This window comes from Chitinilyticum piscinae (genome assembly GCF_015223195.1).
GTDB lineage: Bacteria > Pseudomonadota > Gammaproteobacteria > Burkholderiales > Chitinibacteraceae > Chitinilyticum > Chitinilyticum piscinae.
The window spans coordinates 1-57253 of record NZ_JADFUA010000012.1; the positions used below are offsets into that span (position 1 = coordinate 1).

Genomic DNA, 57253 nt, shown 5'->3' on the forward strand with positions numbered 1-57253 from the left:
CGCCGATGATAGTGCAGATTGCCTGTGTGAAAGTAGGACATCGCCAGACTCCCCAAAGAGAAAGCCCCGATCAGCAATGGTCGGGGCTTTTGCTTTATGCGCGGCGGAGGTGACGTAGGCGGAGGTGAAGGCGAAGACGGGGTGCTGGGGGGGCGTGTGAGGTCTGGCTGGAGCTAGGGGGGGGATACCTGATGCATTGAAGGGGCTTGCTGCGACGCCCTCCCACCAAGTCTTGTTCGCTGAAGTGTTCGATGTTTTTGAATTCTGAACAAAACAAACCCCGCATTGCGGGGTTTGTTTTGAATGGTATGGTCAGAATCGCGGTGTCAGCACATGTGCTGCCCGCCGTTAATGGCAAGGTTGGTTCCGGTCATGAAACCGGAAATGTCGGATGCGAGGTAGCTGATCAGTCCCGCGATTTCTTCCGGTTTGCCAAGACGGTTTACCGGAATGCCGGTAATGATCTTGTTGCGGACATCTTCCGGCACCGCCATGACCATATCGGTGGCGATATAGCCTGGGCTGATGGTGTTCACGGTAACGCCTTTCTTGGCGACTTCCTGTGCCAGCGCCATGGTGAAACCGTGCATGCCTGCCTTGGCTGCAGAATAGTTGGTCTGGCCGAATTGGCCTTTCTGGCCGTTGATCGACGAGATGTTGATGACGCGTCCCCAGCCACGATCTGCCATGCTGTCGACGAACTGCTTGGTGACATTGAAGACCGAGTCCAAGTTGGTGCCAATCACCGCATCCCAATTGGTCTTGTCCATTTTCTTGAACGTGCCATCCTTGGTGATGCCGGCGTTGTTTACCAGAACGTCCACTTCACCAAGTTCGCTACGGATTTTTTCAGCCATGGCGACGCAGGCTTCGTAGCTGGTGACATCGCATTCGTAAGCGTGGAACGTGAAGCCGGCCTGGGCTTGTTCATCCAGCCATGCCTGCTCCCGTCCGGGGCGCGAATAGGTGGTGGCAACGGTGAAGCCTTGCTGGGACAGTTGGCGGCAGATTGCTGTTCCAATCCCTCCCATTCCGCCGGTGACCAGTGCGACTTTGCTCATTTGTATGATTCCTTCCAGTGGGGTTGCGCTACAAAACGACAATTTCTTACGAATGTGTTCGTTGGGCGGTAATTATTGCGGTGTCCTTGCTTGCCTGTCTACTACGGCGGTGACCTGATGACATATTTGCCAATCAGGGTTTTCCTGTAACGATGTCGTGCCGTTCGGCGCACGCACAAGGCTGGCGGTTTGTCGAGAATTGAGGGCGAGGCCGGCTTCGGCTAGAATAGTGGATTCCAATCTGTGTGTTCTGCCATGACCAAGTACATCTTCGTTACCGGCGGCGTTGTCTCCTCTCTGGGTAAAGGCATCGCCGCCGCGTCGCTTGCGGCTATCCTCGAATCCCGTGGCCTGAAGGTCACGATGATGAAGCTGGATCCATACATCAACGTTGATCCGGGCACGATGAGCCCGATGCAGCACGGTGAAGTATTCGTAACCGAGGACGGCGCCGAAACTGATCTGGATCTGGGGCACTACGAGCGCTTCATCCACGCGAAGATGAAGAAGAGCAATAACTTCACCACCGGTCAGATCTACGAGTCGGTCATCAAGAAAGAGCGTCGTGGTGATTACCTTGGCAAAACGGTCCAGGTGATCCCGCATATCACCGACGAAATCAAGCATTTTGTCGGTCTTGGCGCCAATGGTGCCGAGCTGGCGGTAATTGAGGTCGGTGGTACAGTGGGCGATATTGAATCGCTGCCATTCCTTGAGGCGATCCGTCAGATGGGCGTGACGCTGGGCAAGGAAAATACCTGCTTCGTGCATCTGTCCTATGTGCCCTACATCGCAGCGGCCGGCGAAATCAAGACCAAGCCGACTCAGCACAGCGTGAAGGAATTGCGCGAAATCGGCATCCAGCCCGATGTGCTGATCTGCCGTGCCGATCGCATGGTGCCGGACGACGAGCGCCGCAAGATCGCGCTGTTTACCAATGTGTCGGAAAAGGCGGTCGTGTCCTGCCCGGACATGGATTCGATCTACAAGATTCCGCGCGTGCTGTCGGAACAGGGCATCGACGACATCATCGTCAAGCAGCTGCAACTGGATCTGCCGAAGGCTGATCTGGCGCTGTGGGATCGAATTGTCAACGCCATCGAGAATCCCAACCAGACCGTCAATATTGCCATGGTCGGCAAATATGTCGATCTGACCGAATCCTACAAGTCGCTGATTGAAGCACTGAAGCATGCTGGTATTCATACTGGCAGCGAAGTGAAGATCAACTTTGTCGATTCCGAGTTGCTTGAAACCGATGGTGTGGCGCAGCTGGCTGGCATGGATGCCATTCTGGTGCCGGGCGGTTTCGGCAAGCGTGGCGTGGAAGGCAAGATTCTTGCCGTGAAATATGCCCGTGAGAACAATATCCCGTATCTGGGCATCTGCCTGGGCATGCAGATCGCACTGATCGAATATGCACGTGACGTGGCAGGTCTGTCTGGCGCCAATTCGACCGAGTTCGATCTGGAAACCGATTACCCGGTGGTTGCGCTGATCGACGAGTGGGTCAACCACGATGGCAAGATCGAAAAGCGGGACGAGAATTCGAACATGGGTGGCACCATGCGTCTGGGTGCCCAACAGTGCAATCTCGAAGCCGGTACGCTCGCAGCGCGCATCTATGGTGCGGACGAGATCACCGAGCGTCATCGTCACCGCTATGAAGTGAACAATCACTATCTGCCCCGTCTGGAAGCGGCCGGTCTCAAGATCAGCGGCAAGTCTGCTGGTGCCGAGCAACTGGTGGAAACCATCGAGCTGCCGGAGCACCGCTGGTTCTTCGCCTGCCAGTTCCACCCGGAATTCACTTCCACCCCGCGCGATGGCCATCCGCTGTTCAAGGCCTATATCGAGGCAGCGATCGCGTTTGCGCGCGAACAAGGTCGTGAAGGCCTGAGCTGTTAATATCCCGATGGGTATCGGGCTGTATGTTCGATACCCATTTGTTTATCTGAATATACCCTGAGGTGGCTATGAAACTGTGCGGTTTTGATGTCGGTATTGAGCATCCCTTGTTCCTGATTGCAGGCCCCTGCGTGATCGAGAGCGAGCAAATGGCGCTGGATACTGCCGGCCAACTCAAGGAAATCACTGCTGAACTGGGCATTCCCTTCATCTACAAGTCCAGCTTCGACAAGGCCAACCGGTCATCGGGCAAATCCTTCCGTGGTTTTGGCATGGACGAAGGCCTGCGCATTTTGGCCGAGGTCAAAAAACAGATCGATGTGCCGGTGCTGACCGACATCCACGAGACTTACCAGATCGCGCCGGTGGCCAGCGTGGTCGACGTGCTTCAGACACCGGCCTTCCTGTGTCGTCAGACCGATTTCATCCGAGCCTGCGCACAGAGTGGCAAGCCGGTGAACATCAAGAAAGGGCAGTTCATGGCGCCGGGGGACATGAAGAACGTCGCCGACAAGGCGCGCGATGCGGCTCGCGAGGCTGGTCTGCCAGAAGACCTGTTCATGATGTGCGAGCGCGGCGCCTCATTCGGTTACAACACGCTGATCAGTGACATGCGTGGCTTGGCCATCATGCGCAATACCGGTTGCCCGGTCGTCTTTGATGCCACGCATTCGGTGCAGCAACCCGGCGGGCAGGGTGATCGCTCCGGTGGGCAGCGCGAGTTCGTGCCGGTGCTAGCGCGTGCCGCCGTGGCATCCGGTATCGCTGGCCTGTTCATGGAAACGCATCCGAACCCTTGCGAGGCGCTTTCCGATGGCCCGAATGCCTGGCCGCTGCCGCGAATGAAAGAATTGCTGACCGTTCTCAAGGAACTGGATGCCGTAATCAAGGCACACTCGCTGATTGAAGAAACGCTGTAATCCGGTTGTGCTACCCTTATGTCGCTGACGTGGGTGGCAAGCAAGACAGCCGCAACGTATTGATTCATAGTCAAGAACCAACCTAAACAAAGGAACGCACTGATGAGCGCAATTGTTGACGTTATTGCCCGCGAAATCCTGGATTCCCGTGGTAACCCGACCGTCGAAGCCGATGTACTGCTGGAATCCGGCGTCATGGGCCGTGCGGCAGTACCGAGCGGTGCCTCCACCGGCGAGCGCGAAGCACTGGAACTGCGCGATGGCGACAAGTCCCGCTATCTGGGCAAGGGTGTACTGAAGGCTGTTGAAAACATCAACACCGAAATCTGCGAAGCCATCATTGGTCTGGATGCTGCTGATCAGGCCTTCATCGACCGTACCATGATTGCGCTGGACGGTACCGATGACAAGAGCAAGCTGGGTGCCAACGCGATCCTGGCCGTGTCGATGGCTGTTGCCAAGGCAGCCGCCGAAGAAGCCGGTCTGCCGCTCTACCGCTACGTGGGCGGTTCGGGCCCGATGGCTCTGCCGGTACCGATGATGAACGTCATGAACGGTGGCGAGCACGCTTCCAACAGCCTGGATTTCCAGGAAATCATGATTGTTCCGGCTGGTGCCCCGACTTTCCGTGAAGCGCTGCGCTACGGCGCTGAAGTCTTCCACAACCTGAAGAAGATTCTGCACGACAAGCACATGCCGACCCAGGTGGGTGATGAAGGCGGTTTCGCTCCGGACGTTTCCGGCCCGGAAGAGGCCATCGAGCTGATTCTGGCCGCTATCGAAAAGGCTGGCTACAAGGCTGGTTCCGACTTCTATATCGCTCTGGATTGTGCCGCTTCCGAATACTTCAACAAGGATACCGGCACTTACACCTTCAAGAAGGGCGGTGGCCGTACTTTCACTTCCGCTGAAATGGTTGATTATCTTGAAGGTCTGGTGAACAAGTTCCCGATCATCTCGATCGAAGACGGCATGGGCGAGCGTGACTGGGCCGGCTGGAAGGTGCTGACCGACCGTCTCGGCGATCGCGTGCAACTGGTCGGCGATGACCTGTTCGTGACCAACGCCAAGATTCTGGCCGAAGGCATCGAAAAAGGCATCTGCAACTCGATCCTGATCAAGGTTAACCAGATCGGTTCGCTGACCGAGACTCTGCAGGCTGTGGATCTGGCCAAGCGCAACCGTTACACCTCGGTAATGAGCCATCGCTCAGGTGAAACCGAAGATGCGACCATTGCCGATCTGGCCGTTGCGACCAACTGCATGCAGATCAAGACCGGCTCGCTGTCCCGTTCCGATCGTATCGCCAAGTACAACCAGATCCTGCGTATCGAAGAGGAGCTGGGTGATGCGGCCTATTACCCGGGCGTGAAGGCGTTCTACCAGATCAAACGCTAAACGAGGATTGCTGCTGGCAGCAGCAGTTTGCTGTCCAGTGTAGTAATATCGTCAACCGGAGCCTCAGGGCTCCGGTTTTTCATTGAAGGTCGCCTATGCGCATGCTCGCCATTGTTTTTGCTGTTCTCATCATTGCCCTGCAATGGCCCCTCTGGGTCGGCAAGGGGAGCTGGCTGCGTGTCTGGCAGCTTGACCAGCAGCTAGCCGAACAGCGCAGCAAGAATGACAAACTCAAAGCGCGTAATGACGCGCTGGCGGCTGAAGTGCGTGATCTGAAGTCGGGTACCGATGCGATCGAAGAACGGGCTCGCAATGAGCTGGGCATGATACGCAGCGATGAGGTTTTCATGCAGGTGCTGGCGCCGCAAGCCGCTTCGGCGGCAAATACTCGAGGTGGCGATACAGTTCCCCGCTAGCACGTATTTGTAATTTTCTGTTGCTGTACAGTTTTCTTGGGTGGTCGGGAAAGTCGTTACTGTTATTGTCCGGCAAGCCGCGGTATAGTTCATTAGTCCCCATGCAGGATGGATAGGCGATGACAGACGTAGTGCTGCACGAGCAGGGCAATAGCCGCAAGACCGCAACCCTGTATTTCCAGCTGGCTGAAGATCTGGCTCAGGCCATTGCCAATGGCACGCTTCAGCCCGGAGAGAAACTCCCTTCGATTCGGCGCCTGTCGGCGCAGCGGCAAGTCTCGCTATCGACGGTCATGGAGGCCTACCGGGAGCTGGAAGATCGTGGTTTGATCGAGGCGAGGCCGCAAAGCGGCTTCTATGTCCGTGCCGCCCGTGGCTTTGCCGTGCCCGATCTCACCCAGCCGCCCCAGAAGCCCTCTGAGGTGGTAGTTGATCCTTTGCTGGCTCCCGCCGAATTGGCGCGATTGCATGATCTGAAAGTCGATTTCGGACTGGCGATCCTGTCCCCCAAACTTTATCCCAATCAGCAATTGCAGCGCATTCTGGCGCAGGTTACCCGTCACGATCCTGACATTCTGTCGGATTATGGCAATCCGATTGGCGATCTGGAACTGCGCCGTCAGATTGCCCGGCGCTCGCTGATCTGGGGGGGGCAGATTGATGCCGAGGAAATCATTGTCACCAATGGTGCGATTGAGGCGTTGAACCTGTGCTTGCGTGCGGTGACCCAGCCCGGCGATGTGGTTGCCATCGAGTCGCCGGCCTATTTCGGGCTGTTGCAGATTCTGGAAAGCTTCCAGCTGAAGGCACTGGAAATTCCAACGCATCCCCAGACGGGGATTTCCATCGAGGCACTGGAGCTGGCTACCCGCAATGGCGAAGTCAAGGCCTGCGTGCTGTTGCCCAATTTTTCCAATCCCCTGGGCAGCCTGATGCCGGACGAGAACAAGCGGCGGCTGGTTGAATTGCTTGATACCCGTGGAGTGCCGCTGATCGAGGATGATATCTACGGCGAGTTTTACAATCACGGTGAGCGGCCGCGCCCGGCCAAGGCCTTTGACAAGACCGGCAATGTGATGCTGCTGGCTTCATTTACCAAAATGGTCGCACCCAGCTTCCGGGTGGGCTGGGTGGTAGCAGGGCGCTGGCACCGCGAGCTGGAACAACTCAAATTCATCAATACCTTTTCCACTCCCGTACCCTTGCAGCGAGCCATTGCCCGTTTTCTGGAAAATGGGGGCTATGACCATCACCTCCGCCGCTTGCGCAAGGCGTGTGCCGAGCAGGTCAATGCCGCCGTCAGCGCCATCCAGCGCTATTTTCCGGGCGACACGCGGCTGCATGTGCATGTCCCACAGGGCGGTTATGTGCTGTGGGTGGAGCTCAGTGCGCGTGTAGACACCCTTGAGCTCTTGCAGCGTGCGCTGGCCGAGGGCATTTCCTTTACGCCGGGCCCTCTGTTCTCCCCAAGCAACAGTTATCGTAATTGCCTGCGTATCTGCTGTGTCGAGCCGTGGACGATCCGCCATGAGCGGGCAATTCAGCGTCTGGGCGAGCTCGCCGGCGATTTCTAGCGCATTTGTCTGAGTTCTGGTGCGAGATTGCGTGCTAGGATGATTGTTGCGGCGCAGCATTGCCGCAGTTCATCCCGCTCAGGAGTGCAGCATGGCCTTGTATTTCGAAGATCTCGCGCAGGGGTTGACCGCCGAGTATCGCAAAACCATCACGGAAACCGATGTCGTGTTGTTTGCCGGGCTTACCGGTGACAACAACCCCATGCACATTGATGAAGAGTTTGCGAGTACGACCCGTTTCGGTGGCCGGATCATCCATGGAATGCTGACTGCCAGCATGCTTTCCTCGGTGATCGGCATGAAGCTGCCGGGGCCCGGATGTATCTATATGTCCCAGAATCTGCGCTTTATTAAACCGGTCAAGATCGGTGACACGGTCAGGGCTCAGGCGACGATCATGGACGTTTTTCCGGAGAAGCAACGCGTCAAGCTGCTTACGGAGTGTTATGTCCGGGGCATCAAGGTGCTTGAAGGTGATGCGCTGGTGTGGGTGCCGCGGCGCACCCAGGCAGCCTGAGTAGCGCCGCCCGTAGCGCTTGACCTAGCACAATCCCTTCTGTCCAAGGTTTTGTTACATTCAACGGCAGAATCCGGGGCCCGCTCTGCACCGTTTATAACCGGAGTATGCGACTGCTGCTTGTGACGCTGTCGCATCTGCGGTGCAAAGTATCTTCCCGTGTAAGTAAAGATGCTGTTCTGCGGGCGGACTGGGTATGATCAGTGTTCCTGCCCCGCCCCTCGTTGCGAGGAGTGGGGGCTGATCCTGCCGCCACTATTCCAGAACACATCCAGACAGGAGTTTCGTTCATGCAACGCAGCACCAAAATTGTCGCCACACTCGGACCCTCATCGAGTGATGTAGCTACGCTCGAAGGCCTGATTGCCGCTGGCGTCAATATGTTCCGCCTCAATTTTTCCCATGGCACCGCGCAGGACCATCTGGATCGTGCCGCGATTGTTCGTGAATGCGCCAAGAAGGCAGGCTGCGCCGTGGCCATCATGGTCGATCTGCAGGGGCCGAAGATACGTGTCGGCAAGTTCGAAAAGAACAAGATCGAGTTGAAAAACGGTGACCAATTCATTCTTGATGCCAGTTGCACGCTGGGAAATCAGGAGCGGGTCGGCCTCGATTACAAGGAGCTGCCCAACGATGTCGCGCCGGGAGCCATCCTGTTGCTGGATGATGGCCGGCTGGTGTTCGAGGTCAAGGAAGTGGTCGGCAGCGAAATCCATGTGGTGGTCAAGGTAGGGGGCGTACTCTCCAATAACAAGGGGATCAACCGTCAGGGCGGCGGGCTGACCGCGCCGGCTCTGACAGCCAAGGACATGGAGGACATCAAGACAGCGGCGAAGCTGCATGCCGACTATGTTGCCGTGTCTTTTCCCAAGAGCGGAGCCGACATGTACATGGCGCGCACGCTGCTGCGTGCGGCAGGTAGCCGTGCCTTGCTGATCGCCAAGATCGAGCGGACCGAGGCCGTTGCCGACCTGGAAGAAATCCTGGATGCCTCGGATGGCATCATGGTTGCGCGCGGCGATCTGGCGGTAGAAGTCGGTGATGCGGCAGTTCCGGCTTTGCAGAAGCGCATGATCAAACTGGCACGCAAGAAGCACAAGCTGTCGATCACGGCCACCCAGATGATGGAATCGATGATTACCAGCCCCGTGCCGACACGGGCCGAAGTGTCCGATGTTGCTAATGCGGTTCTTGATGGCACGGATGCGGTCATGCTGTCGGCAGAAACGGCCTCGGGCAAGTACCCGATCGAAACCGTCGAAGCCATGGCTCGTGTCTGTGTCGAGGCCGAAAAAACCTTCGAGAGCAAGATTGACGAAGAGCTGCTCATGCAGGGTGATCTGACCCGCATAGACCAGACGATCGCCATGTCAGCGCTCTTTGCTTCAAGCCGCCTCAACGTCAAGGCGATTGCCGCGCTGACACAGAGTGGCTCGTCGGCATTGTGGATGAGCCGTTATATTCGTGGTGTGCCCATCTATGCGCTGACACCGGAAGCGGAAACCTACAATCGCCTGTCGCTGTTCCGTGATGTGTATCCAGTAATGATCTCGCATGAAAACACGGATCGTGAGTCGCTGCTGGTGCGCGCCGAGGTGGAGATGCTGCGTCGGGGTATCGTGCAGCAGGGTGATCTGGTGGCATTCACTTTCGGGGATGTGGTCGGTCTGGGTGGCGGTACGAATTGCCTGAAGATCATCAAAATTGGCGAGCGCAAAGGTCAGCGCTAAGGAACTCCAGTAGCAGTGAAAAACCCCGCCGATGCGGGGTTTTTCATGGGTATCTGCCAGTAGTCTTTGGGAATAAAAGACTACAGCTGCATAGGTGGCTGCGTATTAGCGCAGCCCCAGCACATCCTGCATGTCGAAGAAGCCACTGCTGCGGCCTTGCAGGAAGCGGGCAGCCCGGACGCTTCCGGACGCATAGATCGTGCGGTTGCTGGCCTTGTGACTGATCTCGATGCGTTCGCCCATGCCGGCAAAGATGACGGTGTGGTCACCGATGACATCGCCGCCGCGCAATGTGGCAAAACCGATGGTGCCTGCTTCGCGCTCGCCGGTGATGCCTTCACGGGCATACACGGCGCAGTCCTTCAGGTCGCGCCCCTGGGCATCGGCGACGGCACGGCCCAGCATCAGTGCGGTGCCCGACGGTGCGTCAACCTTCATGCGGTGATGCATTTCAAGCACTTCCACATCGTACCCGGTGGCCAGTGCGCGGCCGGCGACTTCCAGCAATTTGACCAGCAGGTTGACGCCGACGCTCATGTTGTAGGCATGCACGATGGCGATATCGCGGCTGGCGGCTTCGATGGCGGCAGAGCCGGCATCGTCAAAGCCGGTCGTGCCGATGATCATGTTCACCTTGTGCTGACGGCAGGCCTCCAGATGGTTCAGCGTGCCTTCCGGTCGGGTGAAGTCGATCAGTACGTCGGCACCGGACAAGGAGTCCAGCTCGCCGGTAATGGCGATACCGCAGTTGCGCCCCAGGAATGCCGCGGCATCCAGTCCGATGGCGCTGCTGCCTGCATGGTCCAGTGCCGCGTGCAGGGTGCAGTCATCAGCGGCAAGAACGGCTTCAATCAGCATGCGGCCCATGCGGCCGGATGCACCGGCAATCGCGATACGGATCATCATTCACCCCCGTTGATGTTGATCAGCGGCTTGACCACGACGGTCTTGTCGGTGGGGTCGGCCGGATCAACCGCACCCCCCATCTGTTCGCTGCTGTCGAGTTTAGGAGCCTGTCCGCGCTGTTTGGCCTGGCTGAATTTGCTGTTCGGATCCGCAGGCAGCGACGTGCCTTCCCAGCGGCTGAGGGCGTCGCCGTCAAAGTACAGTGCCAGGGCAAAACGCTCCCGGATGCTGCCGCCACGGGCATCACTGTATACATAATCCCAGCGCTCGGAGTGGAAGCTGTCCTGCAGCAGTGGCGTACCCAGCAGGAAACGGACTTGTCCGCGCGACATGCCGGCTTTGAGTTGCTCCACCTGATCGGCGGTGACTTCATTGCCTTGCGGAATATCGAGTTTATAGGGGCTGAGCCAGTTGAGTGCGCCGCAGCCAGACAGCAGGAGGCTGGCACTCAGAAGTACGGAAAGCGAACGAACCTTCATGGTGGTGGAGTCATCCGGAAAGGGAGGGCGGTGCCAAGCACCGGGAAACGCTATATCATAACCGCATTTACTGCCCCGAAGCAGCCAGCCTGCAGGAAAAACACACGCATGAGCAAAGCCGCCGAACTCAAAGGAATGGGTCTCAAGGCCACCGGCCCGCGCCTCAAAATCCTCAATCTGTTTGAAAATTGCCAGCAGCGCCACATGTCGGCCGAAGACGTCTACCGGATTCTGCTTTCCGAGCAGATCGATATCGGGCTGGCAACGGTCTATCGCGTGCTAACCCAGTTCGAACAGGCTGGCATTCTGGTGCGTCACCATTTCGAAACCGGCAAGGCCGTCTTCGAGTTGGCCGATAATGGCCACCATGATCATCTGGTGTGCGTGAAGTGCGGCAAGGTCGAGGAATTCTACGATCCCGAGATCGAGCAGCGGCAGGAAGCGATCGCTGAAAAGCATGGTTTCCAGATGCAGGAACATGAGATGTATCTGTATGGCGTGTGCGGGGATTGCCATCCCAAGGCCCGTTAAGCTGCGCAGCGGTTGGCCGGTGTGATTCCCTGGCTGGATCATTCCCTGCAATTCCCGCCGCTGGCGCAGGCACTGCGTGAGCCCAATGGGCTGCTGGCTGCCGGAGGGGACCTCAGTCCCGCCCGGCTGCTGCTGGCCTACCGGCAGGGCATTTTTCCCTGGTTTGCACCCGGCGAGCCCATTCTGTGGTGGTCACCCAGTCCGCGTATGGTGCTGCATACGGCCGAGCTGCATGTCCCGCGGTCGCTGCAGAAGGTGTTGCGTAACCGTCACTATGAAGTCCGGCTGGATACCGCGTTTGCGCGGGTCATTGCCGGTTGCGCGGCACCGCGTGATGAGGCCGGTGGCAGCTGGATCACCCGCGAAATGCAGGCGGCTTACCTGGCGCTGCATCAGGCGGGCCATGCCCACTGTGCCGAGTGCTGGATCGACGGCGAACTGGCGGGGGGGCTGTATGGTGTTGCAATTGGCCGGATGTTCTATGGTGAATCCATGTATACCAGCCGCCCGGATGCGTCGAAAATCGCCTTTGTCCATCTGGTCTGCTGGCTGCGCGAGCGGGGTTTCGCAATGATCGATTGTCAGATGCGTACCCACCATCTGGCGCGTTTTGGTGCCCGGGAAATTCCCCGCAACGACTTTGTCGCCCATCTGGAAAGAGCGTGCAACGTGCCGGGCTTGCCCGGCCCGTGGTGCTACACAGCAGGGAGTGGATGCGATGCGTGATGGTGCCGTACATGTGCCCTTGCAGTTCTATGCCACCGCCAATTACGAGTGCAGCTATCTGCCCGAGCGACAGGCCCGCTCGCAGGTCGTCGTGCCCTCGGGACTGATCGATCAGCCAGTCTACAGTGAGCTGGTGCGTCAGGGTTTCCGCCGCAGCGGCCAGTTTGTCTACCGCCCGTGGTGTGACCATTGCCGGGCCTGCATTCCGGTTCGGGTCTGTGTGGACGAGTTTTCGCCGTCACGGACGCAGCGCAAGGTCATGCAACGTCTCTCCGCGATCAGGGCTCGCCTGTTGCCACTGAATTTTCATGAGCAGCATTTTCAGCTCTACTTGAGGTATCAGCATGCACGTCATTCCGGCGGCGGGATGGATGAAGATACCCGTGATCAGTATGCAAATTTCATCCTGCAGAGCGGGGTGAGCAGCATGCTGGCGGAATTCGTGCTTGATGAGCAGGTCGTGATGGTCAGCCTGATCGATCAGCTCGATGACGGCCTTTCGGCGGTGTATACCTTCTTTGATCCGGAGCTGGTCCGTGCAAGTTTGGGGGTGTACAACGTGCTGTGGCAGGTCGGGCTGGCACGGCAGCTTGGTCTGCCCTTTGTCTATCTTGGCTACTGGATCCGCGAGTGCCGCAAGATGGCCTACAAGGACCGCTACCGTCCGTTTGACGCGTTGATTGAAGGGCGCTGGCAGCGGGTGGGTGATCAGCTGGACGTAGGGGGCGCGTAGCGCAGGCGGTGGCGTTCCAGTCGCAGCAGATGTTCCAGCGGTGCCAGCTGGCGCTGGGAAATGCGGTTCAGGCGTTGTTCGACTTGCTTGCGCAGCATGTCCATCTGCAGGTGATGTTTTTCCTTGTGATGGGTGAGCGCGCTGGCAAAGTCGTGTTGCTGCTCGGCGACTTGTTCCAGAAGCTCGTGGCTTTCCAGTTGCAAGGTCAGGCCGGGAAAGTTGCGGCTCAAGTCCAGTGCATGCTCGAGGTGGCGGCGTGCCTGTTCGAGCTGGCGCAGGGCAAGGTGGATGCGTCCCAGCCCGATCGAACTCAGTGCATCACTGAAGTGGCTGCCGTGATGCTGGTTCAGTTCCTGTGCCTGCCGCAGCTGTTCCAGTGCATCGGCATGCTGGCCGCGCGCCAGAGTCAGCAAGCCGCGATAGGTCATGCATTCGCAGTGCCATACCGGGCTGTGGCTTTCATCCAGCTGGTTTTCCAGCAGGGCGAGGATGGTGTCGGCTTCGTCATACTGGCCGTTGCGATAGAGCGTACTCAGCAGGTTCAGCCGGGACGTGAGAACCAGATCGGGTTGGGATAACCGTTCGGCCAGGGTGCAGGCCATGGTCTGGTAGATCAGGGCCTGTTCGTATTGCTGGTAGGCGAAACAGACCTGGCCGATGCCGCTATAGGCACGCACGAATGCAGAGTCATCCTCGCTGTCGATGGCGTGATCCAGCGAGTGCAACCAGGTATCCAGTGCGCGCAGGTGTTCGCCTTGCAGCAGCTTGATCTGCGCCTGCCAGTGCTGGGCATGCGCCAGCACCGACCACAGGTGCAGTTGCCTCGCGCGGTTGGCGGCCTCCCGGAAAAAGCGCGCCGCGTCATGCAACAGTTGGCGGTTGCAGTAATATTCGCCACAGAGCAGCAGCCCCTGCAATTTCAGCTCTTCATCCGGCAGGGTGTTGAGCTCGGCCAGTGCGGCCTGCAGCTCGGTTTCGCTGTGGTCGTCATGCAGGGCAATGCGGCCAAGTTGCTCCAGCAGCGGGTGGCTGGTTGTTCTAGTCATGCTCGAATTCCACACGATTGCGTCCGCCAGATTTGGCCCGGTACAGCGCCTTGTCGGCGCGTTGCTGCAGGCTTGCCGGATCGTCATGCTCCTGCAGCGTGGCGACGCCGATGCTGGTGGTCACCCGCAACCCTTCCTGCTGGCTGGCCCAGTCGGCATTCTGGATTTTCTGCCGCACGCGTTCGGCCACGATCTGTGCCGTGTGCTCATCTGCACCCGGCAGCAGCATCATGAATTCTTCACCACCATAGCGGGCCACAAGGTCGTTGTTGCGTGAGGATTGCTGCAGCATCCGTCCCGTCAATCGCAGTACCTGATCGCCAGCAGCATGACCAAAGCTGTCGTTGATCGCTTTGAAATGATCCAGATCAACCATCAACAGGCTCAGTGCAGAGCCTTCCTGCAGGCTGCGCTGCAGCAGCAATTCCAGTTGTTCGTCCAGCATGCGGCGGTTGAGCGTGCCGGTCAGTGCGTCATGGCTGGCCTGGTGGGCCAGTAGTGCCATTTCGGCCGATTTGCGGCTGCTGTAGAGGCGCAACTGCGAATTCTCATGTCGGGTCTGTAGCAGCTGCAGGCGCAGGTCGACTTCCTTCATTCGCCGGTCAAGCGTATTACCCAGGCGCGTATTCGCCAGCTCGCGCGCTTCGGTGATCGCCAGCGTGTGGTATGCTCTGTGGTGGTAGAGGGCACGTTCGTGATCGCCTTCTGCCTCGAATAATGCCGCCAGCTTTTCGTGAATCTGTTCCAGCAGCGGCTTGCTGCCAAACGACATCACCAGTTGCAAGGACTGCTCAAGATGGCAGCGGGCTTCCGCCAGACGTCCCGCCGCGATCAGCACCTGTCCAAGCGAGAGCAGCGTAACCGATTGGCTCCAGCGGTAATTGGTCTGGATATTGATCCGGTATGCTTCCTGCAGCCACTGTTCCGCCTCGCCCAGTTGTCCCAGTCCATGGTGGGCATGCCCTCGGTAGCTGTACCAGTCCCCTAGCCAGGCCGGATGATTGCATTGGCGCAATATAGCTTCCCGGCTTTCAGAAAGCAGCAGGGTGGTCGTGAATTCGCCCAGTTTGTTGAAATCGGCACAGAGGTGCAGCAGGCAATTGGCCAGATTGTCGACGTCCTGTTCCCGTTCGGCAAAATCCAGTGCCTGCTCGTGCCAGGTGAGCGCCATGTCGTGCTGGCCATGCGCGACAAAGATATTGCCCAAACCAAGACAGGCGGGGACGTAGAGTGCGGTGAGCTGGAGGGCTGTCGCCTGCTTCAGGCATTGTGACCAGTATTTCAGTGCCAGCGGGTATTCTGCGGCCGCAAGATGCAACTCGGCGCGCAGATTGGCGATCCGCGGGCTCATCGCGGCGATGTTCTGGCGGGACGCCAGACCCTCCGCTTCATCCAGTATGCGGTGTGCCGCTTCCAGTTCCGACAGCGCCCAGAGGCTGTGTACCCGCAGCAATTGTGCTTCGAGCACCAGCTCCATCCTTGATGTCGCTTCGGCTCGTTGCTGCAACTCTTCCATCAGGGCGATGGTTTTGCGGCAATCGGGCACGAACCAGCGCCGGCCTTCTGCAAGCAGTGCCTCAAGTTCGTCGGAAGGGGCTGGGGCAGTGTCGTTCAAGGTCGTTGCGCAAAGACGGGGATATTCTGTTTATATAGCAAGCGAAAACCGGATGAAATGCCGGGAATGCAACATCTTGCGTGCTGTCGATGTTTTGCAACGATCCGGCTTGTCATTCATGCCCGAAGGCGCGCTCGCGCAAGGTGCGCAACTGGTCACGCAACTGTGCGGCTTTTTCGAACTCCAGGTTCCGAGCCGCATCGAGCATCTCTTTTTCCAGGCGTTTCAGTTCTTTCGCCAGTGCTTTTTCATCCAGCTGCTCCAGTTCGCGCTGGCGCTTCTGCTCGATGCGGCTGGCGGCAGCCGCTTCGGCATCATAGACGCCGTCGATGATGTCCTTGATTCGTTTGCTGACCGATTTCGGGACGATGCCGTGTTCCGCATTGAATGCCAGTTGCTTCTCGCGTCGCCGGGCAGTTTCATCGATGGCCTTGCGCATCGAGTCGGTGATGCGGTCGGCGTAGAGAATTGCGGTGCCGTGCAGGTGGCGTGCGGCGCGACCGATGGTCTGGATCAGGCTGCGCTCGCTGCGCAGGAAGCCCTCCTTGTCCGCATCCAGTATCGCGACCAGGGATACTTCGGGAATATCCAGCCCTTCGCGCAGCAGATTGATGCCAACCAGAACATCGAACAGTCCCAGCCGCAGATCGCGGATGATCTCGACACGCTCGACGGTATCGATATCAGAATGCAGATAGCGGACTTTGATGCCATGCTCTGACAGATATTCGGTTAACTGTTCTGCCATGCGCTTGGTGAGGGTCGTGACCAGTACCCGCTCGCCGACCTCGATGCGCTTGCGCGCTTCGGACAACAGGTCGTCGACCTGCGTGCCAACCGGACGGATGATGACCTCGGGGTCGATCAGCCCCGTCGGGCGAACCAGCTGTTCAACTACCTGGCCCTGGTGTTCCTTTTCATAGTCGGCGGGTGTGGCAGAGACAAAAATGGTCTGTGGCATCAGTCGTTCGAATTCTTCGAATTTCAGCGGGCGGTTGTCCAGCGCCGAGGGCAGACGGAAGCCATAATCCACCAGATTTTCCTTGCGAGCACGGTCGCCACGGTACATGCCACCAACCTGTCCAATCAGGACATGCGATTCGTCCATGAACATCAGGCAGTCTTCGGGCAGGTAGTCAATCAGGGTGGGGGGGGCATCGCCTGCTCGCTTGCCGGAAAAGTGCCGCGAGTAGTTTTCGATGCCTTTGCAAAAGCCCATCTCGTTGAGCATTTCCAGATCGAAACGGGTGCGTTGTTCCAGGCGCTGCGCCTCGACCAGACGCTGCTCCCGGTAGAAAAATTCCAGCCGGTCCCGTAGCTCGACTTTGATTGTTTCAATTGCACGCAATACCGTATCACGCGGCGTGACATAGTGACTGCTGGGAAAGACGGTATACCTTCCTACCTTTTGCTTGATATGGCCGGTGAGGGGGTCAAACAGGCTTAGCTTTTCAATTTCATCGTCAAACAGATCGATGCGCAGCGCCAGTTCCGCATTTTCCGCTGGAAAGACATCGATGACGTCACCTCGCACGCGAAACGTGCCGCGTGCGAAGTCCATTTCGCTGCGCTCGTACTGCATGGTGATCAGCCGTTTGATGATGTCGCGCTGGGCAAGAGTTTCCCCTTCCTTCAGGTGCAAGATCATCTTGTGATAGTCACTGGGGTCGCCGATACCGTAGATCGCCGATACCGTGGCCACGATCACGCAATCCCGTCGTTCAAGCATTGCCTTGGTTGCGGACAGGCGCATCTGTTCGATGTGCTCGTTGATGCTCGAGTCCTTTTCAATAAACAGGTCCCGACTAGGGACGTAGGCTTCGGGCTGGTAATAGTCGTAGTAGCTGACGAAATACTCGACGGCATTTTCCGGGAAGAACTCGCGGAATTCGGCGTAGAGTTGTGCTGCCAGTGTCTTGTTGGGCGCCATCACGATTGCCGGGCGGCCGCTCCGGGCGATGACGTTTGCCATGGTGAAGGTCTTGCCTGAGCCGGTCACGCCCAGTAGCGTCTGGTATTTCAAGCCATCCTCCAGCCCTTCAAGCAATCTGCCAATTGCTGCAGGCTGATCGCCGGCCGGCGGAAAGGGCTGAAAAAGACGGTAGGGGGAGCCGGGGAAGGACACGAACATGCGCGCACAAGCCTTGCAGGATACTGGTGCCCAAGGCACCGGGGACGGCAATTATCCGCCGCACTAATTCCACAAGCAATCGATCTGCGCCGTTGCCTCAATACAAAATCGCCCTTGCAGGGCAAGGGCGGTATACATCGAGAGTCTGCGCTCCTTAGAGTCGGAATTTGCCGAACATCTGCAGCAGGAAGTTGGCCAATTCATTGAGTTGATGCACCGAACGGGTGGCACGTTGCAGGGCGGCATCGCTTTGCTGCATCTGATTCGTGATGTTCTCCGCGCTTTGCGCCATGAGGGTGGTGGCATCCTGTTGTTCGCTGGTGGAATGCGCGATTTCGCCCATCTTCTGCATGACCAGCGACATATTGTCGCGGATAAGGTCGATCTTGCTCGCGGCATTGTCGCTGAGTGATACACCATTCTGCACTGCGGCAACCGTGGATTGCATATTGTGGACCGCAGCATCGGTTTCGCCACGGATGCCTTCGATCATTCCAGTAATTTCCAGCGTGGCCTGCCCGGTACGTTCGGCCAGCTTGCGGACTTCGTCGGCAACCACCGCAAACCCGCGGCCCTGTTCGCCGGCGCGTGCGGCTTCAATGGCGGCATTGAGCGCCAGCAGATTGGTCTGATCGGCAATATCCTTGATCACGCGAATGATTCCGCTGATTTCTTCGCTGCGTGTGCTCAAGCGGTCCAGAAGCGCGGAAAGGTTCTGTACCTCATCGGCGGATTTGCCGACTTCGCTGGCAACTTCCCGTACCGTCCGGGTTGATTCGCTGGAAAGCGCCCCGGTGCTATTGACCAGTTCATTGGCTTCACGGGAATTGTCAGCGATGTGACTGATGCTGACGGTGATTTCTTCAATCGTAGCGGCATTCCCCGATGCCAGATCGGCCAGTGTCTGGGAATCCTGTGCCAGTGTATCGAGCACCTGATTGATTTCGTTCACCCCCCTGGTCAGATTTTCAGATTCCTTGCGGATGTCCAGGAACATTTGCCGGAGTTTGTCGGTGAAGGCATTGAATGCTTGCGCCGTCTGGGCAATTTCATCGGTGCCGTGAACATCGATCTTGCGGGTCAGATCGCCTTCGCCCTGTGAAATTTCACGCATCCCGTCCCGGACTTTCAGCAGGCCTTTCATCATGCGGTTCACCTGCAGGCTGGCGAGCGGAACAATGATCAGCAGAACAATGACCAGCGTAATCACGGCAATGCTGAGTAACTGATTGAGTGGGGCGAGCGCCTTGCCCTTGTCGATGACAAACACCAGATAGGTTTCGGAACCTTCGATTTCATCGGCATACACAAATTTGGCCTGCCCGCTGATCTCGGCTTGGCCGAGGGCCTTGCCTGCAGCCAGCGCTGCCAGGCTATCCTTGGCAAAAATCGGGCTGAGTTCGCTGGCATCCTTGCTGATCAGGCTCTGGTCGGAATGCACCAGTACCTTGCCATCCTTGCCAAGCAGCATGGCATAACCGTCCCCTGTCAGGTGAATGTTCAGCACGTCCTTGACGATGGCATCAAGCATGATGTCGGCACCGACTACACCCAGCAGTTGGCCGTCTTTCTTGACTGGCGCTGCAAACGTGACGATCAGCTGCTTGGTTCCTGCGTCGACATAGGGAGGGGTAAGGACGGTTTTGTCTTCCTTGACCGTCTGGACATACCAGGGGCGTCCGGTCGGGTCGTAACCATCGGGCAGCTTGAGGTCCCGCGAGGTGATCATCTGCTTGTCGGGTTTGCCCATATAGGTCGAGTCAAATGTCGAGCTCTGGGCGGCTTGCGTCAGTGCCGGCATGGGATCCGGGGCGTGCGCGATGGATGTGGCCAGCGCGCTGATGATCATTTTTTTCTCGTTGATCCAGTTGCGCAGTACCACGTCATAACCGGCGGCAGTGCCGATGATTTCGTGGTTGAGGCTGGTTTCGACAATTTCCGTGCGCATTTTCAGGTATGCGCCCAGCGTGAGTATCGAGGCCAGAATAAGGGTCAGCCCCGCAATGAAAATGATCAGTTTTCCGCGTAATGTGTTGAGCATGGCCGTCTCCTGTAAGGCTGCTTCAGTCTATTAACGGAAATTCAGGAACACAAGGTGGCTTTAGCTCCGTTCGGCGCGAATGACGCCGCTGATCTCCCTCAGCTTGGCAAAAATGCGTTGCAACTGCTCCGTATCGCGGATTTCTACGGTAAAGCGCAGGTAGACGCGGTTGTCTCGTGGTTGCATGGTGACGGCGGTGACATTGATCTTGTCCCTGGCCATGGTGTCGCTCAGATCGCGCAGCAGATGAGCCCGTTCATGGGCTTCGACTTCGATGTCGGTGGCAAATGTCTGCCCTTGCTGCTTGCCCCAGTCGGCCTTGATCAGCCGTTCCGGCGATTCGGCTGCGAGCCGTTTCAGTGCCTGACAGTCCGCCCGGTGGATCGAGATGCCGCGCCCGCGGGTGACAAAGCCCATTACCGGATCAGGCGGCACCGGTTTACAGCATTTCGCCAGCAGGGTCATCAGTTTGTCGACCCCTTCGATCAGGATGCCCTGGCCGTGCTGGTCGGCTCTGGCGCTCTTGATGATGCTGTCGGGGGTGTCTTGAGCTGGCGCCGGGGGCGGAGCCAGTGTCTCCGTCAGAGCGTCTGCCAGTTCACGCAGCGTCAGCTCGCCCTGCCCCAGCGACAGAAACACCTCGTCGATGGTTTTCAGACCGAGGCGACTGGCCACCTGTTCCTGATTGACGTGTGTTGCGCCTGCGCGGGCGGCTTCCTTGTCGTAAATGGTTTTGCCCGCCTCGCGGGCAACATCCTGATTCTGCTGTCTGATCCAGTGACGCAGCTTGGTCGCGGCTCGATGGCTTTTGACGTAACCCTGATGTAGCCAGTCCAGGCTGGGGCCGCCTTCCTTGGCCGCAATGATCTCGATGCGCTGGCCATTTTCCAATGGGGTATTGAGCGGAACGATGGCTCCGTCGACCTTTGCACCGCGGCAGCGATGCCCGAGATCGGTGTGGACGTGATACGCAAAATCCACCGGGGTCGAGCCGCGGGGCAAGGCAATGACCTTGCCGGCAGGGGTCTGCACGTAGATCGTGTCGTCAAACAGCTCGGCCTTGAAGGCGTCGGCAAAGTGGCTGTCGCTTGCACTGTCTTCGCGCCAGTCCAGCAATTGCCGCAGCCAGGCAATTTTTTCCTCGTAACTCGAATCACCCCGGCCGCCTTCCTTGTAGCGCCAGTGCGCGGCAACGCCATATTCGGCGTGCTCGTGCATGTCGAAGGTGCGGATCTGCACTTCGACTGCCTTGTCTTCCGGGCCGATCACCGCAGTGTGCAGCGAGCGGTAATTGTTGCCCTTGGGCTGGGCGATATAGTCATCAAATTCGCCGGGGATCGGCTGCCAGAGGTTGTGCACGATGCCCAGCACCGTGTAACAGTCCTTCAGATCGTCAACCAGCACCCGTACTGCGCGGATGTCATAGAGCTCTGAGAAATCGAGCTTTTTCTTCTGCATCTTTTTCCAGATGCTGTAAATGTGCTTGGGCCGCCCCATCAGATCGGCCTTGATGCCGACCGTTTTCAGTTCGGCGCGCAAGGTGTCGAGCACGTTGGTGATGAAACGTTCACGATCGACGCGACGCTCATCCAGCAGTTTGGCGATCTTCTTGTAGGTATCGGGGTGCAGATGACGAAAGCCCAGATCCTCCAGTTCCCATTTGATCTGCCAGACGCCCAGCCGGTTGGCCAGTGGGGCGAAAATCTCCAGGGTTTCCTGCGCGACTTCGCGGCGGACTGCTTCCGGTGCCTGGGCCAGTACATGCATGGTCTGGGTGCGCCAGGCCAGCAGGATCAGCACGGCGCGGATGTCTTCGACCATTGCCAGCAACATCTTGCGCAAGCCTTCGATCTGCTGGTTGCGTTCCTCGGCGCGAAGCGACTGGTTGTTCAGCCACTGCAGCTTGCGCAGTCTGGCAATGCCATCCACCAGCTTGGCGGCCTCCGGCGAGACAGCCTCGGCAATCGCGGGAATCGGCTTGTCCAGTACCTCGGTCACGGCAAACAGCAGTGCGGCCGCAATAGCATCGGCACCCAGGCGCAGATCGGCGACAATCGAGGCGCTGGCAACGGCATGCTGGAATAGCGGAGTGCCAGTCTGGGGGTGACTGGCGTTCTCGCAATGCTGGCCTGTCCACTGCAGTGCGCGGGTCAGCAGGGCGACTTCCGCTGGCGTGAATCGCGCTGACAGCGCGGCCAGCCAGAGCTGTGGATCGGCGGCTTCGGCGATCGATTGGGCGAGGGTGCGGTTGACAGCTACCATGGTTGAATGCAGAACTCGGGAATTTTGCCGGGGCTGGCCGGTCTACCGTGCCAGACTGCCTGTGCAGTGGATTGATTTTACCCTTATCTGGTTCCTTTATGCCCCGAAAACTCCTCCGGCGCTATCTGCCCGAGCCCCATGCCGTGCGCGAGCACCGTCTCCTGCGCTGTTTTGGCAGCAAGCTTGGTCATCCCGACCTCTGGCATCTGCATCGTCGCTGCGTTGCCCGCGGCGTTGCCGTTGGCTTCCTGTCCGGATTGATCCCGGGGCCGCTGCAGATGCTCACGGCAGCCCTGCTGTCGCTGGGCTGGCGCAGCAATCTGCCGGTCGCGTTACTGGTGACGTTCTATACCAACCCGCTGACTATTGGCCCGATATACTGGGTGGCTTACAAACTCGGCTCTTTCCTGCTGGGTGGGAATGGCAATGGTGTAGTTCAGCAGCCGATGCCTGATTTTTCCTTCGGAGCCCCGTTGGCGTGGCTTTCGGCGATGCTGGACTGGATGATCGGGCTTGGTCCGGCCTTGCTGGTCGGTTTGCCGGTGCTGGCAACGCTGCTGGCGATTGGCGGCTATTTCGCCGTCGAGCTATTCTGGCGTGGCTGGATCGTGGTACGAAGGCGCAAGTCCAATGCAAGACTTAGGGTATAGGCTTGCAATCCTCGTTGATGCTTGTTTTGCGGCCGATAGGGGGGTGAGTTTAGTAACTCTGAGCGGCACTTAGCTCATCTTGCAACCGCTGCAGCAGGGCCACGCGATCTGGACGGATTGCCCCCTCGGCGAGCGCCTGGCTGATGGCGCAGCCGGGTTCCTGACGATGGCGGCAGTTATGAAAGCGGCATTGTCCCAGATAGCCGCGCAGATCCGGCATGAGGCGCGGCAACTGTTCGGCGGTGACATGCGCCAGACCAAAGGATTGCAGGCCGGGTGAGTCGATCAGATCACTCTTCTCGTCCAGATGGTAGAGCGTCGCGTGCGTGGTGGTGTGTTTGCCCGAATCCAGTGCGACCGAAATGTCGTTGATACGTGCATTGGCGTCGGGGATCAGTGCATTGGTCAGCGTGGATTTGCCCATGCCGGACTGGCCGACCAGCACCGAGGTCTGGCCATGCAGCCTTGCACGCAAGGGCTGTACGTCCTCAAGGGCCGAGAGTGCCAGTACCGGGTAGCCAAGTGATTCATAAAAGGCCAGCCGCTCGCGGGCCACTGCCGCCTGTGGCAGGTCGCTCTTGTTCAGGCAGATCAGCGGGCTGATGTCGGCCGCTTCGGCGGCGATCAGGCAGCGTCCGATCAGTTCGTCAAAAAAGCTGGGCACGGGGGCAACCACAATCACGATCTGCGTCACGTTGGCCGCGATCAGCTTGCTGCGCCACTGATCGGACCGGTACAACAGGCTCCCGCGTGTTTCTGTCCCTTCGATGACGGCCTGTTCGGCATTCAGTACCTTGATGTGTACCCGGTCGCCACAGGCATAGTCGGTTTTCTTGCCACGGGTGCTGGCCTGACGGCGGCTGCCGTCGTTCAGTTCAACGATGTAGGCTTTACCGTGGCTGGTGACGATGCGGGCGAGGGTGTCGGACATGGAGCGGGTCAGGCGAGGAAAAGGGCGTCGACCTTGGCCGCGCAGATGAAGTCGTTGCGGGTCAGGCCACCAGCGCTGTGTGTGCACCAGCGTACGCGGCATTCGCCGAAGCTGACCGTGAGTTCAGGGTGGTGGTTTTCGCGCTGGGCAATCCACGCCAGTGCATTGACGAATGCGATGGTGTCCTGGTAACTGCCGAATTCAAAGCTGCGCTCGAGATAATCATCCGCCAGGCGCCAGCCGTCGAGCTGGCCGGTCAGTGTTTCCGCTTCACCGGGGGGCAGGCGGGCGGGATGGTTAATGCAGTGTTCCAGCAGCAACAGCATATGGGGCTCCGTAAAGGGGACAGTTCTTCGTTTTAGCCAAGTCGCTGCAGGGCGGCAATGCGCAGTGCTGCGGGCGGGTGGCTGTCATAGAACATGCTGTGCCAGCGATCAGGCGTCAGCGTTGCAGCGTTATCGCGGTAGAGCTTGACCAGCGCGGAGACTAGCATGGCAGCCGAAGTCTGTTGCGCTGCGTAGGCATCGGCCTGGTATTCGTGGCGGCGGGACAGGAAGGAGCCGAGCGGGCCGAACAGGAAAGTGAACACCGGCAGTACCAGGAAAAACAGCAGCAAGGCTGCGGCGGTGCTTGGTGTGCTAACCCCCAAGCCCTCGTAGAACCAGCTTTCGCGGCTGAGCAGGCCCAGCAGCCACAGTAAGCCCAGCATCATGGCGAAGGTCCAGACCAGTCGCTGCAAAATGTGACGATGCTTGAAGTGGCCCAGCTCGTGTGCCAGCACGGCCTCCATTTCATCCGCATCCAGGTGCTTGAGCAGGGTGTCGAAAAACACGATCCGTTTGGCCGAGCCCAGCCCGGTGAAGTAGGCATTGCCGTGGCTGGAACGCTTGGAGCCATCCATCACGAAAATGCCGCTGGAACGGAAGCCGCAGCGGGCAAGCAGCGCTTCGATGCGGCTGCGCAGGGCGTCATCAGGCAGCGGCTCGAATTTGTTGAACAGCGGGGCGATGAAGGTCGGGAAAATCCACATCAGCAACAGTGAAAAACCCAGCCAGACCAGCCAGACCCAGATCCACCAGCGTTCGCCCATGGCCTGCATCAGCCACAGCACGGCCAGCAGCAGTGGCAGGCCAAGTACGGCCGCCAGCAGCAGGCTTTTGAGCTGATCGGTGACGAAAAGGCGGAGCGTCATGGTGTTGAAACCAAAGCGGGCTTCAATTCTGAAGGTCGAGACTAGTGTGAACGGCAAGGTCAGCAGACCATGCAGCAGCCCCAGTCCGGCAATCAGTGCGACGCCGGCCAGAAGCGGAGAGCTCAGCCAGCTGCTACTGAGCTGCTGCAGCACTTCGATGCCGCCGCCGAGGGTGAAGGCCAGCAGCAGCATGGCATCGTAGATGGTGACCAGCATGCCGAAGCGAGTCTTGGCAACGGTGTAATCCGCCGCGCGCTGATGCGCTTCCAGTGTAATGCTGTCACGAAACGCGTCTGGAACCCGGGCACGATGGCGGCGCACGTGATTGGCATGGCGCAGTGCCAGCCACAATTGCACCAGCACGCTGGAAATCAGGGCAAACAGGAACAGGGCGGAGAACTGATGCGCAGACATACGGAAACGGCAGAAATGCAACAAAACCCGCAGTATGCCATACGCCCTGCCGGAGTGCGGCGGCAAATCCGGCTTGCCGGCGCGGTGGAGGGGTATGTGTACTTCAAGGATAGATGGAATTGATCACGTGGTTATGGGGTGTCGGGTATCAGAATAACTCCACATCGCCTGAGGCCGGCTGGCCATCGCTGGGGGCGGCAACCAGTTTCAGTGCTTCGCTCAGGCTCATGCCTTTCATGATGTTGGCGAACAGTTCGTGTTCCTGCTCCATGGTGAACTGCGAGCGGATGCGCTCCTGCAGCCCGAGCCATTCGCGCGGAATGTATAGGCGTTGCGGATCGGCTACGAGGTCGGCCAGGCAGGCAATGCTGCCGCAGGCATGATCAAGCCGTTGCGTCAGGCGATCATAGAACTGGAACGCCACGACTGCACGCATGTTGATGGTGTCGATTTCCGCGATGTGCTGCTCCAGTTCGGCACCCTCGGGGGTGGCCAGTTGATGCAGCATGTTGCGGATGTCGTCGATCTTGCCATGGGTCGCGGCAAACGAATCAGTCAGGGTATCAAGCGACGTGGTGCTTTCCAGCATCGCCTGGCGGATCTGTGCGACCGACAGGCCCAGCATCAGGATGGTCTCGCGCACCTGGCTCCAGTTCAGGTCGGGGTTGCTGGCAGCAGTGCCGCCACTGGGGATTTCAAGTTCGGGGATAGCCATGATTGTGAAAGCACGCTGAAAGTGGAATCAGTTCCGGTATAGCCTATCGAAACCTTAAGGCAAACCGTCGTTCCGGGGCTGGGCTGTGTTCCTGCAAGTCGACTCGCGGCTTTGCGGTATCATTCGTGCAATTTCGCCTTACTTTGGATGAACTGCATATGGCACAGGATCAGAACAATCTCGTCTGGCTGGACATGGAAATGACCGGTCTGGATCCGCTCAATGACCGTATTCTCGAGCTGGCCATTGTCATTACCGACAAACATCTGAACACCGTTGCCGAAAGCCCGGTGTGGGTAGTGCACCAGCCCGATGCCGTGCTGGATGCCATGGATGACTGGAACAAGGGCACCCATGGGCGCTCGGGGCTGATTGATCGCGTGAAAGCCAGCAGCTCCACGGCCGAGCAGGTTGAGGCCGAAGCGCTAGCTTTCGTGATGCAGTATGTGCCACGCCTTACCAGCCCGATGTGCGGCAACAGCATTTGCCAGGATCGCCGGTTCATGGCGCGATGGATGCCCAAGCTTGAGGATTGGTTCCACTACCGCAATCTCGATGTCTCGACACTCAAGGAATTGTGCAAGCGCTGGGTTCCCGAACTGCACAGCCAGTTCAAGAAGCAGGGCAAGCACACTGCGCTGGCTGATATCTATGAATCCATCGACGAACTGAAATTCTACCGCGAGCACTTCCTAAGGGTGCCCCTTCCCGGCTCTGACGCACTGTCACTCTAACTTGACAGCTCTCCCTGGGGGCTCCTAACGAAGACTATCTGCCTTGACTATGCTCTAAATGGTATGGCGTCAGAACCAGCGCCGGCTATTTGAGTAAACCAGTCAGGGGGAGAGGAGTGGATCATTGCAGACGAGCGTTGCTGCGCTGTGCCGCCTTGCCCCTGCTTGGTGCCGGGCTTTCCTGCTGATCCTGTACGCATAAGGTTAGCCGAGGTTTGACTTCTGAAGTATGGACAATCCATGGTTTACCTGCATTTGCTTGACCAGTGAGGCCAACTCGCCGACCTCTGGCGGATTCGCTCCTTCTCTCGTGCAGGCCAGGCTGCCAGCGGCGACAGCGTGACGCAGGTGAGTGGCGCCGTCGGCCTCAGAGTGCAGCAGCAGACTCCAGATCAGCCCGCCCATGCTGGCGTCGCCCGCGCCGACGGTATCGACGACGTCCATAGCCGGAGGCGTCTGCTGCCAGTGCGCGTCACCGTGACAGAGGCTCGCGCCGGCTGCGCCGCGCGTATAGAGATACATCGCCTGCGGATTCCAGCTGCGCAATGTGGCAAAGGCCCTAGCTTCGTCGTCCGTTCGGAACAGCCCGCGCAGGTCCTCGTCGGACACCTTGATCACGTCAGCGAGCTGCGTCATTTCCCGCAAAACCGGGTCGTAGGCTTCATCCATCAGCACGCGGAAATTGGGGTCGAAGCTGATTCTGGCGCCGATGGCGCGCGCATCACGGGCAAGTTGCAGCAAGGTGTTTGCCAGCTTGGGGCGGGCGAGACTGATGCCGCCGAAATGCAGCCAGATGTCCCGGCTCAGCCAGCCGGCGGGTAGCTGCGCCGGGTCGAAGTGCAGGTCGGCGCCGTCGTCGCCGACAAAGAAATAGGCCGGCGGATTGGTCTGGTGCACGACGGCGAGCAGTGGCGAGTGCGCGTTCTGCTGCAGAAAGCGCAAATCAAGCCCCGCCGCGCGGCTCGCCGCCACCAGTTCATCACCGAAACAATCCTTGCTGACCGCGCCGGCAAAGGCGCTGGGGATGCCGAGTTTCGCCATCACGCGGGCGACGTTCCACGTCGCGCCGCCAACCTTGGCGTGCCAGCTGTCGCCGTCGCCACGGATCAGGTCGGTGAGCGCCTCGCCGGCGGCAATGAAGCGGGGGAAGGTCATCACTTGGTTCTGCCTTTGTTTTGCGCCTTGCGGCGCGGTGTTTGCATGCGCGATTCCGTCGCGCCCACGGGAAGGGGGATTTGTCTCGGCAAATCCCCCTTCACCCCGAAGCCGAGCCCGGTCCGCCGCCCCGCTGCGCGGGGTGCCCTGCGATGCTCACAAGCAACAGCGCGGGTTCGAAACTCGCCCTGCGGGCTCAAACATCTCACCCGCGAAACCCTGTTGCTTGTTGCGCTTCTCGGCGGCTTCAGGGCTTGGGCGTGCTAATCAGCGTAACAAGCGGATCACAGCGCATTCAGCGCCTCGTAACACGCCCCCATCGTGTGGTAGTCCACCTTGCCGGCGGGGCTTTTCTCATCGCTGTATTTGCTGTTGTCCGCGCGCAGGATACGCCACCAGCCGCCGTGCTGGTGGTCGACGAAATGTTCCCACGAATACGCCCACAGCCGCTGGTAGTCATTCCAGTATTCCGGTTTTCCGGTGCGTTTGGCGAGCAGCGCGGCGGCGGCGAGGCTTTCTGCCTGCACCCAGAAATACTTGTCGCTGTCGCAGATTTCATCCTGCGGGCCGAAGCCGTAATACAGGCCGCCATGCTCGGCATCCCAGGCTTTCTGCATCGCGGTGCTGAACAATTCTTCCGCGCGCGGCAACAGCCAGGGTAGCGGGCGGTGGCGCTCCAGAATCAGCAGCAGCTTCGCCCACTCGGCCAGATGGCCGGGCTGGTAGCCCCAGGGGCGGAAAATGTTGGTCTTGTCGTCGCGGTTGTAATCCCAGTCCACCGACCAGTCGCGGTGGTAGTGTTCCCACATCATGCCGTTCGCCAGCGCGGCCTGGCGGTTGGCGATGTTGTTGGCCAGCAATTCGGCGCGGTCGAGGTATTTCACGTCCCCGGTCGCCTCGAAAGCGGTGAGCATCGCTTCGCAGGCATGCATGTTCGCGTTCTGGCCGCGGTAGGGTTTGGGCCCCCACTCTGGAGTCGCTTCGTCGGCATACAGGCCGTAATCCGGCTCCCAGAAGTGCGCTTCCATCAGCTGCCAGGTTTCTTCCAGCCAGGCTTTGGCTTCCGGTACACCGGCCATCACGCCGTGCGCGTAGGCCAGCACCACGAAGGCCAGCCCGTAGCAGTGGTTGGTGGCGTCATCGACCGTTTTCACGCCGTCCTGCCATTGCAGTTGCCAGGCATAGCCGCCGGTAGCCGGGTCGCGGTGCACGCGGCGCAGGAAGTCCAGCCCGTGCTTCACACCGGCCAGATACTCGTCACCGCCGAAGTGTTTGTACGCCATCGCGTAGTTGAAAACAAAGCGCGTGCTGCTGACCAGATGGCGGGTGTGCGCGTCGTACACCGTGCCGTCATCCTTGAAGAAATGGTAGAAGCCGCCGCTTTCGTCAATCGCACGCGGATGGTAGAAGGCCATCGTGTGGCGCACGTGGTCGAGCAGGGTTTGCTGATTGCGGAAATCAGGCAGGTGCATGGGGGTCTCCTTGGCAATGGGGGCCGGTGCTGGATCGCAGCACCAGACTGACAGGATGCAGGGGCTCGCTGGCGGGCTGGTGCTCGGCGGCGGCCAGCAGCAGGGTCACGCCGGCGGCGCCCAGCGCGGCCTTGTCGATGTTGACGGTGCTGAGGCCGGCCGCGCCGGAAGCCGGAATGTCGTCAAAGCCGGCAATGGCGAGGTCATCGGGTACACGCACACCGCGCAGCCGGCAGGCGTCCAGCAGCGCCAGCGCGCAGGCATCATTGAAGGCGATGATGGCGTCGGGCGGGCTGGCGAGCGCCAGCAGCTCATCAAGAGCCGCGGCGGCGCCGCTGGCCAGATCGACGCCGGCGGGGATCAGCACTTCCAGTGCCGGATCAGCCAGCAGGCCGGCGTTGAACAGGGCCTGGCGGTAGCCGCGCTCACGCAGGCGGATCGAATGGTGCGCCAGCGAGCCGGACACAAAGGCGATGCGGCGGCAGCCGCGCGCCAGCAGGTGTTCGGTCAGTACGCGCGTGCCGGCTTCGTTGTCCGGGTTGACGCTGGCCAGCCCCGGCGCGCAGGTGTCGATCAGCGCCAGGGGTTTGCCAAGCCCGCGGATCACGTCGAGCACATCCGGCTCGATAAAGCCCACGCACAGCAGGCCATCGGGCTGCTGCTGCAGCACCTGCCTACGTATCGATCCAGAAGGATCAATAACAAAGGGTTGCAGCGATATACCCAGCTCACTGCAGACCTGTTCCGCACCGGCAATCAGTTCGGCGTAGAAGGGCGCGGTCGCCGGTGTGGCGTGGCTGCGGTGCAAGAGCAGCAGCACGCGTTGCAGCGGTGCGCGCTGCAGGCGGTGCTGGTCGTAGTCCAGCTCGGCGGCCAGCGCGATCACCTTCTGCCGCGTGGCTTCCGACACGCCACCCTGATGCTTGAGCGCGCGCGAGGCGGTGCCGACCGACACGCCGGCGGCATCGGCGAGTTCGCGCAGGCTGATGCTCATGCTACCCCCCAGCTGCTGGTAATTAGGACGGAGTGCCCTGAAGACGACGGGGCATTAGCGCCTGCGGCGCGGGCTGCGAACAGGCGTGCGCCGAAACCCTGAGGGCGACTGCGTTTCTCGGCGGCTGCAACGGCAAGGTGTGCTTGGCCAGCGTCAGCGGCAGGCAGCGTGTGTTGGAAAAACAAGCGCGGTGTCACCATACATATTCCTCCGCCAGCAGCGCCGGCTGCTCCTGCGCCACCTTCAGCATGAGCTCGCCAAACAGCGTGTTCGCCCAGGCAAACCAGGCGCGGGTGAAGTCAGAGGGATCGTCCGGCATAAAGGACTCATGCATCAGCCCGCTGCCGCCGTCGCTGTTTACCAGCATCGCCAGGCACTCGCCGATTTCGGCTGCATCGCGGCTGGTCAGCGCGCGCAGGATGATGCTCATCGGCCAGATGCGCGGCGTGAGCGTGTGCGGGCTGCCGATGCCGCTGATGCGCCCGTCGCTGCTGCGGAAGTGCCAGGGGTTCGAACCGGAGAGCACAAAACGGCGGGTATTGGCATAGACCTCTTCATTTTCTAGGCATACACCCAGATACGGTAGCGATAACAGGCTGGGCACATTCGCGTCGTCCATCAGCAGTGCATTGCCAAAGCCGTCGACCTCGTAGGCCCAGATGCGGCCGTATTCCGGGTGGGTGACGATGGCGTGCGCCTGCAGCGCCGCATCCACCTCGTCGGCCAGTGCGCGGCTGCGGGCTGCCAGTGGGTGGCCGGGGTAATGCTGGTCGAGCAAGTCAGCGAGCTGGCGCAGACTGACCACGGCAAAGTGGTTCGATGGCACCAGAAAGCCGAACACGCAGGCATCATCAGAAGGCCGGAACATCGACGCGATCAGGCCGACGGGCTTGAGCGGGTTGCCCCAGCCATTGCACGGCAGCGTGTCCGATTGCCAGGCCGTGGTGCGCGCAAAGCGGTAGGGGCCGGGGCCGGTTTTGCGTTGCTGCTCGATCATTGTATTGACTGCCAGCTCCATCGCGGCCAGCCAGCCCTGATCGAAAACATCCGCATCGAACACGCCCGAGTCGCGTGTTGCCTGCCAGTAGCCGTGCGCGAGGCGGATGGCGTAGCACAGCGAATCCAGCTCCCACTTGCGCTCGTGTAGTTCGGGCTTCATCTCGGTGTGGTCCGTCTTCCACTCGCTGTCACCGGGGCCGTCGTTGAAGGCATTGGCGTACGGGTCGATCAGGATGCAGTGCGTCTGCCGGCGCACGAGGCCAGCGATCATGCGTGCGAGTGCCGCGTCATCCGCCGCCAGCGGCAGGTAGGGCCAAACTTGAGCGGTGCTGTCGCGCAACCACAGCGCGTGGATGTCGCCGGTGATCACAAAGGTATCCGGCCGGCCTTGTTCGTCGTCGCGGTGGAACACGGTGGTATCGAGCGTGTTCGGATAGCAGTTGGCAAACAGGGTACGCAGCTTCGCATCCGTGATGCGTGCAGACACCGTGGCAATGGTCGCCTCGACGGCGATGGACTGGAAGCGCGGTGTAGCGGGGCGCTGGTTCATCGCACTACCTCCACCGCATGGTTGCGCAGGCTGGCGACAACCGCTCCCTTGCTATCGGTCAGCCACAGTTGTGCGCGGCCGGCGGCGAGCTGCGTTTGATAGTGCCGGCCACTGCGCGGGTCGCTGAACTGCAGCAGCTGGTCGCGGCTGGTTTCGCTGATCGCGATCCACAGCGTGTGGCCGGCGAAATGCTGCGCGTGCAGGAAGACGCCCATCGGCGCTTCGCCCTGCCAGATGAAGTCGGCGGTGAGATTGGCGGCATGCAGCGCTTCGCGGTACAGCGTGTTCAAGGCTGCAGGATTGGCGTTCAGCTCTAGCGGCAGCGGGTGCCACAGGATCTGGCCACGGCGTCCTTGGCCGAAGGGGATGCGCTGCAGCTGTGCGCTGTCGCCACTTGCGGCGACGCCGGTTTCGATGCGGGCAATGGCTTCACCGGCAAAGGTGGCGCGCTGTACGGTCCCACCGATCTCGCACGGCTCTTCGCGGCTGAGGTTGCGGATGCTGGCTTGGTCAAACGGCGCGCGCTCGGTGGCATTGAAATAGCGGTCGAGCGTCGCCGGGCCGGTCAGCAAGAGCGTCACCGGATGCGTAGCGAGCAAGGCCTTGACCTGCTCCCAGCAGCCATCGTCCAGATTGAACGGGCAGGGCAGGAGCAGCAGTTGCGGCGGCGCGCTCATCAGGCTGGAGAGGTCATGGTCAGAAACCGCCTGCAGGTTCACGCCCAGTTCGAAGCCGAACTGGCGAACCAGCGCTTGCGTTGCATCCAGTGTGGTGCGGCGGTTGCTGTAGTCGTTGGCGAACGGGTATACAACAGCAGCCTTTGGCAGTTCTCGGTTATGGAGCAATACCCCAACCTTGCCAAAAAATTCGCCAAACGCGGCGGTGATCTCGGCCTCGGGTTTCTGCGAGCCGTCGGCGCGGCAGGCGCCGATGTGCGACTCGTTGATATTGTCCATGTGGTAGTTGATGTTCCAGATCCAGTGCACCGCGCCGGCGTTGCCGTAGGCGTAGGAGTACGCGTATTTGCGCTCCAGCAGTTGCATCAGCTCGGCTTCACTGCGGCGCGAGCGGCCATTCGGGCGCTCGACGTGCATGATGCCGGTTTCCTGCACCAGATTCGGCTTGTGCGGCGTCTTGCTGAACAGGCTGTCCCAGCCCAGCGCGTCGTTCAGCCACCAGCTGTGCACGGTGGTGTAATCGACCGCATCGGCATAAAAGAAGGCATGCGGGCGCTGCTGGCCGAGCGCCTCGTCCTGGCCCACGCACACCAGCACATCGGGAACCAGCTCGCGGATACTGGCGGCCAGATCGGCGGCCCAGTCGCGGTGTGCGTTTTGCGTGAACAGCGCGTAATCGAGCCAGAGGCCGTGCTGCTTCGGGGCGATTTCGGTGGTGTTGAAGCCGATTTTCTCCGGCTGCGGCGGGCGGATGGCGGAAAAGTCCGGCAGTTTGGCCGGGCTCATGTCCCAGGCGGCCTGCCAGTGCGCAATGTCCGGATTGCGCGCGCGCAGCCAGTCGCGGAAAGCCTGGTTTTCGTGCTTGTCGTGCAGCGTGCGCGGGCCGACGAAAATGCGCTCGGGGTCAAACAGCGACGGCTCGTTGATCAGATCCCAGTGCACGCGTTTGGTATCGGTGTGGCGCGCCACCACGCTGCGGATGAAGCGCTTCTGCGCAGCACGGCTGCGCGGATCGAGGTAAGGGTTGCTGCCTTCCCAGGCCTCCGGCGTGAAGGCGAAGAAGGTGAAACAGCACTCCAGGTCATGGCTGGCGCAGGTAAGGATAAAGGCGTCGATCGCGCGCAGCAGCGCCTCGCTGGCATGGCCGTCGACAAACATCAGTTGCCGCCATGCGCTCCAGATGCCGGTGCGCAGATAATTGACGCCCATGCCGGCCAGTGTCGCCATGTCGGCATCCCACATCGCCACATTGGGCAGCTGCAGGAATTTGCGGTGCACATCACTCGCCATATAGGTCATGCCGACCACCGGCATTACCTGGCCATCGCGCTCGAAATAATCGCGCCCGGCCTTTAGTCGCGTGCCGCGCGCCAGCAGCTCGGCGTCACGCCCCCAGAAGCCCTGTTCCAGTTTGATGATTTCCCCGGCGTCGCTGGTGAGTGTTGCACTGATTGCATAGCGGCCGGCGCGGATCGGGTAGGGCAGGGTAAAGCGTTTCGAGATCGGGCCATCCTGCAGGGTATCGAGCTGCAGCTCTCGTTCATCAAGGGCTTCAAGGCCATACGTGGTGGTAATTCGTGCTGTCCAGCGCTGGCCGCGGGTGGCGCCGAGCGCCTCGCCCTGCAGCGTCAGCGTGGCAACTTCGCCGGGCTCGTAGCAGGCAAAATCGGGCTTCAGCCACCACTCGGTCACGCCATGCGCGGCGTACTTGGTCAGGGTGTCGAGCATGGCCATGCCGCCGTTCTGCCAGAAGGCCGCGCCAGGCTCGACAGTCACGAATAGTTGCCGCGATCCGGCCATAGCACCGCGCAGGCGCTCGATCATCACCACCGGGCTGGCAATCGCATGGCCTTGGGCGTTGAGCACGCTGGCCAGCGGAACAATCCGCGCATCCATCGGCCCGGCCGAGCCGGAATCCAGCGGCTGATCCTTATCCTTGGTCGGCATCAGCACGAAGCCGTCGGTCGCGGCTTGCGTCGACAGGCAGGCTAGCTGGCCATCCAGCCAGGGGGGCAGGGCGGATGATTTCAGCTGTGTTGCCGCGCCGCAATCGACATGCTGGATTTCGTGGATGTCGAGATCGCGGAACAGTGCGGCCTGCGCTGTGGTCTGCCCATGCTCATCGACTGGCTGCCCGAATGGCGTGCGCCCGAGGCTGACAAGGTTGCCGCCTTGCGCCAGAAACTGCTTCAGTGCCGGCCAGGCGGCGCGGGGAAAAGCGCTGCCGTAAAGGTGCACATACACGCTGCCGGCTTTGGCCTGAGTCAGTGCTGTGGCCAGTTGCCTGACATTCAGGGCTTGCCACTGGTCTGGCAGCGTGTCGGGCAGTGGATGCGGGGCAGGGAAGGCCGGGTCGAGCAGGGCGTAGATGGTCATGGCAGCAATCCGTGGAAGTGGTGTTTAGTTTATTTGTTAAATAACTAAACGATTGCTGCATTGTGGACTGCGCTTGCGGCGAGTTCAAGGTGCGTGCTGCGAATGGCAAGCCGTGAAAAATAACAACCCCGCACAGGGCGGGGTCGGGAGTTCAGGATTTGCCGTGTTCAGTGAGCCAGAGGGCATCAAGCTCGGACAGGTGCCGCAGTTTCTCGGCGATTTTCCCTTCCAGTCCGCGCGGGGTCGGCTCGTAAAAACGTGTGCCTTCAAGTCCTTCGGGCAGGTAGGTTTCGCCGGCGGCATAGGCTTCCGGCTCGTCGTGTGCGTAGCGATAGAGTTTGCCGTAGCCGAGTTCCTTCATCAGCCGCGTTGGCGCATTGCGCAGGTGCTCGGGCACCGGGCGCGATTTGTCCTTGCCGACCAGCCCCATCGCCTGCTTGTGTGCCATGTAGCCGGCATTGGATTTGGGGGCGACGGCCAGATAGATCACCGCCTGCGCCAGCGCCAGCTCGCCCTCGGGACTGCCCAGACGCTCATAGGTGGTCGCCGCGTCGTTGCAGAGCTGCATTGCGCGCGGATCGGCCAGACCGATGTCTTCCCAGGCCATGCGCACGATGCGGCGTGCGAGGTAGCGTGCGTCAGCCCCGCCGTCGATCATGCGGCAAAACCAGTACAGTGCGGCATCGGGGTTTGAACCGCGCACCGATTTGTGCAACGCGGAGATCTGGTCGTAGAAATTGTCACCGCCCTTGTCGAAGCGGCGGTTGTTCAGCGACAGTGCTTCATTGAGAAATGCGGCGTCGAGCTCGTTGCGGCTGCTGGCCCGGGCGGCATTGGCGGCCTGCTCGACCAGATTGAGCAGCCGGCGTGCGTCGCCGTCGGCCAGACCGATCAGTGAGGCGATGCCGTCGTCGGTGAAGGCCAGCTCCGGATAGTGGCGTTCGAGCGCACGTGCGACCAGCAGGCCGAGCGAGGCATCGTCCAGTGCCTTCAGCACATAGACCTGCGCGCGTGACAGCAGCGCGGCGTTGACTTCGAAGGAGGGGTTCTCAGTCGTGGCGCCGATGAAGGTGACCAGCCCGGATTCGACGTAGGGCAGGAAGGCATCCTGCTGGGCCTTGTTGAAACGGTGGACTTCGTCGACAAACAGCATGGTGCGCAAACCGCGCTGGCGATTCATCTCCGCCTCGTCCATCGCGGCGCGGATGTCCTTCACGCCGGAAAACACGGCGGACAGGGCCAGCATCTCGCAGCCAAAAGCGCGAGCCAGCAGGCGCGCCAGAGTGGTCTTGCCTACGCCGGGCGGCCCCCACAGCAGCATGGAGTGCGGCTGGCCGGCTGCCAGCGCAAGCGCCAGCGGCTTGCCGCTGCCGAGCAGGTGATCCTGGCCGACCACGTCGCCAATGACCTGCGGGCGCAGCAGTTCGGCCAGGGGCTGATGTGCGGGCGGTGTGCTGCTGAAGAGGTCTTTACTCACGGATCACGTCGGCGCCAGCCGGGATGGTGAAATTGAATACGTCGGCGGCGAGTTTGGGGTTGCGCTCGAGCTTGTCGAACTGGATGCGGGTGGTCTGGTTGAAGTGGTCGTCCAGCTCCATCGCCTTGACGCCCGCCTTGTCGAGTCCGATGCGTGCACGCTCGAAGCTCTGGTCTGGCTGCTTCGGGGTCAGCTCGACCCACTGCAGCTGGTCTTTCTCTGGTAGCTCTTTCAGCGTGTAGCGGCTGGCCAGATCGGCCTGGCCGGCGAGCAGTGCGGCCGGGCTTGCATCAAGCAGCTTGCCTTGTGGTTTGATCGTGACCTGCATGAGGTCAGCGTCGAATAGCGTGACCTGCTTGCCGTCGCCAAGCAACAGTTGCTGGTAGGGCTTGAGGTATTCCCAGCGGAACTTGCCCGGCTTGGCGATCACGAGAGTGCCGCTGGAGCGCTGGACTTTGCCGGAGCGCTGGGTGACGACTTGCTGAAATTCGCCGCGCAGCGACTGGGTATCAGCCAGGTAGCGCTGCAGATCGGCGCTGGGGCCTGCACAAACGGTCCCACTGAGCAGGCAGAGGAATGCGGAGGTTCTGAAGATGAGAGCTTTGAGCATGCTGTCTGAGTGACTGTTGCAAATAGTGCCAGTGTAACTGATGCCGGCGCTGCAAACTGTGCGCAATGCACGAGATGGGGGCAAAGAAAAAGCCCCGCAGTGCGGGGCTTTTTCACAGGGACTGACGATTACTTGGTTTCAGTAATGGTCTGGGTACCCTTGACTTCGATTTCTACGCGGCGATCCGGAGCCAGGCATTCAACCAGCTTGGCGCGGGTCTTCTTGCTGTCCTTGATCGAGTTGCAGGTGTCGCCGGTTACCGGGTTGGCTTCGCCACGACCTTCAACAGTCATCTTGTCAGCCGGCGCGCCCTTGGCTACCAGGTAGTCACGTACAGTGTTGGCACGCTTTTCGGACAGGGCTTGGTTGTACTTGTCGGAACCGATGCGGTCGGTGTAGCCAACTACAACGGCTGCGCCGTCCTTGGTGCCAGCCATGCCCTTGACTTCTTCAACCAGCTTGTCCAGTGCGTCCTTGCCGGCCGGCTTCAGGGTCGACTTGTTGAAGTCGAACAGAACATCAGACTTCAGCACGAATTTCTTGGAAGTAACTACGGTTTCCGGTTGCTTGACTTCCGGTTTCTTTTCTTCAACCTTGGCGGCTACCGGTTCAACCCAGCCCGGGCAGCCCTTGACGACCTTGTCCTTGCTCCAGGAGCCGGTCTGCCAGCATTCGCCGATGCCGTTCTTCACCACGCCTTCCGGGTTGGCGGCACTAACGTTGGTGGAGTTGGTTACATAAGCTTCAGTGGCAGCAGCGGCAGTGCCGGCGGCACCGAAAGCAGCGACCAGAGCCAGAGTGGTGAGGGTTTGCTTCAGCATGTCAGATTTTCTCCATGATGTATTTGATGTGTAGTCACGTGGATGTACTGGGTAAGAGAATTGCGGATTGCTTCCGTGATTCAGCATGCCCACGTCATACGTCTACCAATATCACACACTACGCATTGTAGCCACGTTACACGCGGTAAGCAAAGGCAATCTGTGTGAAAGATGTCGCTTTTACCCTTGGTTTGCTGCCCCTCGGGCTGGTCATGCTAGAATCGCAGTGCGACTCGCGCTTTTTCCATATGCATATTCTGCCCTCAGGGCGGCAGCTTGAAAACGTGAATTCCGCACATTCGGGCTGCAGCTTTATTTTACCCAGCCTTGCTTTTTGATATAGCAGGATTACTGCAATCTCTCTACCGCCAATGTCCGAACAACTGTTTGCCAAAGAAACCCTGCCGGTCAGCCTCGAAGAGGAAATGCGCCGTTCCTATCTCGATTATGCGATGAGTGTGATCGTAGGGCGTGCATTGCCCGATGTCCGTGATGGCCTCAAGCCCGTTCATCGCCGCATTCTGTTTGCGATGCATGAAAGCAACAATGTCTGGAATCGTCCTTACGTGAAGTGTGCGCGGGTGATCGGTGACGTGCTGGGTAAATATCATCCGCACGGTGATTTCGCAGCCTATGAAGCGCTGGTGCGCATGGCGCAGGATTTTTCGCTGCGCTACACACTGATTGATGGCCAGGGTAACTTCGGCTCGATCGATGGGGATAATGCCGCGGCTTACCGTTACACCGAGTGTCGTCTGGAAAAGGTGACGGGCGAACTTCTCGCCGACATCGACAAGGAAACGGTCGATTTCACGCCGAACTACGACGAGAAAGAGCTCGAACCAACCGTTCTGCCCACCCGGATTCCGAACCTGCTGATTAACGGCTCGTCGGGTATTGCTGTCGGTATGGCGACCAACATCCCGCCGCACAATGTCGGCGAGGTGATCAATGGCGCGTTGGCGCTGTTGGGCAATCCTGAGCTCAGTGTCGACGAGCTGATCGATTTCATTCCAGCTCCTGATTTTCCGACCGCCGGCATCATTTATGGCATTCATGGGGTGCGCGAAGGCTACCGCACCGGTCGTGGCCGTGTCGTCATGCGCGCCCGCACCCACTTCGAAGACTGTGGCAAGAATGGTGACCGTCAGGCTATCGTCGTGGACGAGTTGCCATATCAGGTCAACAAGGCGCGTCTGCTGGAGCGGATCGGCGAGCTGGTACGCGACAAGCTGATCGAGGGCATTTCGGAGATCCGGGACGAATCGGACAAGTCCGGCATGCGCGTGGTGATCGAGCTCAAGCGCAACGAGATGCCCGATGTGGTGCTGAACAACCTGTTCAAGCAGACCCAGCTTCAGGACAGCTTTGGCATCAATATGGTGGCGCTGGTCGATGGCCAGCCGCGCCTGTTGAATCTCAAGCAGGTGCTGGAGTGTTTCCTCAAGCATCGGCGTGAAGTGGTGACGCGCCGTACCGTTTTCGAACTGCGCAAAGCGCGCGAACGGGGGCATATTCTCGAGGGGCTCGCCGTTGCGTTGTCCAACGTCGATGAAATCATCGCGCTGATCAAGGCTGCGGCGACGCCGCCGGAGGCCAAGACCGCGCTGATGGGGCGTGTATGGCGTTCCGAGCTGGTCGAGGACATGCTTTCGCGCACCGATATCGCCGCTTCGCGTCCGGAAGGCCTCGGCGTTGATTTCGGCCTGTCGGCTGACGGATATCGTCTGTCCGAAGTACAGGCGCAGGCAATTCTGGAACTGCGTCTGCAGCGCCTGACGGGTCTCGAGCAGGACAAGATCGTTGGCGAATACAAAGAAATCATGGCGAAGATCATCGACCTGCTCGATATCCTTGCCACACCCGCACGCGTGACGCAGATCATTTCCGACGAACTGAACGAAGTAAAACTCAACTATGGCGATGCCCGTCGTTCGGAAATCGTGCTGCATGGTGACGACATCAGCATTGAAGACCTGATTACGCCGCAGGATATGGTGGTGACGCTGACGCACGGCGGCTACATGAAGGCGACACCGACCGACGAATACCGTGCGCAAAAGCGTGGCGGTCGCGGCAAGCAGGCCGCAGCCACCAAGGACGATGATTTCATCGATCAGCTCTTCGTTGCCAATACCCACGATTACATCCTGTGCTTCTCCAGTCGTGGTCGTGTCTACTGGCTCAAGGTGTATGCGCTGCCGCAGGGCGGGCGCTCCAGCCGTGGCAAGCCGATCAACAATCTGCTGCCGCTCGAAGACGGGGAGAAGATCAGCGCCATCCTGCCGGTGAAGGCCTTTACCGATCATGATGCGCCGGATCTCGAGGACGATGCCGAGTTCGACGAAAAGGCCAATGGCCCGTTCATCTTCATGTGTACTGCCAACGGCACCGTGAAGAAGACGCCACTGAAGGCCTTCTCGCGCCCGCGTACCGCAGGCATCATCGCGGTGAAGCTGGAGGAGGGCGATCGCCTGGTCAGTGTGGCGATCACCTCCGGTCACGACCAGATCATGCTGTTCTCGGATGCCGGCAAATCGGTTCGTTTCAACGAGCATCCGGATGAAGGCGGTGTACGCCCGATGGGGCGGACGGCCGGCGGCGTGCGCGGCATGAAGCTTGAAGACGGCCAACAGGTCATTGCGCTGCTGGTGTCCACGTCGGATACGCAGATGGTGCTGACTGCCAGCAATGGCGGCTACGGCAAGCGCACCACGGTAGCGGATTTCCGCCTGACCAGCCGCGGCACGCAGGGCGTGATTGCGATGGATCTGACGGAAAAGACCGGCTTCAAGCTGGTGGCGGCAAGTCTGGTGGAAGAAAGCGACGACGTGATGCTGATTACCACCGGTGGTGTGCTGATTCGCACCAAGGTGGCCGAAATCCGTGAAACCGGTCGCTCTGCGCAGGGTGTGCGCCTGATCAATCTGGACGAGGGCGAGTTCCTCTCCGGTCTTGAGAAGGTCTGCGAACCGGAGTCCGATGAGGAAGACGGCACCGAGGTCGGTGAGGTCGACGCGGGAGAGGTTGCGGACGAATAATCCGTCACCTGTCGCCATACGTGATATGGGGTATTGGTCTGAGGCCTAGTTTTTGACTAAGCTGCCAGCCAATACCCTTTTCTTTTGCCGGAGGCGGCGATGTGGTTGCCGGTCAGTGATCCCGAATTTTTCGCGCGTGTCTCGCCGTGGTTCATGGCCATGCCGCACAGCCGCACTCTCGGTCTGCAATTGCTGGCCGCCTCTCGCAGGAAGGTGGTGATGGGTTTGCCGTTTCGCGAGGAGCTGATTGGCAATCCGCTCAAGCGCATCCTGCATGGCGGTGTGGTAACCAGCCTGATCGACACCTGCAGTGCGGCTTCGATCTACACCTTGCTGGATGCCGTCGAGGCTGTGGCAACGCTTGATTTGCGTATCGATTATCTTCGTCCGGCCAGTCCGGATGCCACGCTGTATTGCGAAGCGGAATGCTATCGTCTGACCGACAATATTGCCTTTACCCGGGCGACGGCCTATCAGGATGACCCGGCTCGGCCGATTGCGCATGGTGTGGCGACCTTCGCGCGCAGTCCGGTGCCGGCAGCGGTGGCGGGGGCGCTATGAGTCCGCACTGGCAGGTGAATTCGATTGCCGAGCTGGATCTGCTGCTGCAGACCCGCATTCCCTATGCGGCACTGCTGGGTATCCGGGCGCATGCCGGCGATGACGGTGAGCCGCTGTTCCTATTGCCTTACCAGGAGGCAAATATCGGCAATGTCCAGTTGCCGGCGTTGCATGGCGGGGTGATCGGCGGTTTTCTGGAAAATTCGGCAGTCATGCATCTGCTGTGGGCCCGCGAAGCATCCGAGTTGCCCAAGGTGGTCGATTTTTCCATCGACTACCTGCGCTCGGGACGGCCACAGGATACCTGGGCACGCTGCGAGATCGTGCGGCAAGGCAAGCGCATCGCCAATGTACTGATGAGCGCCTGGCAGGATGACCCCGCGCGACCGATTGCGCAGGCGCGCGCGCATTTTCTGCTCGCCTGAATACCCCGAAAAACGGCACAATACGGGTAAGCCGCAATGCGCCGGCGTCTGTTTTTTCTGCCCGTGGGATGCCCTTGATGACGACATACAATTTCAGCTCCGGCCCTGCCGTACTGCCCCGTGACGTGTTGCTGCAAGTGCAGCAGGAGCTCACCGACTGGCACGGTTCCGGCATGTCCGTGATGGAAATGAGCCATCGCGGCCCGGAGTTCACCCAGATCATCACCGAGGCCGAAGCCGATTTGCGTGCGGTGCTGGCCATCCCGGCAAATTACAAGGTGCTGTTTCTGCAGGGCGGTGCGCATTTCCAGTTCGGTATGATTCCGCTCAACCTCACCCAGCCCGGCGACACGGTCGATTACGTGAATACCGGCAGCTGGTCGAAGACTGCGATCAAGGAAGCGCAGCGCTACGCGAACGTGAACATCGTCGCCAGCAGCGAAGACCGCAATTTCAGCTACGTCCCCGATGAGGCGGGCTGGCAGCGCTCGGCCAATGCCAAGTATCTGCACTACTGCTCGAATGAAACCATCGGCGGCGTCGAATTTCCCTTCATTCCCCAGTCTGATGTGCCCCTGATCTGCGACATGTCCTCGAACATCCTCTCGCAGCCGCTGGATGTCAGCCGCTATGGCTTGATCTATGCAGGCGCGCAGAAGAACATCGGACCGTCAGGCATGACCATTGCCATCATCCGCGAGGACCTGATCGGCCACGCGCGTGCCGAGGTCCCGACCATGCTGAACTACAAGACGCACGCCGACGCGAGTTCGCTCTACAACACGCCGCCGAGTTTTGCCATCTATGTCGCCGGCCTGGTCTTCAAGTGGCTGCAAAAGAACGGTGGCCTGGATGCCATGGCCCGGCACAATGCTACCAAGGCGGCGCTGGTGTACGACGCCATTGACGGCTCGGGCGGGTTTTACCGTGCGCCGGTCTCCGGTGCCTGCCGCTCGCGCATGAACGTGCCGTTCTGGCTGAAGGATGCGGCACTGGATGCCGAGTTCCTGCAGGGTGCAGAAGCCGCCGGGCTGGTGCAGCTCAAGGGGCACCGTAGCGTCGGCGGCATGCGCGCCTCGATCTACAACGCGATGCCGCTGGAGGGTGTGCAGGCACTGGTCGCCTACATGGCCGATTTCGCCCGCCGCCACGGCTAAGAATCCACTGGTCGCGCCCTGTCGCGGCCTCTTCCGTTTTTACCGGATGCCCTCATGAGTGACGATTTGCTAAAAGTACACCGCGACGCCATCGATGCGATCGATGCGCAGGTGCTGCAACTGCTAAACCAGCGCGCCAAGCATGCGCACACCATCGGTGAAATCAAGGGGGGCGGCATTGTCTACCGCCCGGAGCGCGAAGCGCAGGTGCTCACGCGCATCAAGGAGCTCAACGAAGGCCCGCTGCCCGATGAAACCGTCGCGCGACTGTTCCGCGAGATCATGTCAGCCTGCCTGGCGCTGGAGCGGCCGCTGACCATCGCCTTCCTTGGCCCCGAGGGGACGTTCAGCCAGGCCGCCGCGATCAAGCATTTCGGCCATGCCGCGAGTACATTGGCCTGTGCGTCGATCGATGAAGCCTTCCGCGCTGTCGAAGCCCGCAGCGCCGATTATGTGGTGGCGCCGGTGGAAAACTCGACCGAAGGTGCGGTCGGTCGCACGCTGGATCTGATGGTGACCAGCCCGCTGAAAATCTGTGGCGAAGTGGTGCTGCGCATCCACCATCACCTGCTGCGTTCGGTCGAAGGGCTGGCCGGCATCAAGCGGGTGTATTCGCATGCGCAAAGTCTGGCGCAATGCCACGAATGGCTGAACAAGAATCTGCCGGCCGATGTCGAGCGCGTGTCGGTGGCCAGCAATGCCGAAGCTGCCCGGTTGGCGAGCCTGGATGCCGAGTGCGCGGCGATTGCCGGTGATGCGGCGGCCGAGAAGTTCGGCCTGTTGAAGCTGGCACAGAATATCGAGGACGAGCCGAACAATACCACGCGCTTCCTGGTGCTGGGCTATCAGGAGACCGTCCCTTCGGGCAAGGACAAGACGTCGCTCGTCATTTCCGCGCCGAATCGCCCCGGCGCGCTGGCCGAGCTGGTCGAGCCGCTGGCGCGCAACGGCGTGTCGATGAGCAAGTTCGAATCACGCCCCAGCCGCACCGGCCTGTGGGAATACGTGTTCTTCGTCGATGTCGAAGGGCATGCCCACGAAGCCAGGCTGCAGGCAGCACTGGCCGAGCTGCGCAATACTGCTGCATTCGTGAAGGTGCTGGGCGCCTATCCGCTCGCCGTAATCTGACAGGGAGTTCCGGACATGAAGAAGGTAGCTGTTTTCTGCGGGGCCCGTACAGGCAATGACCCGATCTATGCCGAGGCGGCCGCAGCACTGGGGCGCGAGCTTGCTGCACGGGGGCTGACGCTGGTGTATGGCGGCGGCAATGTCGGCCTGATGGGTGAGGTTGCCAAAGGAGCTCTGGATGCCGGTGGCGAAGTCATCGGCGTGATTCCGGAATTCATGGCCCTGCGCGAGCTGGCGTATGCCGCCTGCACCGACCTGATCGTGGTCGATTCGATGCACACGCGCAAGGCCAAGATGGCCGAGCTGGCCGATGCCTTTATCGCCTTGCCCGGCGGGCTGGGCACCTTCGACGAGCTGTTCGAAATTCTTACCTGGGCGCAGATTGGCCTGCATGGCAAGCCGATTGGTCTATTGAATACCCAGGGCTATTACGATGGCTTGCTGGTGTTTCTGAACAAGGTCGCCGCCGATGGCTTCGTGCGTGAGGCTGAACTGGAAGCCGTGCAGGTTTCCGACGACATCGGCGCACTGATCGACCTGCTGGCCGCCCGCCCGCAGCACGCCGGCGAATGGCAGTACGATGCCCTGCGTGATCGTAGTTAAATCTTGGGTATGGCTTCGTAGCCATTTTCCTTAAAGGTTTGTGGCGATATACCCTGTTAATTATGGAAGAACAATGTCTGAACTGACCCACCGCGCCCCCGAATACATCCGCGCCATTGCGCCGTACCAGCCGGGCAAACCGACTTCCGAACTCGCGCGCGAGCTGAATCTTGACCCCGCCGGTATCGTCAAGCTGGCGTCCAATGAAAACCCGCTGGGCATGAGCCCCAAGGCGCGTGCAGCGGTTGAAAAGGCGCTGGACGAACTGGCGCTGTACCCGGACGGCAACGGCTTCGAGCTCAAGAGCAAGATCGCCAGCAAGTTCGGCGTGGGGCTGGACCAGATCGTGCTGGGCAATGGCTCGAATGACGTACTCGAGCTGATTGCCCGCGCCTTTCTGCAGGCGGGCGATAGCTCGGTGTATTCGCAATACGCCTTTGCCGTGTACCCGCTGGCCGTGCAGGCCGTTGGCGCAACCGGCATCCAGGTGCGCGCCGTCGATTACGGCCACGATCTGGTCGCCATGCGCGAAGCCATCCGCCCGGACACCAAGATCGTCTGGATCGCCAACCCGAACAATCCGACCGGCACGCTGGCACGCCCGGGCGACCTGCTGGAATTCCTCGAGCTCTGCCCGCCGAATGTGCTGGTCGTACTTGACGAGGCCTATACCGAATACCTGCCTGCCGAGAAGCGCAGCGATTCCATTCTGTGGCTCAAGCAGTTCCCCAATCTGGTCGTGGTGCGCACCTTTTCCAAGGCCTACGGTCTGGCCGGCCTGCGCGTCGGTTTTGCACTGGCCCGTCCGGAAGTCGCCGACCTCCTCAACCGCGTGCGCCAGCCCTTCAATGTGAACAGCCTCGCGCTGGCTGCGGCCACCGCTGCGCTGGATGATCTGGACTTCCTGCGTGAAACGGTGGCGGTGAACAAGGCCGGGATGATGCAACTGGTCGCAGCCTTCCAGCGGCTGGAAGTGCCCTTTATCCAAAGCCACGGCAACTTCATTGCTTTCCACGTCGGCGATGCGCAGCTGATGAATCGTTTCATGCTTGAGCGTGGCGTCATCGTGCGCCCGCTGGGTGGCTACAACCTGCCCAATACCCTGCGGGTATCCATCGGTACCGAAGCTGAAAACGCCCGCTTTATCGCTGTGCTGGAAGAGGCGCTGGCCGGCTAAGCCCCAAGCGGCGGATTTGCCGGTATAATCCGCCGCAAAATCAAACGATCACTGGAGCGATGCCATGCCGCTGTTTGCCAATACCACTTATGTCTCCGAATACACCGAATTCATGCGCGGTTTCCTGAAGGACAACCCGGATGTCGCGGCCGGCCAGGTTGAAGGCCGTGCGCTGCTGTGGGACAAGGCGCCGATCGATCTGGACGAGCGCGCGCGCAACAGCGCGTCCAACGTGGCGCAAAAGCCGTATCCCTACCAGCCGGAATAAGCGCAAGGGCGACTACGACAAACCAGCCTGCGGGCTGGTTTTTTCATGGCAGGAGCGGGGCAGTGACTACGGCAGGCAACTGGGACATTTTCTGCAAGGTCGTCGACAACTACGGGGACATCGGCGTGTGCTGGCGGCTGGCGCGCCAGCTGGCGGGCGAATACGGCATCTCTGTACGCTTGTGGGTCGATGACCTCGCCAGCTTTGCGCGGATTGCGCCGCAGCTGGATCCGGCCGCAGCGGAGCAGTTTCTCGATGGCGTGATGGTTTGCCTCTGGGCGGAGGACTTTACCAAGACGCTCCCTGCGCCGGTGGTGATCGAGGCCTTTGCCTGTGCTCTGCCAGCCGCTTATCGCGCCGCGATGCCGGGGGTAACGCGCTGCTGGCTCAATCTGGAATACCTGAGTGCCGAGGACTGGGTCGAGGGCTGTCACGGCTTGGGATCGCCACAGGGGCAGGGGCTGAACAAGTATTTCTTCTTCCCCGGGTTTTCGGCCGGTACGGGTGGCCTGCTGCAGGAGCAGGCTGCGCAGCATGAACGCGAGCGCTGGCATCAGGCCGATTCCCGCAAGCTGCTGGCGCGTTTTGCCCCGTTTGATGAGCGCGTCAGCCGGAATGTCTCGCTGTTTGCCTATCCCAACCGCGCATTGCCGGCCCTGCTGGATGAACTCGTCGAGGATGATAAAACAAGCAGGGTATATGTCCCTGACTCATTGATCACAAGATCCGTGGCGGAATATGTGGGTGGGTATATTGATTGCGGCAGTGTCTGGCAGCGGGACAACCTGCAGATTGTCACCCTGCCCATGCTCGCGCAGGCGGATTACGACCGGCTGCTGTGGAGTTGCGATGCCAACTTCGTGCGCGGTGAGGATAGTTTCGTGCGTGCGCAGTGGGCTGGCAAGCCGCTGATCTGGCACATCTACCGGCAGGATGAAAACACGCACCTGGAAAAACTCGCCGCCTGGCAAGCTCGCTATCTGGCCGATTGCGCCAGCTACGCCGCCAGCGCCCAGGCCGCCGCACTGGCTGCCTGGAACCGCGAAACGGCGGATCGCGATGTATGGCGTACCTGGTTGCGTGCCCAGCCGGATCTGGCGCTGCACGCGCGCAGCTGGGCTAAGCAACTGGCACAACACGGAAATCTGGCGGGCAATCTGGTCAGCTTCGTCGGCTGCAAGGTATAATCGCGCGTTTTTTATCGTCTAATCTGCTTGATTGCAGTAACAGGAAACACAGTAATTATGAAGACCGCTCAGGAAGTCCGCGCTGGTAACGTGATCATGGTTGATGGCCAGCCGCTGGTTGTGCAAAAGACCGAATACAACAAGTCCGGCCGTAACGCCGCTGTTGTAAAGATGAAGATGAAGAACCTGCTGACCGATTCGGCATCCGAAGCCGTGTTCAAGGCCGACGACAAGTTTGATGTCGTCGTTCTGGACAAGAAGGAATGCACTTACTCCTACTTCGCTGACCCGATGTTCGTATTCATGGACACCGAATACAACCAGTACGAAGTCGAAGCTGAAAACCTCGGCGACACCGCTGCCTTCATCGTTGACGGCATGACCGATGTCTGCGAAGTGACCTTCTACGAAGGCAAGGCCATCTCCGTTGAACTGCCGACCACCATCGTGCGCGAAGTGGAATACACCGAGCCGGCCGTACGTGGCGACACGTCCGGCAAGGTCATGAAGCCGGCCAAGCTGGTAGGCACCGAAACCCAGATCCAGGTAGCCGCTTTTATCGAAATCGGCGACAAGATCGAAATCGACACTCGCACCGGCGAATTCAAGAAGCGCGCCTAAGTGCCAGAAGCCGCAAGGCTTGTGTCGCGCAGCCGCGTGCTGCACAGCAAACAGCCCCGCCAGTGCGGGGCTGTTTGTTTTTGCGCGGATTCTTTATGCTGCTACCATGAGCACCTCTGCCCACTCCTTGCGCCGCATCGGCGTTTGCACCCACCGTCGCCTCGACGGCCAGCCTTCGTGCGCCGCCCGCGGCAGCGAGCAACTGTTGCCCGCGCTGCGTGGGCGGCTTGCGGGCGAGGGCAGGGACGTTGAGGTCTTTCCGCTCGGCTGTCTTGGCGACTGCGAGCGCGGGCCGAATGTGAAGATTGTCGGTGGCGAGCTGTTGCACGAGGTGACTCTTGAGCGGCTGGATGCGGTGCGTGTGGCGCTGGATGAGTGAGTGTGTGGCTGCGCATTATCCTGTGGATAAGGGCGAGCCCAAATGTGCTGTGCGCTTAGAGCAAAAAATCTGTCAAAGCCAGCTTTGAGATGCCGGTCAGCGCGATTGAAAATTCGGCAGCGGCATCCCCATCCGTATTGCCATACAGGGTGCCATTGCTCAGTTTGAGCTGTCCGGGCGCAGTGAAGCGGCTGGCGCTGCTGATCAAGGTTGTAAAGGCATCATTTTTCACGGTGGTTTCATTGGCGTCGATTGCCGACAGGTCGATCTTGTCCTGTCCACGAGTGAAATCCCTGATCGTATCGCGTAGCGTGCTGCCGGGCCCCGATTCGGCGGTAATGCTGAAAATAAAGCGGTCGGCGCCGGTTCCGCCTGAGAGGATATCCCGGCCACTTCCTCCCTGCAGAATATCATTGCCATTGCCGCCGTACAGCGTATCAGCACCCGCTCCGCCCATGAGCTGATCTGCGCCATCGTCGCCATACAAGATATCTGCCCCGTCATAGCCGTACAGCTTGTCATTTCCAGCGCCGCCGCGCAGCGTATCGTTTCCAGTCAGAGGGCCGTTATTAGGGTTCACAATCGCAGTGATCGTCGAGCCTGCCGTAGCTACTCGCTGCCAGATGGCATTATCGGGGTAGGCATATAGTGGCAATAGAATTTGGCCACCATATCGGGCTGCCACTGCCGTCTCATTTTCGAACCAGCGTGATAGCGTATCCCAAGGGTTGCTGCCTGCAACGCCATCCTCGGTAACATAGACGTAACCGGCTCCGGCAGAAAATAGCTGTGCCGTCGCGGGAAGCACATTTGCTGAGGCAATTCCGTACTCCAGCCCGGCAATTCGCTCGGCTGCATACCCGAGCTTGCGTCCGGCCGTGATGTTGGCAGAAACATCGCTATTGTTTTCGCCCAGCACGATCACATCGGCGAGCGCGATGTAGGAATGATCCTGCGGCATCGTGCCGGGGTTCATGATGACTTTGAGTCCCAGGCTGTGTGCATAGTTAACCACGGTCTTGTAATTTGCCAGATCTTTGCTTGTTCCGGACACTTCATCAATGAATACGGCGGTCATGCTGCTGAAGCTTTGCTTCATTAACCAGATGTCCTGGTTGATTTCAGCTGCCGAGCGGGCACCGTAGCTGGAGTAGACATATCCAGCGATGTGATTGCCATGGTTCGCAAGTTGCGCCACTGCTTGCGTGTACAGATTTCCGGCAAGGCCGCCAATTATTACGTCCCCGGCAGTGCTACCGAGGAGGGTTTCATTGTTTTCAGTGCCAAACAAGGTAGCCATTGTTGTTATCCAGCCAGGAAGCAGGCAAGGAACTATAGCTCCCGCAGAATTGAATAGCCAGTGGAGGTGATTAGCCTACCGTAACTCTGGGGATGTTCATGCTGTACCAAACCACTGCGCGATTCTCCGCAATGTGTTGCCTGCCAATTTCACGCCGAATAGTCTTTCAGCGCCTCCACCGCATCGCGGTAGCCAGTCTTGATTCGTGCAGCGATCGAGCGTGGCGAGAAATCCAGCGTGGCGCTTTGCGCTTCCGGCATGTTGTTGGTAATGATGACGGGGGCCTCCAGTGTGCGCAGGCGCTCGATGTCCTTGAAGCCGGCCAGCTGGCGGATCGGCGAGTTGGCCGGCAGGGTCTGGTCGAGTGCGGCGTACAGTTCAACCATCTGGTTGAGATCCTGCATGCGCTCCATGTCGCCGAGCACCTTGTTGGAGAAGATGATCTCGGTCATGCGGTCCTGCACCTGCTGCAGGTTTTGCGGCACCAGGCCCTTGAGCGGGAAGAGGTTGACGATGATGAAGCGCGCATCCGAGTCGGCGGGCAGGCCGTTGATCATCGCGCCCAGCGGCGCGTTGTCGAACAGCCCGCCGTCCCAGTAGTGATAGCCATCGATTTCCACAGGCGGGAACATGGGCGGGATCGAGAGCGAGGCGATCACATGGTCGGCGGTAATGCGCTGGCCGTTGCGGTTGCTGAAGGTGGTGATCTCGCCGCTTTCGATTTGCACGGCGGAGAGCTGGACGATGGTGTCCGAATTGTTCAGCTTGTCGAAGTCGACCAGCTCGTGCAGCAGCTCGCGTAGTGGCTCGGCGGAATAGACCGAGGTCCAGCTGCCGGCATTCCAGAAATCGGTACGCAGCCGCGACATGTGGCGGTTGCCCCACAGCGCGAGGTTTTCTTCAACGAATTGCGGGGCGAAGGGCAGGTCGGGAACGGTGAGTTTGCGCCATAGCTCGTCCAGCGCAGCGACCGGATCGGGATTGCGGGAGCCCACCAGCACGGCGGTGTTGACCGAACCGATGGAAATCCCTGCAACCATGCTGACTGGCAGCAGGTCTTTCTCCTGCATGTGGCGCAGCACGCCCAGTTCATAGGCGCCTAGTGCGCCGCCCCCTTGCAACAGCAATGCGATATCCGGCATGACGAATCTCCAAGAGATAGTGTCAGCAGAATATCAGGAATTGCAGGGGGATTGCCTAGGCACTTTTGAGTTTCAGCTTCCATGCCAGCAGCAGTGCGGCCCCCGGCATCAGGATACCCAGTAGCCCGATGGTAAGCAGTAGCGGGCTCAGCTCCGCGTAATTGGCTGCGGTGACGATGGCCTTGGTGGCCGGGTCTTTCACTTCGCGGCTGAGCACGAAAAGCTGGTTCAGGTATTTGGTGCCCAGCTGGGCCGCCGAGAGCGCCAGATTGGTGAACGAGGCCATCACGGCGAAGAAGGTTGCCTTGAGGTGGTTGGGCGCGGAGTTGGCGATCCAGGCCAGCATCGGAATCATCGAAATCTGCCCCAGCGGGGATTCCAGCGCCGTATCGATGACGGCAATGAAGCGGGCGTCGACCACGCCGCCGCTGTGTACTGCCGTCCAGTGGTGCAAACCGTAGCTCATGCCCAGTACGGGCAGCGACAGGATGGTGCCGGCGATGGTCAGGAAGGCAACCACGACATACAGCGGGCGCTCGGCCATGAAGCGGCGGAACAGAAACATACCAGCCAGCGTCAGCGCGCTGCTGATCAATGACAGCTCCGAGAGGAAAGATTGATCGAAGCGCAGCTCGTCGATCATCCACCAGGTTACGCCCGGCCCTGCCGATGGCGTGGCGCGGAACATGAAAATCACCAGTGCGGTGCCCAGTAGCGTGGCGCGTGCGGGCCCATCCAGCTCGCGCAGCAGTCGCCCCATCAGAAACAGCACGATGACCATCGAGCCGGCGAACACCGCTTCCTGGCCGTAGCGCAGCTCCGTCAGCCCCATCAGCAGCGTGAAGGTGACAAACACCAGGCTGCCACCCAGAATCCACCAGTTTGCCCGGACGTCGCCGTCCTGATGATTCAATAGTGACTGTGCCTCGGCATCGCTCAGGCCATGCGCGCGATGTGCGGCCAGCCGGCGGCGCTGCAGCCAGCCATTGAGCAGCACGCCGCTGACCGAGACCAGCGGAATAACCAGCGCCATCAGGTAGACCTGCTGGTAGAGCGCGGTCTTGGCAGTATCCGCGAGCGTTTCCGCATCGGCAAACAGCCAGACATTCACCCCGGCGACCAGCACCGAGCCGCCAATGACAGCCACCCGCCCCAGTGTTTGCATGGTGGTGTGCATGCGCTTGATGTCATTTTCGGCGAGCAGCGTACCGTCCGGAAGATGGCGTGGTACGGCCTCAACCGTCATCGCATCGGCAACCGCATCCTGCAGTACGAAACCGATCGGCAGCAGCAGTGTCGAGAGCACAAACCATGCGTTCACGCTCATGAACTGTGCCATCTGCTGCGGATTGCCGATCAGTCCGGCCATGATCAGCAGGCTGGCCGCCAGCAGCGCCGCCCCCAGATAGATCAGCCCGCTCTTGAAGCGCCACAGCAGGTCGACCAGATGCCCCAGTGGCATCTTCAGCGCAAACGGCAGCCCGGCCCAAAAGCCCAGTGCGGCGAGAAATTCGGCGGAGAGCCCCAGGTGTTCTTTCACATAGAAAGTGCCAACAATCCCGGTCAGCCCCTGGATGCCGAAGGCCAGATACACCAGCAATGGCGGCAGGTAGGAAAGCTGCATGTCGCGACCAAGCGAGAGAATGTTGCGATCAAACCATTGCCAGAGCATGCGGGAAATCCTGTAGGAAATGCAGAGCCGGGCGCTCATGCTAGGGAAGGGACGGGCGCTTGGCAATTGCGGCAGGTGGCGGACGCGGCAGAGGCTGGAGCTGGCGCGATCACCGAGCTGGGCGATACGCGCAGATTTCTAGCGTGCTGTCGGGTATGTGCTTGAGGCCCTTGTTATGAAGTAGGTTTGGTTGCATGGGGTAATGGGTATGTTTAGGAGGGCTTGCCGATGTTGTCGCGTGTGAGCCACAGCCATGCCAGGGCTGGTTTGACAGGATCGTGGCGCAGCGCCACGATGCGCGCTTCGCAGGCCTTTCGGGTCTGCCCTGGTGGCCTTCGGGCCGTGTGCAATTGTCACGCGAGTCGCCTCGCGTATTTGAGAAGGAGAAAGCCGTGACCCCGTTCGAGACGAACACCCGCTAGCACAGCACCCGAATCCCCCGGAGTTCGGCGTGACTGGCACGCCGGGCTCCTGCCGCAGACCCCAAGTCTGCCCAGCCCCGGTTTTCGCGAATCCCCATCGGCGGTGGTTCCGAGCAAATCCGGGGCTTTTTGTTTTTTTACAGGATTCATCTGTATGCCAGTCGTACAACAACTCAACAAGGGGCGCGTGCCGGTCAAGATCTGGACCGACGACATCGCCCCCGATGCCCTCAATCAACTGCTCAACACCGCGCAACTGCCCATTGTGCACGGCCACATTGCCGCGATGCCGGACGTGCATCTGGGCATTGGTGCCACCGTTGGTTCGGTGATCCCGACCCGCGACGCCATCATTCCCGCTGCCGTCGGTGTCGACATCGGCTGCGGCATGAACGCCGTGCGCACGTCGCTCACCGCCAGCGATCTGCCCGACAACCTGCTGCGCATCCGCTCTGCCATCGAGGCCGAGGTGCCGGTGGGCTTTAACCAGCATGACTGGAGCAAGGTGCGTGGCGGCGCGATGCAGCGCGTGGCAAGACCGCTGAATGACCGACTGGATGTGCTGGTCGGTAAGCACCCGGGGCTGATGAAAATGCAGCGCCAGTTTGCCCAGACCTGGATCTGCCAGATCGGCACGCTGGGCGGCGGCAACCACTTCATCGAGCTGTGCCTCGACGAGGAACAGCGGGTGTGGATCATGCTGCACTCGGGCAGCCGCGGCACCGGCAATGTCATCGGCCGTTACTTTATTTCAGCGGCGCAGAAGGACATGCGGCGTCACCAGCAGCACCTGCCGGATAAGGATCTGGCGTATTTCGCCGCCGGCTCGGCACTGTTCGACGATTACGTCGACGCCGTCGAATGGGCGCAGGACTACGCGCTGGTCAACCGCCGCGAAATGATGCGGCGGGTGGTTGATGCCATCCGCCCGCATCTGCCGGCATTCACGCTGACCGACGAAGCGATCAACTGCCACCATAACTATGTGGCGCGCGAAAGGCACTTCGATGCCGATCTCTTCATCACTCGCAAGGGCGCAATTGCCGCGCACGCCGGGCAGCTCGGCATCATTCCCGGCAGCATGGGGGCGAAGAGCTACATCGTGCGCGGTCTGGGCAACGCCGAGTCGTTCTGCTCGTGCAGCCACGGCGCGGGGCGGAAAATGAGCCGCACCGAGGCGAAACGGCGCTTCAACCGCTTCGATCTGGCGAGCCAGACCGAGGGTGTCGAGTGTCGCAAGGACGGTGGCGTGGTTGACGAGATCCCGGCCGCGTACAAGGACATCGACGCAGTGATGGCGCACCAGACCGATCTGGTCGAAGTAGTGCACACGCTCAAGCAAGTGCTGTGCGTGAAAGGCTGAGGGGAGGGAACATGCAATTCAAACCCCGCAACCCCTACGCACTGGCCGCCCGCCAGCGCAGCGCCGGCGCGCACGAGCAAAGCGAACGCGCGCAGCGTCGCAGTGCCAGGCAGCAGCTGCGGCAGTGTGCGCTTGAGGAGCTGGAAGACGACTCGCTGCAGGGCGGGCGCCAGTCGGCGCGCGAGCGTCTGCAAAAATGATGATGGTGGGTATGTAGCTATGGCTGTTAATTTTCATAGCCTTGGTGTGCATACCCCTCAAAATACAACGCCCGCGATTGCGGGCGTTGTTGCCTGTACCCATCAGGTGAGCATGATCATGCCTACCTGATTTGTATTATTCAGTGATTGCCGCGGTGAGTCTGTTTGGGGGGGGCTCAGATTGTGCTGTTCTAAGCGATGTAACCTGCGCAGTGTTCAGGTCAAGTGCAAATGTGTGTTATTTATCCAGCGTTGCTCGCGCCTTCCCAGACGATTCGCCAGCCCTGACCGTCACGTTGCCAGTAAAGGCGTTTTTTCATGCGGTTTTCCAGGTTGTTGCTGCGGTAATCCTGCTCGAAGCTGCTGACCAGCTGACTGCCGTTTTCGCCGGCAGCAAAGATGCTCAGATCCTTGAGTTCGATATCGACCCAGTCCTTGCTGTTGTTTACCGAGGCTTTCTGTTCGCTCCACGTGCGCAGATTCTGACCGTCGTCGCTGCGGAACTGGTCGGAATAATAGTTGAGGTAGCGGCTGGTCTGGCGTTCGGCCCAGGCGTGGCGCCAGCCCTCGACGGTTTCCATCGCCCGGTCACGTTGCTTTGCCCAATCGTCCTGAGTGAGCCACTGAACCCCAGGGGCGATGACGACCGCGGTTTTGCCCAGCTGGAGGTATTCGGCGATCTTCTGCATTTCCGGGTTGGCCATCGCAACGCAGCCATTCGAGGCGAGCGGGGCCCGGGCGTAGGTCGCTTCCGGTACGCCGTGCAGCCAGATGCCGTGTCCGGTGCGGCCTTGCGAGCGATCCAGTTCGTTGGGGTAGGAGAGGGGCCAGGCGCCGACGCCATACAGATCGGCCTTGTCGCCGTAGGTCTTGTCGAGCTGTTCGCGGGGCAGGTGGCTGGTGACGAAGTAGACGCCCAGCGGGGTACGCTGGTCTCCTTCCTTGTACTTGTCGAAACCGAGTTTGCCGATGGTGGCATAGAAGTCGGTGACGTACTTCGGCGTGCCATTGTCATTGGCATAGATGTAAATGCGCGATGCCCGGGTGTCTACCAGAATGGCGTGTTTCATTTCCGGAGCAAAGACCAGCAGATTGCCCGGCAGCTTGTTGACGTGCGGCGGATTCAGGCGATGCTGGTTGCGCTGGAAGGCTTCCTGGCGCAGGTCTTCCAGCTGTGCGGCGACTTCCTTGTTATCCAGTCCGCCACCAATGCCCCGGATGGCCATGGCGCGCATGGCGTACAGGTCTCCGCGCAGCAGATGTGCGAGGCGGTAATTCGGTTGCTCGAGCAGCAGCGCTTCCACCGTGGCGGTGGCATCGGCGATCTGTCCGGCGCGAATGGCATCGATTGCAGCCAGAATGCGCTGTTCGGGTGTGCCGGGGGCTGCCTTGCCCTTGCGCTCGATGAGCAGCGAGGTCGGCATGCTGTCGCTGAAAATCGGGCGTGCTGCCGGTGCAATCACCAGCAGCAGCACGAGAATGGTCAGCCGTTTGAACCAACGGGTATACAACGCTTGTTTTCCTGCTAATCCGGATTAGTTGGTTCGCTCTTCGACGATCAGCCAGCTGTCGCCGCTGCGTTCGAGGATGATGACCTTGCCTGTGGTCGAGCTCAGGCGGTCAGACTTGTATGTCTGGCGCAGTTTGACCTTGGCGGTGGTTTCGTTCACGAATTCGATGTCCGGCTCGCTCAGGGTCACCTCGATGTGCTTCGGTGCGGTGATGCGGTCACGGCGTTCAGTGGCCCAGTCGCCATATTTCTGACCCTTGGGCGTGCGGAAGTTCTTGCTGTAGCTGGCAAGATAGCCGTCCGCATTCTGCTTCGACCATGCTGCCGCCCAACGGTTCAGGCTGCTGGCCACTTTCTGGCGATCATTACCGCGATCCGCTGCGACCTGCTTGGGTTGCTCGGTCGGTTTGGCCGTCGGTGTTACCGCCGGGGTCGGGGACTTGGTTGCCGTGGGTTGTGGCGTTGGCGCTTTGGTGGCGGTCGGTACCGGAGTCGGAGCGGGCGTGGCGACTTTGGTGGGCGCTGGCGTTGCTGCCGGTTTCGGCGTAATGACTGCGGCTACTCGTGTCGGCGTGGCATTGCGTGGCGCGAGTTGCGGGTTGCGGCTGAAGAGCTCGTGTACCAGCGTCAGCTTGGTCTGCACTTTGGCGTTGCCGGCTTCCAGTTGCAGGGCCTTGTCATACGACTGCGAGGCTAGGCGGGCGTACAGGTCGCCAAGGTTTTCGTGGGCAATCGCGTAGCTGGGGTTGGTCTGGATGGCCATCTGCAGTGCGGCTCGCGCTTTGTCGAGCTGATTCTGCTGGGCGTAGAGCACGGCCAGATTGTTGTACGGCTCGGGCAACCCCGGGTTTTCTTCGGCAATCTGGGTGAAGGCCTTGATGGCTTCATCGATGCGACCGCTTTCGGTCAGTGCCAGGCCGCGCAGAAAGCGCAACTGGACATCTTTCGGATTGCCTGCCAGCGCCTTGTCGGCGCGTTCCAGTGCTTGCGGATACTGCTTGGCCCTTAGCAGTTGCTGGATGTCTTCGGCATCGCCGGCAAAAACGGGGGCGGCGCTGATCAGGGCGAGGGATGCGAACAGTAAACGCATGCGCAGCATGGGCAAATCCGGTCGGGGTGGTTCAGAAGTGGCGCGATTTTACCAAAACTGCTGCGCGCTGGCGCGGCTGTCATGTTTGGCTGCTTTGGCCTGTTGTGTCTGTGGCTATTGCTTGTCGGCAGGTGTCAGCTCGTCTTTCAGATTTTTCAGTGGCGTGTATTTCAATGTCCGCTTGGCCGGAATAGTTACTGGCTCGCCGGTGCGCGGGTTGCGTCCCATGCGTGCTGCCCGCTGCTG

The 57253-nt window shown here is 60.1% G+C and carries 51 protein-coding genes (1 of these 51 cut by a window edge); 25 read left to right on the forward strand and 26 right to left on the reverse strand.

Annotated elements, in window-relative coordinates; all coding sequences use genetic code 11:
* Positions 1 to 326: 326 nt before the first annotated feature.
* Positions 327 to 1061 (reverse strand): beta-ketoacyl-ACP reductase, encoded by a 735-nt coding sequence (locus INR99_RS15100; RefSeq protein ID WP_194117210.1) that lies wholly within the window; start codon positions 1059 to 1061, stop codon positions 327 to 329.
* A 255-nt stretch (positions 1062 to 1316) separates the two neighbouring features.
* Here INR99_RS15100 and pyrG point away from each other — a divergent pair, with 255 nt between their 5' ends.
* The 7 genes from pyrG (at position 1317) to pyk (ending at position 9524) form a co-directional block, all read left to right on the forward strand.
* Complete coding sequence (gene pyrG, locus INR99_RS15105; RefSeq protein ID WP_194117211.1) at positions 1317 to 2969, forward strand: CTP synthase; 1653 nt, start codon at positions 1317 to 1319, stop codon at positions 2967 to 2969.
* A gap of 68 nt (positions 2970 to 3037) precedes the next feature.
* The gene (gene kdsA, locus INR99_RS15110) at positions 3038 to 3889 is read left to right on the forward strand and encodes a 3-deoxy-8-phosphooctulonate synthase (protein WP_194117212.1); all 852 of its coding nucleotides are present in this window, start codon (positions 3038 to 3040) and stop codon (positions 3887 to 3889) included.
* Positions 3890 to 3991: 102 nt separating this feature from the next.
* Positions 3992 to 5287, forward strand: a complete 1296-nt coding sequence (gene eno, locus INR99_RS15115; protein WP_194117213.1) for a phosphopyruvate hydratase — start codon at positions 3992 to 3994, stop codon at positions 5285 to 5287.
* A 101-nt stretch (positions 5288 to 5388) separates the two neighbouring features.
* Positions 5389 to 5703, forward strand: coding sequence for a cell division protein FtsB (ftsB, locus tag INR99_RS15120; protein ID WP_308431505.1), 315 nt, complete (start codon positions 5389 to 5391; stop codon positions 5701 to 5703).
* A 119-nt stretch (positions 5704 to 5822) separates the two neighbouring features.
* Positions 5823 to 7277 carry an aminotransferase-like domain-containing protein gene (locus tag INR99_RS15125; RefSeq protein WP_194117215.1) on the forward strand — a complete coding sequence of 485 codons (1455 nt, stop codon included), beginning with the start codon at positions 5823 to 5825 and terminating at the stop codon, positions 7275 to 7277.
* Between the two features lie 91 nt (positions 7278 to 7368).
* Positions 7369 to 7794 carry a MaoC family dehydratase gene (locus INR99_RS15130; RefSeq protein WP_194117216.1) on the forward strand — a complete coding sequence of 142 codons (426 nt, stop codon included), beginning with the start codon at positions 7369 to 7371 and terminating at the stop codon, positions 7792 to 7794.
* 290 nt (positions 7795 to 8084) lie between these two features.
* On the forward strand, positions 8085 to 9524 hold the full coding sequence (gene pyk / locus INR99_RS15135; protein WP_194117217.1) for a pyruvate kinase: 1440 nt from the start codon (positions 8085 to 8087) through the stop codon (positions 9522 to 9524).
* A 105-nt stretch (positions 9525 to 9629) separates the two neighbouring features.
* Here the strand turns inward: pyk and dapB are convergent, their stop codons facing one another.
* Together dapB and INR99_RS15145 are read right to left on the reverse strand one after the other, a co-directional pair.
* On the reverse strand, positions 9630 to 10430 hold the full coding sequence (gene dapB, locus INR99_RS15140; RefSeq protein WP_228098361.1) for a 4-hydroxy-tetrahydrodipicolinate reductase: 801 nt from the start codon (positions 10428 to 10430) through the stop codon (positions 9630 to 9632).
* Positions 10427 to 10909 carry an outer membrane protein assembly factor BamE gene (locus INR99_RS15145; RefSeq protein ID WP_194117219.1) on the reverse strand — a complete coding sequence of 161 codons (483 nt, stop codon included), beginning with the start codon at positions 10907 to 10909 and terminating at the stop codon, positions 10427 to 10429. Before INR99_RS15145 ends, dapB begins: the two co-directional genes overlap by 4 nt.
* 108 nt (positions 10910 to 11017) lie before the next feature.
* Here INR99_RS15145 and fur point away from each other — a divergent pair, with 108 nt between their 5' ends.
* The 3 genes from fur to INR99_RS15160 are packed head-to-tail and all read left to right on the forward strand — an operon-like array spanning position 11018 to position 12899.
* Positions 11018 to 11440, forward strand: coding sequence for a ferric iron uptake transcriptional regulator (gene fur / locus INR99_RS15150; RefSeq protein ID WP_194117220.1), 423 nt, complete (start codon positions 11018 to 11020; stop codon positions 11438 to 11440).
* A 21-nt stretch (positions 11441 to 11461) separates the two neighbouring features.
* Positions 11462 to 12166 carry a leucyl/phenylalanyl-tRNA--protein transferase gene (gene aat / locus INR99_RS15155; RefSeq protein ID WP_194117221.1) on the forward strand — a complete coding sequence of 235 codons (705 nt, stop codon included), beginning with the start codon at positions 11462 to 11464 and terminating at the stop codon, positions 12164 to 12166.
* Positions 12159 to 12899: an arginyltransferase gene (locus INR99_RS15160; protein ID WP_194117222.1), complete on the forward strand. Its 741-nt coding sequence runs from the start codon at positions 12159 to 12161 to the stop codon at positions 12897 to 12899. The genes aat and INR99_RS15160 overlap by 8 nt, the downstream gene beginning before the upstream one ends.
* Here INR99_RS15160 and INR99_RS15165 read toward each other — a convergent pair.
* From INR99_RS15165 to INR99_RS15185, 5 genes are all read right to left on the reverse strand, one after another.
* Positions 12875 to 13945, reverse strand: a complete 1071-nt coding sequence (locus tag INR99_RS15165; protein ID WP_194117223.1) for a tetratricopeptide repeat protein — start codon at positions 13943 to 13945, stop codon at positions 12875 to 12877. The genes INR99_RS15160 and INR99_RS15165 overlap by 25 nt on opposite strands.
* Positions 13938 to 15560 (reverse strand): GGDEF domain-containing protein, encoded by a 1623-nt coding sequence (locus tag INR99_RS15170; RefSeq protein WP_194117224.1) that lies wholly within the window; start codon positions 15558 to 15560, stop codon positions 13938 to 13940. Before INR99_RS15170 ends, INR99_RS15165 begins: the two co-directional genes overlap by 8 nt.
* Before the next feature lie 112 nt (positions 15561 to 15672).
* Positions 15673 to 17691 (reverse strand): excinuclease ABC subunit UvrB, encoded by a 2019-nt coding sequence (gene uvrB / locus INR99_RS15175; RefSeq protein WP_194117225.1) that lies wholly within the window; start codon positions 17689 to 17691, stop codon positions 15673 to 15675.
* A gap of 154 nt (positions 17692 to 17845) precedes the next feature.
* Entirely contained in the window at positions 17846 to 19732 is a 1887-nt protein-coding gene (locus INR99_RS15180) for a methyl-accepting chemotaxis protein (protein WP_194117226.1), read from the reverse strand.
* A gap of 60 nt (positions 19733 to 19792) precedes the next feature.
* Positions 19793 to 21994 (reverse strand): RelA/SpoT family protein, encoded by a 2202-nt coding sequence (locus INR99_RS15185; protein WP_194117227.1) that lies wholly within the window; start codon positions 21992 to 21994, stop codon positions 19793 to 19795.
* A gap of 98 nt (positions 21995 to 22092) precedes the next feature.
* Here INR99_RS15185 and INR99_RS15190 point away from each other — a divergent pair, with 98 nt between their 5' ends.
* Positions 22093 to 22644, forward strand: a complete 552-nt coding sequence (locus INR99_RS15190; protein WP_194117228.1) for a DUF2062 domain-containing protein — start codon at positions 22093 to 22095, stop codon at positions 22642 to 22644.
* Between the two features lie 49 nt (positions 22645 to 22693).
* Here the strand turns inward: INR99_RS15190 and rsgA are convergent, their stop codons facing one another.
* The 4 genes from rsgA to INR99_RS15210 all read right to left on the reverse strand — a co-directional run bounded on the left by rsgA (position 22694) and on the right by INR99_RS15210 (position 25896).
* A complete protein-coding gene (gene rsgA / locus INR99_RS15195; protein WP_194117229.1) occupies positions 22694 to 23575 on the reverse strand; it encodes a ribosome small subunit-dependent GTPase A in 882 nt (293 codons plus the stop codon).
* 8 nt (positions 23576 to 23583) lie between these two features.
* Positions 23584 to 23901, reverse strand: a complete 318-nt coding sequence (locus INR99_RS15200) for a 4a-hydroxytetrahydrobiopterin dehydratase (protein ID WP_194117230.1) — start codon at positions 23899 to 23901, stop codon at positions 23584 to 23586.
* Between the two features lie 32 nt (positions 23902 to 23933).
* Positions 23934 to 25181 (reverse strand): M48 family metallopeptidase, encoded by a 1248-nt coding sequence (locus tag INR99_RS15205; protein WP_194117231.1) that lies wholly within the window; start codon positions 25179 to 25181, stop codon positions 23934 to 23936.
* Between the two features lie 148 nt (positions 25182 to 25329).
* Entirely contained in the window at positions 25330 to 25896 is a 567-nt protein-coding gene (locus INR99_RS15210; RefSeq protein WP_194117232.1) for a hypothetical protein, read from the reverse strand.
* A 158-nt stretch (positions 25897 to 26054) separates the two neighbouring features.
* Between INR99_RS15210 and orn the strand changes: the two genes are divergently transcribed.
* Complete coding sequence (orn, locus tag INR99_RS15215; RefSeq protein WP_194117233.1) at positions 26055 to 26630, forward strand: oligoribonuclease; 576 nt, start codon at positions 26055 to 26057, stop codon at positions 26628 to 26630.
* A 204-nt stretch (positions 26631 to 26834) separates the two neighbouring features.
* On the opposite strand, the gene INR99_RS15220 is transcribed toward orn, so the two are convergent.
* The 8 genes from INR99_RS15220 to INR99_RS17845 all read right to left on the reverse strand — a co-directional run bounded on the left by INR99_RS15220 (position 26835) and on the right by INR99_RS17845 (position 37761).
* Positions 26835 to 27785, reverse strand: coding sequence for a carbohydrate kinase family protein (locus INR99_RS15220; protein WP_194117234.1), 951 nt, complete (start codon positions 27783 to 27785; stop codon positions 26835 to 26837).
* A gap of 284 nt (positions 27786 to 28069) precedes the next feature.
* Complete coding sequence (locus INR99_RS15225) at positions 28070 to 29257, reverse strand: AGE family epimerase/isomerase (RefSeq protein ID WP_194117235.1); 1188 nt, start codon at positions 29255 to 29257, stop codon at positions 28070 to 28072.
* Entirely contained in the window at positions 29244 to 30251 is a 1008-nt protein-coding gene (locus INR99_RS15230) for a LacI family DNA-binding transcriptional regulator (protein WP_194117236.1), read from the reverse strand. The genes INR99_RS15225 and INR99_RS15230 overlap by 14 nt, the downstream gene beginning before the upstream one ends.
* A 193-nt stretch (positions 30252 to 30444) precedes the next feature.
* Positions 30445 to 31800 carry a glycoside hydrolase family 125 protein gene (locus INR99_RS15235; RefSeq protein ID WP_194117237.1) on the reverse strand — a complete coding sequence of 452 codons (1356 nt, stop codon included), beginning with the start codon at positions 31798 to 31800 and terminating at the stop codon, positions 30445 to 30447.
* Positions 31797 to 34853, reverse strand: a complete 3057-nt coding sequence (locus INR99_RS15240; RefSeq protein ID WP_194117238.1) for a beta-galactosidase — start codon at positions 34851 to 34853, stop codon at positions 31797 to 31799. The genes INR99_RS15235 and INR99_RS15240 overlap by 4 nt, the downstream gene beginning before the upstream one ends.
* 151 nt (positions 34854 to 35004) lie before the next feature.
* Complete coding sequence (locus INR99_RS15245; RefSeq protein WP_194117239.1) at positions 35005 to 36330, reverse strand: replication-associated recombination protein A; 1326 nt, start codon at positions 36328 to 36330, stop codon at positions 35005 to 35007.
* Positions 36323 to 36940, reverse strand: coding sequence for an outer membrane lipoprotein periplasmic chaperone LolA (gene lolA / locus INR99_RS15250; protein ID WP_194117240.1), 618 nt, complete (start codon positions 36938 to 36940; stop codon positions 36323 to 36325). The genes INR99_RS15245 and lolA overlap by 8 nt, the downstream gene beginning before the upstream one ends.
* Before the next feature lie 128 nt (positions 36941 to 37068).
* Positions 37069 to 37761: an OmpA family protein gene (locus INR99_RS17845; protein ID WP_308431506.1), complete on the reverse strand. Its 693-nt coding sequence runs from the start codon at positions 37759 to 37761 to the stop codon at positions 37069 to 37071.
* Between the two features lie 371 nt (positions 37762 to 38132).
* On the opposite strand from INR99_RS17845, the gene gyrA reads away from it, so the two are divergent.
* The 11 genes from gyrA to INR99_RS15310 all read left to right on the forward strand — a co-directional run bounded on the left by gyrA (position 38133) and on the right by INR99_RS15310 (position 48308).
* Positions 38133 to 40802, forward strand: a complete 2670-nt coding sequence (gene gyrA / locus INR99_RS15260; RefSeq protein WP_194117242.1) for a DNA gyrase subunit A — start codon at positions 38133 to 38135, stop codon at positions 40800 to 40802.
* A gap of 99 nt (positions 40803 to 40901) precedes the next feature.
* Positions 40902 to 41363, forward strand: coding sequence for a PaaI family thioesterase (locus INR99_RS15265; RefSeq protein WP_194117243.1), 462 nt, complete (start codon positions 40902 to 40904; stop codon positions 41361 to 41363).
* A complete protein-coding gene (locus tag INR99_RS15270) occupies positions 41360 to 41788 on the forward strand; it encodes a PaaI family thioesterase (protein ID WP_194117244.1) in 429 nt (142 codons plus the stop codon). Before INR99_RS15265 ends, INR99_RS15270 begins: the two co-directional genes overlap by 4 nt.
* 74 nt (positions 41789 to 41862) lie before the next feature.
* A complete protein-coding gene (gene serC / locus INR99_RS15275) occupies positions 41863 to 42945 on the forward strand; it encodes a 3-phosphoserine/phosphohydroxythreonine transaminase (RefSeq protein ID WP_265588350.1) in 1083 nt (360 codons plus the stop codon).
* Positions 42946 to 42999: 54 nt separating this feature from the next.
* Positions 43000 to 44073, forward strand: coding sequence for a prephenate dehydratase (pheA, locus tag INR99_RS15280; protein ID WP_194117246.1), 1074 nt, complete (start codon positions 43000 to 43002; stop codon positions 44071 to 44073).
* A gap of 15 nt (positions 44074 to 44088) precedes the next feature.
* Positions 44089 to 44676 (forward strand): LOG family protein, encoded by a 588-nt coding sequence (locus tag INR99_RS15285; protein ID WP_194117247.1) that lies wholly within the window; start codon positions 44089 to 44091, stop codon positions 44674 to 44676.
* A gap of 73 nt (positions 44677 to 44749) precedes the next feature.
* Complete coding sequence (gene hisC / locus INR99_RS15290) at positions 44750 to 45853, forward strand: histidinol-phosphate transaminase (RefSeq protein WP_194117248.1); 1104 nt, start codon at positions 44750 to 44752, stop codon at positions 45851 to 45853.
* Positions 45854 to 45917: 64 nt separating this feature from the next.
* Complete coding sequence (locus tag INR99_RS15295; RefSeq protein WP_194117249.1) at positions 45918 to 46121, forward strand: DUF3460 family protein; 204 nt, start codon at positions 45918 to 45920, stop codon at positions 46119 to 46121.
* Between the two features lie 62 nt (positions 46122 to 46183).
* Positions 46184 to 47308: an elongation factor P maturation arginine rhamnosyltransferase EarP gene (earP, locus tag INR99_RS15300; protein WP_194117250.1), complete on the forward strand. Its 1125-nt coding sequence runs from the start codon at positions 46184 to 46186 to the stop codon at positions 47306 to 47308.
* A gap of 57 nt (positions 47309 to 47365) precedes the next feature.
* On the forward strand, positions 47366 to 47929 hold the full coding sequence (gene efp, locus INR99_RS15305; protein ID WP_194117251.1) for an elongation factor P: 564 nt from the start codon (positions 47366 to 47368) through the stop codon (positions 47927 to 47929).
* Between the two features lie 106 nt (positions 47930 to 48035).
* The gene (locus INR99_RS15310; RefSeq protein ID WP_194117252.1) at positions 48036 to 48308 is read left to right on the forward strand and encodes a (2Fe-2S) ferredoxin domain-containing protein; all 273 of its coding nucleotides are present in this window, start codon (positions 48036 to 48038) and stop codon (positions 48306 to 48308) included.
* A gap of 55 nt (positions 48309 to 48363) precedes the next feature.
* On the opposite strand, the gene INR99_RS17740 is transcribed toward INR99_RS15310, so the two are convergent.
* The 3 genes from INR99_RS17740 to INR99_RS15325 all read right to left on the reverse strand — a co-directional run bounded on the left by INR99_RS17740 (position 48364) and on the right by INR99_RS15325 (position 52422).
* Positions 48364 to 49608, reverse strand: a complete 1245-nt coding sequence (locus tag INR99_RS17740; protein WP_265588351.1) for a spherulation-specific family 4 protein — start codon at positions 49606 to 49608, stop codon at positions 48364 to 48366.
* A 149-nt stretch (positions 49609 to 49757) separates the two neighbouring features.
* On the reverse strand, positions 49758 to 50750 hold the full coding sequence (locus tag INR99_RS15320) for a patatin-like phospholipase family protein (RefSeq protein ID WP_194117253.1): 993 nt from the start codon (positions 50748 to 50750) through the stop codon (positions 49758 to 49760).
* A gap of 55 nt (positions 50751 to 50805) precedes the next feature.
* Entirely contained in the window at positions 50806 to 52422 is a 1617-nt protein-coding gene (locus INR99_RS15325; RefSeq protein WP_228098362.1) for an MFS transporter, read from the reverse strand.
* Between the two features lie 576 nt (positions 52423 to 52998).
* On the opposite strand from INR99_RS15325, the gene INR99_RS15330 reads away from it, so the two are divergent.
* Both INR99_RS15330 and INR99_RS15335 read left to right on the forward strand, forming a co-directional pair.
* Complete coding sequence (locus INR99_RS15330; RefSeq protein WP_194117254.1) at positions 52999 to 54207, forward strand: RtcB family protein; 1209 nt, start codon at positions 52999 to 53001, stop codon at positions 54205 to 54207.
* Between the two features lie 11 nt (positions 54208 to 54218).
* Positions 54219 to 54407, forward strand: a complete 189-nt coding sequence (locus INR99_RS15335) for a hypothetical protein (RefSeq protein WP_194117255.1) — start codon at positions 54219 to 54221, stop codon at positions 54405 to 54407.
* Between the two features lie 242 nt (positions 54408 to 54649).
* Here INR99_RS15335 and INR99_RS15340 read toward each other — a convergent pair whose 3' ends face one another.
* The 3 genes from INR99_RS15340 to INR99_RS15350 all read right to left on the reverse strand — a co-directional run.
* Entirely contained in the window at positions 54650 to 55918 is a 1269-nt protein-coding gene (locus tag INR99_RS15340; RefSeq protein ID WP_194117256.1) for a L,D-transpeptidase family protein, read from the reverse strand.
* A gap of 24 nt (positions 55919 to 55942) precedes the next feature.
* Positions 55943 to 57016 (reverse strand): nuclear transport factor 2 family protein, encoded by a 1074-nt coding sequence (locus INR99_RS15345; protein ID WP_194117257.1) that lies wholly within the window; start codon positions 57014 to 57016, stop codon positions 55943 to 55945.
* Between the two features lie 105 nt (positions 57017 to 57121).
* Positions 57122 to 57253 carry the end of an HU family DNA-binding protein gene (locus INR99_RS15350; protein ID WP_194117258.1) on the reverse strand. The gene runs 171 nt beyond the window's last position, so 132 of the gene's 303 nt are visible here — the last part of the coding sequence; its start codon lies beyond the right edge, outside the window; it ends in the stop codon at positions 57122 to 57124.

Excerpts from the sequence above, each read along its gene's own strand:
- INR99_RS15100 (WP_194117210.1), bottom strand. The coding sequence starts at position 1,061 with ATGAGCAAAGTCGCACTGGTCACCGGCGGAATGGGAGGGATTGGAACA.
- pyrG (WP_194117211.1), top strand. The coding sequence starts at position 1,317 with ATGACCAAGTACATCTTCGTTACCGGCGGCGTTGTCTCCTCTCTGGGT.
- kdsA (WP_194117212.1), top strand. The coding sequence starts at position 3,038 with ATGAAACTGTGCGGTTTTGATGTCGGTATTGAGCATCCCTTGTTCCTG.
- eno (WP_194117213.1), top strand. The coding sequence starts at position 3,992 with ATGAGCGCAATTGTTGACGTTATTGCCCGCGAAATCCTGGATTCCCGT.
- ftsB (WP_308431505.1), top strand. The coding sequence starts at position 5,389 with ATGCTCGCCATTGTTTTTGCTGTTCTCATCATTGCCCTGCAATGGCCC.
- INR99_RS15125 (WP_194117215.1), top strand. The coding sequence starts at position 5,823 with ATGACAGACGTAGTGCTGCACGAGCAGGGCAATAGCCGCAAGACCGCA.
- INR99_RS15130 (WP_194117216.1), top strand. The coding sequence starts at position 7,369 with ATGGCCTTGTATTTCGAAGATCTCGCGCAGGGGTTGACCGCCGAGTAT.
- pyk (WP_194117217.1), top strand. The coding sequence starts at position 8,085 with ATGCAACGCAGCACCAAAATTGTCGCCACACTCGGACCCTCATCGAGT.
- dapB (WP_228098361.1), bottom strand. The coding sequence starts at position 10,430 with ATGATGATCCGTATCGCGATTGCCGGTGCATCCGGCCGCATGGGCCGC.
- INR99_RS15145 (WP_194117219.1), bottom strand. The coding sequence starts at position 10,909 with ATGAAGGTTCGTTCGCTTTCCGTACTTCTGAGTGCCAGCCTCCTGCTG.
- fur (WP_194117220.1), top strand. The coding sequence starts at position 11,018 with ATGAGCAAAGCCGCCGAACTCAAAGGAATGGGTCTCAAGGCCACCGGC.
- INR99_RS15160 (WP_194117222.1), top strand. The coding sequence starts at position 12,159 with ATGCGTGATGGTGCCGTACATGTGCCCTTGCAGTTCTATGCCACCGCC.
- INR99_RS15165 (WP_194117223.1), bottom strand. The coding sequence starts at position 13,945 with ATGACTAGAACAACCAGCCACCCGCTGCTGGAGCAACTTGGCCGCATT.
- uvrB (WP_194117225.1), bottom strand. The coding sequence starts at position 17,691 with ATGTTCGTGTCCTTCCCCGGCTCCCCCTACCGTCTTTTTCAGCCCTTT.
- INR99_RS15180 (WP_194117226.1), bottom strand. The coding sequence starts at position 19,732 with ATGCTCAACACATTACGCGGAAAACTGATCATTTTCATTGCGGGGCTG.
- INR99_RS15185 (WP_194117227.1), bottom strand. The coding sequence starts at position 21,994 with ATGGTAGCTGTCAACCGCACCCTCGCCCAATCGATCGCCGAAGCCGCC.
- INR99_RS15190 (WP_194117228.1), top strand. The coding sequence starts at position 22,093 with ATGCCCCGAAAACTCCTCCGGCGCTATCTGCCCGAGCCCCATGCCGTG.
- rsgA (WP_194117229.1), bottom strand. The coding sequence starts at position 23,575 with ATGTCCGACACCCTCGCCCGCATCGTCACCAGCCACGGTAAAGCCTAC.
- INR99_RS15200 (WP_194117230.1), bottom strand. The coding sequence starts at position 23,901 with ATGCTGTTGCTGCTGGAACACTGCATTAACCATCCCGCCCGCCTGCCC.
- INR99_RS15205 (WP_194117231.1), bottom strand. The coding sequence starts at position 25,181 with ATGTCTGCGCATCAGTTCTCCGCCCTGTTCCTGTTTGCCCTGATTTCC.
- INR99_RS15210 (WP_194117232.1), bottom strand. The coding sequence starts at position 25,896 with ATGGCTATCCCCGAACTTGAAATCCCCAGTGGCGGCACTGCTGCCAGC.
- orn (WP_194117233.1), top strand. The coding sequence starts at position 26,055 with ATGGCACAGGATCAGAACAATCTCGTCTGGCTGGACATGGAAATGACC.
- INR99_RS15220 (WP_194117234.1), bottom strand. The coding sequence starts at position 27,785 with ATGACCTTCCCCCGCTTCATTGCCGCCGGCGAGGCGCTCACCGACCTG.
- INR99_RS15225 (WP_194117235.1), bottom strand. The coding sequence starts at position 29,257 with ATGCACCTGCCTGATTTCCGCAATCAGCAAACCCTGCTCGACCACGTG.
- INR99_RS15230 (WP_194117236.1), bottom strand. The coding sequence starts at position 30,251 with ATGAGCATCAGCCTGCGCGAACTCGCCGATGCCGCCGGCGTGTCGGTC.
- INR99_RS15235 (WP_194117237.1), bottom strand. The coding sequence starts at position 31,800 with ATGAACCAGCGCCCCGCTACACCGCGCTTCCAGTCCATCGCCGTCGAG.
- INR99_RS15240 (WP_194117238.1), bottom strand. The coding sequence starts at position 34,853 with ATGACCATCTACGCCCTGCTCGACCCGGCCTTCCCTGCCCCGCATCCA.
- lolA (WP_194117240.1), bottom strand. The coding sequence starts at position 36,940 with ATGCTCAAAGCTCTCATCTTCAGAACCTCCGCATTCCTCTGCCTGCTC.
- INR99_RS17845 (WP_308431506.1), bottom strand. The coding sequence starts at position 37,761 with ATGCTGAAGCAAACCCTCACCACTCTGGCTCTGGTCGCTGCTTTCGGT.
- gyrA (WP_194117242.1), top strand. The coding sequence starts at position 38,133 with ATGTCCGAACAACTGTTTGCCAAAGAAACCCTGCCGGTCAGCCTCGAA.
- INR99_RS15265 (WP_194117243.1), top strand. The coding sequence starts at position 40,902 with ATGTGGTTGCCGGTCAGTGATCCCGAATTTTTCGCGCGTGTCTCGCCG.
- INR99_RS15270 (WP_194117244.1), top strand. The coding sequence starts at position 41,360 with ATGAGTCCGCACTGGCAGGTGAATTCGATTGCCGAGCTGGATCTGCTG.
- pheA (WP_194117246.1), top strand. The coding sequence starts at position 43,000 with ATGAGTGACGATTTGCTAAAAGTACACCGCGACGCCATCGATGCGATC.
- INR99_RS15285 (WP_194117247.1), top strand. The coding sequence starts at position 44,089 with ATGAAGAAGGTAGCTGTTTTCTGCGGGGCCCGTACAGGCAATGACCCG.
- hisC (WP_194117248.1), top strand. The coding sequence starts at position 44,750 with ATGTCTGAACTGACCCACCGCGCCCCCGAATACATCCGCGCCATTGCG.
- INR99_RS15295 (WP_194117249.1), top strand. The coding sequence starts at position 45,918 with ATGCCGCTGTTTGCCAATACCACTTATGTCTCCGAATACACCGAATTC.
- efp (WP_194117251.1), top strand. The coding sequence starts at position 47,366 with ATGAAGACCGCTCAGGAAGTCCGCGCTGGTAACGTGATCATGGTTGAT.
- INR99_RS15310 (WP_194117252.1), top strand. The coding sequence starts at position 48,036 with ATGAGCACCTCTGCCCACTCCTTGCGCCGCATCGGCGTTTGCACCCAC.
- INR99_RS17740 (WP_265588351.1), bottom strand. The coding sequence starts at position 49,608 with ATGGCTACCTTGTTTGGCACTGAAAACAATGAAACCCTCCTCGGTAGC.
- INR99_RS15320 (WP_194117253.1), bottom strand. The coding sequence starts at position 50,750 with ATGCCGGATATCGCATTGCTGTTGCAAGGGGGCGGCGCACTAGGCGCC.
- INR99_RS15325 (WP_228098362.1), bottom strand. The coding sequence starts at position 52,422 with ATGCTCTGGCAATGGTTTGATCGCAACATTCTCTCGCTTGGTCGCGAC.
- INR99_RS15330 (WP_194117254.1), top strand. The coding sequence starts at position 52,999 with ATGCCAGTCGTACAACAACTCAACAAGGGGCGCGTGCCGGTCAAGATC.
- INR99_RS15335 (WP_194117255.1), top strand. The coding sequence starts at position 54,219 with ATGCAATTCAAACCCCGCAACCCCTACGCACTGGCCGCCCGCCAGCGC.
- INR99_RS15345 (WP_194117257.1), bottom strand. The coding sequence starts at position 57,016 with ATGCTGCGCATGCGTTTACTGTTCGCATCCCTCGCCCTGATCAGCGCC.